The following is a 57671-nucleotide window of genomic DNA, read 5'->3' as shown; positions in this document are numbered from 1 at the left end:
GCTCCAGCCCGTCGAGGGCCGCAGCGGCCAGTGCTCCTGCGGGCTCGGCGATGATCCCGTCGATCTGGTAGAGGTCCAGCATCTCGGTGCAGACGCGGCCCTCGTCCACCGTGGTCAGCTCGGCGCCGCTGTCGCGCACCAGCGGGAAGCTGACGTCGCCGACGCGGCGGACGGCGGCGCCGTCGACGAACGTGTCGAGCTCGGGCAGGGCCACCGGCCCGCCCGCGGCCAGCGCCGCCGTCATGCTCGCCGCCCCGGCCGGTTCCACGCCCACGAGCCGTACCTGCGGGTGCCGCGCGGCGAGGTATCCGCCGACGCCGGCGAGCAGGCCGCCGCCACCCACCGGGACCACCACGACGTCGGGGACCCGGCCCAGCTGCGCCACGACCTCCGCGGCGACCGTGCCCTGGCCCGCGATCGTGCGCAGGTCGTCGAACGCGGGGACCACCGTGGCGCCCGTGCGGTCGGCGTGCTCGGCCGCCGCGGCGGCGGCCTCGTCGTAGGTGTCGCCGCCCACCACCAGCTCCACGGCCGCGCCGCCGAGCGCGGTGATCCGCTCCCGTTTCTGCCGCGGGGTCGTGCTCGGCACGTGCACCCGGCCCCGGATGCCCAGCCGGCGGCAGGCGTAGGCCACCCCTTGGCCGTGGTTGCCCGCGCTGGCGCACACCGCACCCGCGGCCCGCTCGGTGTCGTCGAGCTGGGCGAGCAGGTTGTAGGCGCCGCGCAGCTTGTAGGAGCGCCCCACCTGCAGGTCCTCGCGCTTCATCCACACCTGCGCGCCGGCGGTCGTGGAGAGCCGCTCGCTGTGCTGCAGCGGCGTGGGCAGGGCTATGCCGTCGAGCCGGATGGCGGCGGCGCTGACGGCGTCGGCGAGGGGCTGGGTGCGCGGGTCGGTGCGGGGAACCACGGACCAATCGTCCTCCCGCCGTCGCAGGCCCGTGTGGAGGGGGCCGCCAGGCGGCCTGAGGCCGCCGCGACGGCGGCATGATCGCCACGACCCGCACGCCATCGTCGTCCCGGCCGCGATGGTGTGCGGCTCGCAGCGATCATCTTCAGCCGACCGGCGCGGACCGCGGGCGCGGGGCGAAGCCGGCGGCCCGGTAGCACTCGTCGATCAGCTCGGCGGTGGCCACGGCGTCGTCGGCGTCGGTCGGCACCGGGACGCCGTCGCGGACGGCGGCGGTGAACGCCTCGAGCTGGTAGGCGTAGGACGGGCGCAGGCCCGGGCGTTCCTCGCGCTCCGACCCGCCCGCCGTGACGCGGATGCGGTCGTCGCGCCCCGGCACGGCGAAGTTCGCCGCGCTCAGCTCGCCGCGGCTGCCGACGAGGTGCGCCGTCATCCGGACCTCGTCGGCGGCCATCGAGCTGTGCACCACGCCCGTGGCGCCGCCGGGGAACGCGAGCTCGGCCCGCAGCCACTCGTCCACGCCGCGGTGGCGGGCGTGCTCGCGTCCGGCGGCGCCGGTGACGTGCGGGGCACCGCCGGCGACGCGGCCCAGCACCCGCAGCAGGTGCAGGCCGTAGCAGCCCACGTCCATCAGCCCGCCGCCGGCGAGCGGGAGCGACCAGCGCAGGTCGCCGTCCGGCGGCGACGGGATCTCCATGTGCACCTCGACGTGGTGCAGCTCGCCGATCTCGCCGGAGCCGGCCACGTCCAGGATCCGCTGCGCGACCGGGTGGTAGAGGTAGTGGAAGGCCTCCATGAAGACCAGGCCGCTGCGGGCGGCGGCGTCGCGCACCTCGCGGGCCTCGTCGGCGTTGCTCGCCGACGGCTTCTCGGTGAGCACGTGCTTGCCCGCCGCCAGCGCCGCGAGGTTCCACGGGCCGTGCAGCCCGTTCGCGAGCGGGTTGTAGACGGCCTCCACCTCGGGGTCGGCGAGGACGTCTGCGTAGGAGGCGAGCACCCGCTCCACGCCGTGCTCGGCGGCGAAGGCCGATGCGCGGGCGTGGTCACGGGCGGCGACGGCGACGAGGCGGGCGCCGGTCAGCTGCGCGGCGCCGACGATGGCGGCGACGGAGATGCGGGCAGCGCCGAGAACACCGATCCGGAGAGGTTCCACGGGGAGATCTTCCCCCGCACCCCGGAGCACCTTGGAGCCCTCCTGCTCTTTTTCGGCGCCAGGAACGGCAGTAAGGCTCCGAGGTGCGGTCTCACGTCAGTGGATGTGCGCTCGCCAGTCCTGCGGGACCCGTCCGGCCGGCCCCGGGACCGGCTGGTCCAGCGGGCGGTGTTGGGGGTCGGGGAGGTCGGGGCCCTCCGCGGCGCTGCTGGTGCTGTAGTCCCAGTACCAGCTCTCCCCGGGCTCGAAGCTGCGCACGAGCGGGTGGCCGGTGGAGCGGAAGTGGGCGGTGGCGTGCTGCGCGGGCGAGCTGTCGCAGCAGCCGACGTGGCCGCACCGGACGCACCGGCGCAGGTGCACCCACCAGCCGCCGGCGGCGTCGCACTCGCTGCAGCCGGGGCCGCTCGGCGCGGCCGGGGTGTCGATCCCGTCGGTCATCCCGCCATCATGGACCGCCCCGGGGGCGACTCGTGTGAAGTGGAGGCCGGGTGTGCGGGTGCGTCAGGTCGGGCGGGTCTCCAGGAAGGCCCTGCGGGAGTTCGCGATGTGCTCGCCCGCACGCTCGGCCGCCACGGTCTCGTCGCCCGCCGAGATCGCCGCCAGGATGCCCCGGTGTTCGGTCCACGACCGCTCGCCCTGCACGTCCACGTTCGCCGCGTAGATCCACTGGATGCGGTCGGCGACCTGCCGGAACAGCGACAGCAGGCTGGCGCTGCCGCTCTCGCGGGCCATCGTCAGGTGGAAGCGGGTGTTCAGGGCGGGTAGGTCCGCAGGCTCGCCGGCGCGCACGGCCGCGAGGCCGGCGGTGACGATCTCGTCCAGGCGCGCGACCAGGCCGTCCGCCCCGCCCGCGGCCACACGGGCGGCGCAGCGCCGCGCGGTGATCTCCTCGATGGTGCAGCGCACCGCGTACAGGTCGGCGGCGTCGTCGGTGGAGATCGTGGCGACCGTGGCCCCGGAACCCGGCCGCACGTCGACGAACCCCTCGGCGGCGAGCGTGCGCAGGGCCTCCCGCACCGGGACCCGGGACACGTCGTAGCGCCCGCACAGGCTCGACTCGGTGAGCCGGGTGCCCTGCGCCAGCGCGCCGCGCAGGATGTCACCGCGCAGCTCGCGCAGCACCCGGCCCGCGGCCCCGCTCACGCCGTCATCGTGGCGCCGGGGATCGCGTCCAGCAGCGCGCGGGTGTACTCGTCCTGCGGGCGGTCGAAGACGTCGGCGGTGCTGCCGTGCTCGACGATCCGGCCGCGCCGCATCACCAGCACGTCGTGGGCGATCAGGCGCACCACCGCGAGGTCGTGGGCGATGAACAGGTACGACAGCCCGAGGTCGCGCTGCAGCTGGGTGAGCAGCTCGAGGATCTGGTCCTGGACCAGCACGTCGAGCGCCGACACGGCCTCGTCGCAGATCACCAGCTTCGGCGCGAGCGCCAGCGCCCGGGCGATCGCGACGCGCTGGCGCTGCCCGCCGGACAGCTCCACGGGGTGGCGCTGGGCGGCGGCGCGGGGGAGCGCGACGTGGTCGAGCAGCTCGGCCACCCGCTTGCGCCGGGACGCGCCGTCGCCGATCCCGAACACGCGCAGCGGCTCGTCGATCAGGCGCTCGACCGGCAGCACCGGGTCGAGGGAGCCGTACGGGTCCTGGAACACCGGCTGCATGTCCCGGCGGATGGCACGGCGCCCGCGCCGGTCGGCACCGGCGAAGCTGCGCCCGCCGATCGCGATGCTCCCCGCGGTCGGCTGCTCGAGCCCCAGCACCATCCGGGCCGTGGTGGTCTTGCCGGAGCCGGACTCGCCGACGATCGCGGTGGTGGTCCCCTCCGGCACGGCGAACGAGACACCGTCGACGGCCCGCAGCGGCTCCCGCTGCCCGCGCACCCGGTAGGTCTTGACCAGGTCGGTGACCTCGAGCGCCGGTGCGGCACCGGTCACCGGCGCCACCGGGACGGCGCGGCTGCGGCCGGCCGCCACCGAGGGGGCGGCCGCGATCAGCCGCCGCGTGTACTCGTGCTGCGGGTCGCGCAGGATCTGCGCGGCCGGGCCGGTCTCCACCACCCGCCCCTGCCACATCACGACGACGTCGTCGGCCCGCTCGGCGGCGAGCCCGAGGTCGTGGGTGATCAGCAGCAGCGACGTGCCGCGCGCCGCGGTGAGCCGCTCCAGGTGGTCGAGGATCTGCCGCTGCACGGTGACGTCGAGGGCCGAGGTGGGCTCGTCGGCGATGAGCAGCCGCGGCTCGCAGGCCAGCGCGATCGCGATGAGCACGCGCTGGCGCATCCCGCCGGAGAACTCGTGCGGGTACTGCCGGGCGCGCCGCGCGGCGTCCGGGATGCCGGCCTCGGTCATGAGCTCGACGGCCCGCTCGCGCGCCGCCCGCCCGCGCGCCAGCCGGTGCGTCACGAGCGTCTCGGCGATCTGGCGCCCGACCCGCGCCACCGGGTTGAGGTTGGACATCGGGTCCTGGGGCACCAGGCCGATCTCGCGCCCCCGCAGCCGGCGCAACCGCCGCTCGTCGCCGGTCGTGATGGCGCGCGTGACGTCCTCGCCGTCGAACTCGATCGATCCGCCGGTGACGCGGCCGGTGCCGGGCAGCAGGCCGATCGCGGCGGCCGCGCTCGTCGACTTCCCGGACCCCGACTCGCCCACGACCGCGACCCGGTGCCCGCGCCGGACGGTGAGGTCCACGCCGTGGACGACGGGCCGCAGCCCGCCGCTCCCGGCGTAGGCGACCTCCAGGTCGCGGATCCGCAGCAGCGGGGGGTTCTCCGGAGTGGCGCTGCTCATCGCTCGGCCCCGCCGGCGCTCGGCCGGCGCTTCGCGCGGGCGCTGTCACATGATTCGCGCGCAAGCTCGCTCATCGGGGTCTCCTCGAGGAAGGGGCTCAGCGACCGGCCGCGTAGCCCTGCGCGCCGCGCGGGTTCGCCGCGGCGCTCAGCACGCCGGTGGCCGGGTCGCGACCGACGCTGGACAGGCGCCCGAGGCTCCAGTCCCCGCCGCGGGTGATCCGGTGCCCGCGCCGCTCCAGCTCGGCGATGACGTCCTCGCCCAGCCGGTCCTCGACGACGGCGCCGCCGGGCGTCCAGGTCCGCGGCCAGAACGACCCCGGCATGGACGTGGTGTGCAGGGCGGGGGCGTCGATCGCCTGCTGCGGCGAGTAGCCGCCCACGAGCGTGCGCAGCAGGTAGAGCAGCTGCCACTGGTCCTGCTGGTCGCCGCCGGGGGAGCCGAGCGCGGCCACCGGCTGCCCGTCGCGCAGCAGCAGCGTCGGGGTGAGGGTCGTGCGCGGCCGCGCGCCGGGCTTGAGCGAGGACGGGGTGCCCTCGGTCAGCCAGGTCATCTGCAGCCGGGAGCCGAGGCAGAACCCGAGCTCCGGGATCGTCGGCGAGGACTGCAGCCAGCCGCCCGACGGCGTGACGGCGACGACGTTGCCCCACCGGTCCACCACGTCGACGTGGCAGGTGTCGCCGCGGGTCTCCCCGGACAGTACGACGGTCGGCTCGCCGACGCCCGCCGCCGCGGCCTCGTCCGGCTCCTCGTCCAGCGGCGGCACGAACGGCTCCCGCCCGTCGGGCCGCCCGGGCCGGAACTCGTGCGAGGCCTCGGCCCCGATCAGCGCGCGGCGCTCGCGGGCGTAGTCGGCCGAGAGCAGCGTCTCCAGCGCGCCGTCGGCGATGTCCTCGCCGTAGTGCGCGTCGCGGTCGGCGAGGGCGAGCTTGAGCGCCTCCAGCACGTGGTGCGCGCCCTCTGCGGTGGACGGGTCCATGGCCTCGTCGGGCAGGCCGTCGAGGATCGCGAGGGTCTGCAGCAGCATCGGGCCCTGGCCCCACGCGCCCGTCTTGGCGACCGTCGTGCCGCGGAAGTCGAGCGTGACGGCGGGCTCGAACGAGGCCGAGAAGCCCGCGAAGTCGGCCTCGGTGATGACGGCGGCGTGGTCGGTGCCCGAGGAGTGCCGGTGCGGGGTGCGCAGGAACGCGACCGCCTCGCGCGCGACGAAGCCCTCCTTCCACTCCCGCCGGGCCGCCGCGATCCGCCCGCGCCGGTCGCCCGCCCCGGCGCCGGCCTCCAGCAGCCGCTCGAGCGTGCGCGCGTACGCGGCGTTGCGGATCACCTCGCCCTCGCGCGGCGCGCGCCCCTCGGGCATCCACAGCTGCGCCGACGTCGGCCAGTGCTCGGTGAACAGCTGCGCCACCGTCTCGATCGTCGTCCCGACCCGCCCGACGACCGGGTGCCCGTCGCGGGCGTAGCCGATGGCGAAGGCGAGGACGTCGGCGAGCTCCCACGTGCCGTGCTCGTCCAGCAGGAGCAGCCACGCGTCCACCGAACCGGGGATCGCGGCGGCCAGCCCGCCGGCGCCCGGGACGAGGTCGAGACCCTCGCCGCGGTAGTGCGCGATCGTGGCGCCGGCGGGCGCAGGGCCCTGGCCCATCAGCACCCGCGGCGTCGGCTCGCTCGACGTGGCGAAGACCCCCGTCAGGTCACCGCCCGGGCCGTTGAGGTGCGGCTCGACGACGTGCAGCACGAACCCGGCCGCGGTGGCGGCGTCGAAGGCGTTGCCGCCGCGCTCCAGCACGGCCTGCGCGGTGGCGGTGGCCAGCCAGTGCGTGGTGGCCGACATGCCGAACGTGCCCTGCAGGGTGGGGCGCGTGGTGAACTCGGCGGGCGGGACGAAGGTCACTGAATTCCTCTCGATCATTTACGGCGGGAGCCGGGCTACTTGCGGCGGGAGCCGGGGCTCAGCACGTCCCGCAGGGCGTCGCCGAACAGGTTGAAGGCCAGGCAGATCACGACGATCGCGAGGCCGGGGAACAGCGCCGCGTACGGCGCGCGGACGATGTACTGCTGGGCGTCGGAGAGCATGATGCCCAGGCTCGGGCTGGGCGGCTGGATGCCGAGCCCGAGGAACGACAGCAGCGCCTCGCCGATCACGGCGACCGGCATGATCACGGTGGCCTGCACGATGATCGACGACATCGCGTTGGGCAGCACGTGCGTGGCGAGGATGCGCACGCCCGAGGCGTCCATGGTGCGGGCGGCGAGCACGAACTCGTGGCCCTTGAGCCGCAGCGTCTCCGCGCGCACCACGCGGATCATGGTCGGGACCTGGGCGAGGCCGAGCGCGATCGCGGCGTTGGCCAGGCTGGCGCCGTTGATGGCCGCGAGCCCGACCGCGACGATGAGGAACGGGAACGCCAGCAGCAGGTCCGTCAGCCGGGAGACGAGCGCGTCCAGCCACCGCCAGTAGCCCGCGAGCAGCCCGAGCGGCGCGCCCACCACGATCGCCAGCGCCACCGCCAGCACGCCGACCTGCAGCGACGCGCGCGTGCCGTAGAGGATGCGGGAGAGGATGTCGCGGCCGAGGTCGTCGGTGCCCAGCGGGAAGCCGACGGTGCGCGGCAGCTGGAACGGCGTGTCGAAGTGCACCTCGTCGGCCGGGTAGGGGGCGATCCACGGGGCGAGCAGCGCGGCGAGCACCACGATCAGCAGCAGCGCGCCGCCGACCACGCCGAGCCGGTGGTGCAGCAGGCCGGACAGCACCCGGCCGCGGCGGCTGCCCAGCTCGTCGTCGGTGCCGACTTCCGGCGTCACGAGAGCCATCAGGTGTTCCCCCCTGCGACCCGGATCCGCGGGTCGATCACCGAGTACAGGACGTCGACGGCGAGGTTGATCAGGATGTAGGCGAGCGTCACCACCAGCACGACGCCCTGGATCACCGGGTAGTCGCGGCTGAAGACGCTGTCGAGGGTGAGCTTGCCGAAGCCGGGGAGCCCGAAGATCCGCTCCGTGACGACGGCGCCGGAGATCAGCCCGCCCAGCTGCAGCCCGACGATCGTCACCACGACGATCAGGCTGTTGCGCATCGCGTAGCGGATCACCACGGTGCCGCGCGAGGAACCCTTCGCGCGGGCGGTGCGCACATAGTCGGCGGACAGCGCGTCGATCATCGACGCCCGGGTCTGGCGCATCACGATCGCGGCGAGGCCGGTGCCGAGGATCAGCGCGGGCAGGGTGAGGTGCCACAGCGCGCGCAGCGGCTCCTCGCCGACGGCCACGTACCCCGACGCCGGGAACCAGCCGAGCCCGACGGCGAGGTAGAGGATCGCGAGCAGCCCGAGCCAGAAGTTGGGCACCGAGAGCGACAGCAGCGACACCCCGCCGACGGCGAGGTCCGGCCAGCGGCCCTTGTTCACGGCCGCGAGCGCACCCGCGGCCATCCCGACGACGACGGCGACGACGATCGCGTACAGCGACAGCCACGCCGTCACCGGCAGGGTCGTGGCGATCAGCTCGGTGACCGGGGTGCCGGTGCGCACCGACTCGCCCAGGTCGCCGGACAGCGCGTTGCCCAGGAACCGGGCGTACTGCACGACGACCGGCTCGTCGAGCCCCAGCTGCGCGCGCAGGGCGGCCACCGCCTCCGGGCTGGCGTCCTCACCCGCGAGCGCGCGGGCCGGGTCGCCGGGGAGGGCGCGCACGCCGATGAACACGACGATCGAGGCCAGCACGAGGGTGATCAGACCCTGGCCGAGCCGGGTCAACAGGTAGCGGCTCACTTATTCGCCCTCCTCGGCGAGGAAGCCGGCCCTGCCGAGCCGCACGACGCCGTCGGCGTAGGTCGCGATGCCCGCGACGTCGGTGGTGTACGCGGTGAGGTTGCGCTGCCGGTAGAGGTAGAGCAGCGGCACGTCCCGCTGGATGATCTCCACCACCTGGCCGTAGAGCGCCGCGCGGGTGGGCCGGTCGTTGACCTGCGTCGCCTCGCGGAGCAGCCGGTCCACCTCGGGATTGCTGTAGCCGGCGACGTTGTCGGCCGAGCCGGTCGCCAGGAACGGGAACATGTTGCCGTGCGGGTCGATGCGCCCCGACCAGCCCAGCTGCAGGACCTCGAAGTCGCCGCGGTCCTGCGTGTCGAGCAGCGTCGAGTACTCCATCGGCTGGATCGTGATCTCGAAGCCACCCGCGCGCACGCTGGCCTGCAGCGCCTGGACCAGCCGGAGTTGATCCTGCTGGTTGCTCACCAGCACGGTGAGCGGGTACGGCGTCGGCACGCCGGCCTCGGCGAGCAGCTGCCGCGCCCGCGCCGGGTCGTAGGGCGGGCAGGCCTCGCTCGCGGGCGTCGAGAACGGGCTGGCGGGGGAGATCGGCGAGCACGCCGGCTCGTGCCAGTTGTTGAACACGGCGTTGACCAGCGTCGTGCGGTCCACCGACAGCGCGAACGCCTGACGCACCCGGGGGTCGGAGGCGATCGGCGTGTCGATCGGCTGCGGCGGCTCGCCGACGCCTGCGACGTTGCCGACGTTGAACGTGATGCCCTGGTAGCCCAGCGAGCCGATCTGCAGGACCCCGATCCCGCGCTCCAGCTGCAGCGAGTCGACGTCCTGCGGGGAGATCGTGTCGGCCACCTGGACGTCGCCGGAGCGCAGGTTGGCGGCGCGGATGTTCGCGTCCGTCATGATCCGGTAGGTGATCGAGTCGAGGTGGACCTGGTCGGCGTCGTAGTAGTTCGGGTCGCGCACGACCGTGATCGAGGTCTGCGGCACGCGTTCGGCGAACCGGAACGGCCCGACGCACACCGGCGCGCTGCTGAAGTCGGCGCCCAGCTCGGCGAGGGCCGCAGGCGACATGATCATGCCGGCCCGGTCGGCCAGCGACGCCGTCAGCGGGGCGAACGGCTGCTCGTAGCGCACCACCACGGTGGTCGGGTCCGCCACCTCGATGCCGCTGATCGGCCCCAGCTCCCCCTTGCGCTTGGAGCCCTCCATCGTGAGGTTGCGCTCGAGGGTGGTGGCCACCGCGGCGGCGTCGAACGGGGTGCCGTCGGCGAAGGAGATGCCGGTGCGCACCGGGATCGTCACGGTCAGGCCGTCCGCGGAGACCGTCGGCAGAGCCGTGGCCAGCTGCGGGACGAGCTCGCCCGCGGCGTCGATGTCGTAGAGCTTCTCGCACATCGTGTTCATCACGTAGCGCGTGTAGAGCGACGACGACGTCGTGGGGTCGAGCCGGTCGGGCTCGGACGACAGCGCCATGACGAGGTCGCCGCCCTCGCGGACCGGGCGGCCGTCGAACCCGACGCCCGGGACGTCCGGGCGGGGTGGGGCGGGCTCGACGGGCTGCACGGGGATGCAGGCGGTGAGGACGACCGCGAGCACGCCGCCGAGGGCCACGGCGAGCGGGCGAGGGAGGGGCACGAGGCGGGTCCTTCGGGACGGAGCGGAGGGACATCAGATGTATACAAATGTGCGCCAGGCAGCAAGGTTTCCGGCGAGTTAAACCCAGTGTGACCATCGCCGCATCCCGGAACCGGCTGGGCGCCGGAGCCCCGCGTCAGCGCAAGGCGAGTCCCCTGTTCCAACCGCGCGAGTCTCCCGTCGCAGCCGCGCGAGTCTCCCGAACCGACAGCGCGAGTCTCCCGTCGCAGCCGGGCGAGTCTCTCGTTGGAGCAGGGCGAGTCTCCCGTCTCAGCCGGGCGCGTCTCGGGTTCGGCACGTCGTCATCGGCCTGCCGGGAGCTGCGACGGTCGGCCCGTGCGGGCGCGGGACCTGTACGTGTCGCATCACGGCGGCGACGGCGGGCGTGTCTCCTGGGGTGGCGGCTCCCGTCGGCCGTGCGTGCCGACGCTCGACGCAACGACTCGCTCGGAAGAACCGCGGTACTCGCCCTGTCGGTTCGGGAGACTCGCGCTGTTGGTTTGGGGGACTCGCGCTGTCGGTTTGGGGGACTCGCGCTGTTGGTTTGGGGGACTCGCGCTGTCGGTTTGGGGGACTCGCGGGTCAGGGGGGTGGCAGGAGGGTGCGGGCCAGTTGCTTCCACAGGGGCAGGTGGGGGTCGGTCCGCGGGTCGCGGTGTTCCAGGGCGTAGGCGAGGCCGACGCCGCGCATGCTCGTGAACAGCAGGTCCCGGACCTGCGGGTACGCGGGGTGCGTGACGAGTTCGGGGCCGTAGAAGCGGTCCATGCCGGCGCGGATGGCCGCGCCGATCTCGCGCTCCTCGGGCAGCAGTGCCGCGCGCAGCTCGTCGCGGGTGCGGGCGGCGGTCCAGAGCTCGACGGCCGCCCAGAAGTGCGGTTCGGAAAAGGTCTCCCACATCAGCTCGATGGCCCGGTCGAGCCGCTCGGGGCCGGACAGGCCCTCCAGGCCCTCGATGCGCGCGCCGGTGCGTCGCAGCCGTTCGACCGCCAGGTGCCGGGACGCGGCGACGAGCAGCTGGTCGCGCGACGGGAAGTGGTGCAGCAGCCGGCCGCGGGACACGCCCGCGCGGGCCTGGATGCGCAGCGTCGTGGCGCCGGCGTAGCCGCTCTCGACCAGGCAGGCCACCGCGGCGTCGAGGATCCGGGTGCGGCTGGTGGCGGTGCGCTCCTCGCGGCGCCCGCGCCGGGTCGCCGAGGGGGCCATGGCGCCGGAGGGTAGCCGGTTCCGGTCAGCGTTGACCCTTTCGCCTCCGAGCTACCGCGGCGGGCGGGGGAGCGACGGGACGGCCGCGGGGCGCGGCGTCGGGATGGTCGCCTCGGGTCGCGCGGAGCCGTCGAGCATGCCCGCACGGCCGGCGAGCGCCGCGGCCTCGGTGCGGTTGGCGGCCCCGAGGGTGCGCAGCAGGCGCGCGGTGAGCCGCTTGACCGTGCGTTCGGAGACGTGCAGCTCCCTCGCGATCTGCGACGTGCTCGCGCCGCCCGCGATGAGTGCCCAGAGGTGCTGTTCGGCGTCCGTCAACGCCGGGCAGGCGGACCGCGGGGCGGGGGCGACGCCTGCGCTCGCCGCCAGCAGCGAAGGGGCCAGCTCGGCCGGCGCCCGGGTCTTCAGCAGCACGCCGCTGGCGCCCGCCGCGAGCGCCTCGACAAGGGGCCGGTGCTCGGCGTGGCTGCGGACGAGCGCCAGCACGGGCAACCGCGGCTGGACGCGGCGCACCGCGGTGAGGGCGGCCAGTGCGCCGGGCGCGGCCAGCTCGAGGTCCAGGAGCACCACGTCGGGCTGGTGGCGGCGGACCAGCAGCGCGGCGTTCGCGGCGAGGTCCGTGCCCGCGACGACGCGCACCCCGCCGTCGGTGACCGCAGGCAGCGACTCCTCGAGCTGCCTGCGGAACAGGGGCTGCCGATCGACGACCACGACGCGCACCACCATGTCCGGTGGGTTCCCGCCCGCGGCCGGTCTACCGCCGGACCGACCGATCGGACGACGGAACCGGTCCGCTCGTCGTGCCGATCCGCAGCGTCACCGGCAGCATCAGGTCGTCGGGCGCGTCCCCGGCCACCAGGTCCATCGCGGCCTGCGCCGCCGCTCGGCCCTTCTCCGCGCTCGGCTGGACCACCGTCGTGAGCCGGGCGGGCGCCAACCACGGCAGGTCCGCGCCGTCGAACCCGACGACGGACAGGTCCTGCGGCACCCGCAACCCGAGCTCGTCGGCGGCCTGCAGCACCCCGGCCGCCAGGATGTCGCTCTGCGCGACGACCGCGGTGGGCCGCCGGTCCGGGGCCACGCCGAGCAGGACCCGCGCGGCCGCGGCGCCCTCGTCGACGGCGTTGCTGGACGTCTCGTACACCGGGACCGGACCGAAGACGTCCTCGACACCCTCGATGCGGTGCCGCACGTCGCGGTAGTGCGCCCGGGCGCGGCGTGCGGCGGAGACCGGGGCGCGGGTGCCGTCCAGGCGCAGCGGCATCGCGACGAGCGCGACGCGCCGGTGCCCGAGGTCGTGCAGGTGGCGGGCGAGGTCGCGGGTGCCGCGGCGGTCGTCGATGTCGACGAGCACGACGCCGTCGACGACCGGGCCCTCGACCGCGACGACGGGCACGCCGCGCGCGCGCAGCAGGTCGAGCGCGGGGTCGTCCTCGAGTCCGCAGGTGGCGAAGATGGCCGCGTCCAGCGGGATGCGCGCGATCTGGGTGGTCGACGGGCGGCCGGCGTCACCGGCGAGCAGCAGCAGCCCGACGTCGTGGGAGCCGAGCACCTCGCTGATCCCGTCGAGCAGCTGCAGGGCCACCGGGTCGCGGAACGCGTAGAGCAGCCGCTCGCCGATGAACGCGCCGACGACGCCGCTGCGGCCGCGGCGCAGCGATGCCGCGAGGGGGTCCGGGCCCGCGTACCCGAGCTCGGCGGCCGCGGTGAGCACGCGTTCGCGGGTGGCGGGGGCGACGCGCGGGCTGTCGGCGAAGGCGAGGGACGCCGTGGACGGGGACACGCCGGCACGCGCCGCGACGGCGGCGAGCGTCGGACGGGAGGACACGCCCGAACGGTAGCGGGATGGGCCACATCTCCGTTGAGCCCGGCGTGCGCGCCGCGTACGGTGAACGCGATCGAATCGATTCGACATCCCGACGGGAGCCGATGTGACCACCAAGGCGCTGCCCTCCACCGAGGCACTGAGGGCGCGCACGGCCGTATCCGTCGCCTTCATCGCGGCGGGCTTCGCGTTCTCGTCGTTCATCGCGCGCACGCCCGCGCTGCGCGACGCGCTCGGGCTGTCCACCGCGCAGCTCGGCCTGCTGCTGCTCTGCGCCTCGGGCGGTTCGGTGGCGGGGCTGCCGCTGTCCGGGCCGCTCGTGCACCGGCTCGGACCGGCCCGCGCGGTCCTCGCCGGTGCGCTGTCGCTCACGTTCGGGTTGGCGCTGCTCGCGGTCGGCATGTCGGTCGGGCAGGTCCTGATCGCGGCGCTCGGCCTGGCCTTCACCGGCCTCGGCACCGGGGTCTGGGACGTCGCCATGAACGTCGAGGGCGCCGACGTGGAGCGCAGGCTCGGTCGCTCCCTCATGCCCCGGCTGCACGCGGGCTTCAGCCTCGGCACGGTGGCCGGTGCCGCCATCGCCGCGGTGTGCGCCGCCGTCGGCGTCTCGCTGCCGATGCAGCTGGTCGGCGTCGTGGTGGCGCTCCCGATCGTCGTCACGCTGGCCGTGCGCCGGTTCCTGCCGGTGCCGGAGGCCGAGGCGGGGGAGACCTCGTCGGGTTCCGGGGTGCTCGCCGCGTGGCGGGAGCCGCGCACGCTGGCCGTCGGGCTGCTGGTGCTGGCGTTCGCGTTCACCGAGGGGTCGGCGAACGACTGGGCCGCCATCGCGATGGTCGACGGCTACGGCGAGAGCGAGACCCTCGGGGCGATCACCTTCGGGTTCTTCGTCGCCGCGATGACCATCGGGCGGATGTTCGGTGGCGCGGCGCTGGAGCGCTACGGGCGCGTCCCGGTGCTGCGGGCCACCGCGGTGATCGCGCTGGCCGGCCTGTTGCTGGTGCTGCTCGGCGGTTCGACGCCCGTTGCGCTCGGCGGGGCCCTGCTCTGGGGGGTCGGGGCCTCGCTGGGGTTCCCGGTGGGCATGAGCGCCGCCGCCGACGACCCCGCCCGCGCCGCCGCGCGCGTCTCGGTGGTCAGCTCGATCGGCTACACGGCGTTCATCGCGGGGCCGCCGCTGATCGGGCTGCTCGGCGAGCACGTCGGGATCCTGAATGCCCTGTTCGTGGTGCTCGGGGCCCTGCTGCTGGGCCTGCTCGCCGCCGGGGCGGCCCGGCCGCGCGTCCCGGCGCGACCGGCGGGGTCCGGGACGGGTGCCCCCGCTTGACGTCGGCGCGTCAGCGAGGACGATCAGCGCGTGCCCAGCCTCTTCATCGACGGAACCTGGACCTCCGGATCCGGCGGCAGCGCCGAGGTCGTGAACCCGTTCGACGCCTCCGTGGTCGAGACGATCGACCAGGCCGGACCGGACGACGTCGAGCGCGCGGTCGCCGCAGCGCGGGCCGCGTTCGACACCGGCCCGTGGCCCGGGACCGCGGCGGGCGAGCGCGGCGCGCTGCTGCACCGGGTGGCCGACCTGCTCGTGCGCGACAAGGAGGAGATCGCGCGCGTCGAGACCCTCGACACCGGTAAGACCCTGGTCGAGAGCCGCATCGACGTCGACGACGTCACCGGCGTGTTCCGCTACTACGCCGACCTCGCAGGCAAGGACGCGGGCCGGCTCGTCGACACCGGCAACCCGGCCGTCGTCAGCCGGGTGGTGCACGAGCCGGTCGGCGTCTGCGTGCTGATCACGCCGTGGAACTACCCGCTGCTGCAGCTGTCCTGGAAGGTCGCGCCCGCGCTGGCCGCAGGCAACACCGTCGTGATCAAGCCGAGCGAGGTCACCCCGCTGACCTCGGTGCTGCTCGTGCGCCTGCTGGAGGAGGCGGGCGCCCCGCGTGGCGTCGTGAACATCCTGCTCGGCGACGGGCGGTCCGTCGGCGCCCCGCTGTCCGAGCACGCGGACGTCGACATGGTCAGCTTCACGGGCGGCCTCGCCACGGGGCAGGCCATCATGCGCGCGGCCGCCACCACCGTGAAGCGGGTCGCGGTGGAGCTGGGCGGCAAGAACCCGAACATCGTCTTCGCCGATACCGACTTCGAGACCGTCGTCGACAACGCCCTCACCGCCGTCTTCCTGCACGCGGGCCAGGTCTGCTCGGCCGGCGCCCGGCTGATCGTCGAGGACGCGCTGCACGACGACCTCGTCGCCGAGCTGGCCCGGCGCGCCGACCGCATCCGGTTGGGCAACGGGATGGACAAGGACACGGAGTCGGGCCCCCTGGTCTCGGCCGCGCAGCTGGCGAAGATCGAGGACTTCGTGGCGTCGGCGCGTGCGGAGGGCGCCCGCGTGGTGGCGGGCGGGCGCAGGCCCGACGAGCCCGGGCTGCGCAACGGGTTCTTCTACCGGCCCACGGTGATCGCCGACGTCCGGCGCGACATGCGGGTGATCCGCGAGGAGACCTTCGGCCCGATCCTCACCGTGGAGCGGTTCACCAGCGAGGAGGAGGCGATCGCGCTCGGCAACGACACCGAGTACGGGCTGTCCGGCGCCGTCTGGACGGGCGACGCCGGGCGCGCCGAGCGCGTCGCCCGCGCCCTGCGGCACGGCACGATCTGGATCAACGACTTCGGTCCGTACGTCCCGGGTGCGGAGTGGGGCGGCTTCAAGCGGTCGGGCAACGGGCGCGAGCTCGGCCCGACCGGCCTGGCCGAGTACCAGGAGCACAAGCACATCTGGCACAACACCCAGCCGGGTCCGGCGGGCTGGTTCACGGGGGGCGTGTGATGACCGGCGCGTTCGACTACGTCGTCGTCGGCGGCGGATCGGCGGGCTGCGCGCTCGCGGCCCGCCTGTCCGAGGACCCGGGCACCACGGTGTGCCTGCTGGAGGCCGGTCCGTCCGACGTCGACGACCCCGCGATCCTGAAGCTCACCGACTGGATGGCGCTGCTCGACTCCGGCTACGACTGGGACTACCTGGTGGAACCGCAGGAGCGCGGCAACAGCTTCCTGCGCCACGCCCGGGCCAAGGTGCTGGGCGGCTGCTCGTCGCACAACTCGTGCATCGCGTTCTGGACGCCGCGCGAGGACCTCGACGAGTGGGCGGCGGCCGGCTGCGACGGGTGGAGCGCCGACGAGTGCTGGCCGCTCATCGCGCGGCTGGAGAACAACGACGGCCCGTGGGAGGGGCACGGCCGCAGCGGTCCGGTCACGATCATGCAGGTCGCGCCGGACGACCCGTGCGGCGTGGCCCTGCTGGAGGCGGCCGCGGCCGTGGGGCTGCCGACGGTGCGGTTCAACGAGGGCGTCACGGTCTGCGAGGGCGCGGGGTTCTTCCAGATCAACCGCGAGCCCGACGGCACGCGCGCGTCGTCGTCACGGGCGTACCTGCACCCGATCCTGGGCACGCGCCCGAACCTGGAGGTGCGCACCGGGGCGTGGGCCTCGCGGGTGGTGTTCGACGGGACGCGCGCCACGGGCGTCGAGTACCAGCAGGACATCGGTCCGGGCCGCCGCACGGTCACCGCTCGTCGCGAGGTGGTGCTGGCCGCGGGCGCGATCGACAGCCCGAAGCTGCTCATGCTCTCGGGCATCGGGCCGGCCGAGCACCTGCGCGAGTTCGGGATCGACGTGCTCGTGGACGCCCCGGGCGTCGGGGCGAACCTGGACGACCACGTCGAGGGCCTGGTGATGTGGGAGGCCGCCCAGCCCATGGTCACGCGCTCCACGCAGTGGTGGGAGATCGGGTTGTTCACCCGCACCCGCGAGGGTCTGGACCGGCCGGACCTGATGATGCACTACGGGTCGGTTCCGTTCGACCTGAACACGGTGCGCTGGGGCTACCCGACCACCGACAACGGGTTCTGCCTCACCCCGAACGTCACGCGCGGGCGGTCGCGGGGCACCGTGCGGCTGCGCACCCGGGACTTCCGGGACCGGCCCCGGGTCGACCCGCGCTACTTCACCGACCCGGACGGGCACGACATGCGCGTGATGCTCGCCGGGGTGCGGCTGGCCCGGCGCATCGCCGAGCAGGAGCAGCTGAAGGGCTGGGTGGCGCGGGAGCTCACCCCCGGCCCGGACGCGGTCAGCGACGACGAGCTCGCCGACTACGTCACCAGGACCCACAACACCGTCTACCACCCGGCGGGAACCGCGAAGATGGGCCCGGCCACGGACGCCGCTGCAGTTGTCGACCCGCAGCTGCGCGTGCGCGGGGTCGACGGGCTGCGGGTGGCGGACGCGTCGATCCTGCCGTTCCTGCCCGCGATCAACCCGAACATCACCTGCATGATGATCGGGGAGAAGGCGAGCGACCTGCTGCGGGCCGCCTCCTGAGCGATCGGGACACTGGAGCCGTGAGTGCGCCACCGACCAGCCCGTCGATCGTCCTGCTCACGGTCGCCCGCCGGATCGAGGGCGAGCTGAGCGCCGCGCTCGCGCCGCTGGGCCTCACGGTGAGCCGGCTCGGCCTGCTCGGGCACATCTCCGGCGTGCCCGGCGCGTCGTTCAGCGAGCTGGCGCGGATGTCGGGGATCAGCGTGCAGAGCGTGCACACGGCGGTGAAGGCGCTCGTCGCGGCGGGGCTGGTGCAGGACGGCACCGCCCGCGCCGGGGCCGCGTCCACCATCGAGCTCACCTCCGAGGGCGCCGCGATGCTGCAGGAGGCGATGGCCGCCGTGTCGGACGTCGACGACCGGCTCTTCGGCCCGGACGCCGACCCCGCGCTCCGGCAGGTGGGAGACACGGTCCGCATCGCCTTCTCCGCTCCCTGAGCCCTCGGAGCGGGAGTCGGAGCGGCTTGCTTCAGTGCGGCTGAAGGCCTGCTAGCCTTCAGGCAATCTGAAGGAGGGGTCGTGGAAGGTCTGCTGCTGTCGGTGCACGTGCTCGCGGGCATCGTCTTCGTCGGAGGTTCGGCCGTCGCGGCGAGCCTGTTCCCCCGCTACGTGCCGGTCGCGGTGGCCGTGCCGGCCGGCGCGCCCGCCCGCGAGGAACCTGCCGAGCGCAACCGGGCGGTCGCGGTGCTGCTGCACCGCATCACGCGGGTGTACGGGCTGCTCGGCGTGGTCGTGCCGGTGGTCGGGATCGTGCTCGGCGTGGTGCAGGGCCGGATGGGCGAGATCTGGATCAATCTCGCGATGCTCCTCACCGCCGCCGCGGGCCTGCTGCTGGCCCTGGTGATCTACCCCCGCCAGGGGCAGGCGCTCGCCGAGCCCGGGGACGCGGGGCGGCTGCGCTCGCTGAGCATGCTCGCCGGGATCTACAACCTGCTGTGGGCGGTGGTCGTGGTCCTGATGATCGTGCGGCCGGGGGAGCACGCGTAGCGCGCCGCGGCGACCAGCTCGTCCGGGTCGGTGGCGGCGCCGCGGGCGAACTCCGCGGCGAACGCGTCGACCCCGAGCGCGGCCTGCGCCGCCGCCGTGATCCGGTCGACGTCGCCGCGCTCGGCCGCCGGCAGCGGCGCACCGACGCCCTCGCGCGCCGTGGCGGCGGCCCCGAGCAGCCGGGCGGCGTGCGGGTGGGCCCCGGCGAGGGCGACGGCGCCTGCGAGCCCCTCCAGGGCGAGCGCCAGCGCGCGCGGGTCGCCGAAGCGGCGGGCGACCGCGTGCCCGTCGAGCTGCCGGCGCAGGGCGGCCTCGGCGTCGCCGCGGAGCTCGGCGACGAACCCCAGCTCGGCGTGGATCAGCGTGGTGGCGAGCTCCGCGTCGGCCCCGCGGTGCCAGGCGAGGACCTCCCGCAGGTGCTCCTCGGCGGCGTCGAGGCGGCCGGTGCGGCGCTCGCCGAGGGCGAGGCCGGTGAGCCCGAAGACGCGGCCCGGGGCGAAGCCGTGCGCGACGGCCCGCTCGACGGCGCGCCGGTGCAGCTCGTCGGCCTCGGCGAACCGGCGCTCCAACAGGGCGATCCGGCCCAGCCAGGACAGCTGGTAGGACACCTCCGCCCACAGCCCGAGCTCCTCGGCCGTCCGCAGCCCCGTGCGGTGCTGCGCGGCGGCGCGGGGGTAGTCGCCGGTGAGCTCGGCGAGCGTGCCCAGCGCGAAGCTGGCCTGCACCTGCCCCCAGCGGTCGCCGAGGTCGCGGAACAGCGCCGCGGCCCGCTCGGCCGGCTCGCGGGCGCCGGCGTAGTGGAGCTGGCTGACGCGGTCGGCGAGGGCGGCGGCGGTGCCCCACCGGTCACCCAGCGCCTCGAAGGTGGCGAGGGCGGCGGTGGTCAGCGGCCCGCCGCGGACATCGCCCACGGTGGTGAGGGCGTAGCCGAGGAACCACTGGGCGCGGGCGCGGGCCACCGGGTCGGGCAGGTCGGACAGGTCGAGAGCGGCCGCGTCGGGCGGCTCGCCGTCGAGCACGCGCAGCGCCGCCAGCCAGGCCTCGGCCTGGGTGCGGGCGGCGGCGGGCGCGGAACCGGGCACGGCGAGCGCGGCCCGCAGCGACCGGGTGGCCTCGCCGATGCGGCCGCGCAGGAACCAGTACCAGCACAGCGCCTGCGCCAGCCGCAGCGCCGGCTCGGCGCCGTCGGCCTGCTGGACGAGGTGGTCGAGCGCGGCGCGCAGGTTGGCCGCCTCGGCGTCCAGCCGTTCCAGCCAGTGCTGCTGGTCGGCGCGGCGCAGCTCCGGCTCGGCCTGCTCGGCGAGCGCGAGGTAGTGGCGGCTGTGCCGCCGGCGGACCAGCTCCAGCTCGCCCACCTCGGCCATGCGCTCCAGCCCGTAGGCCGCGACGGTTTCCAGCAGCCGGAACCGCGGTGACCCGCCCGGCCCGGGGCGGCTGACCACCAGCGAGCGGTCGACGAGGCGGGCGAGCAGGTCGAGGACCTCTCCGCGGCCCACCCCTCCGCCCGCGCACACCGCCTCGGCCGCGTCCAGGTCGCAGCCCTCGGGGTGGACGGCGAGGCGGCGCAGCACCACCCGCTCGGCGGGCGTGAGCAGCCCCCAGCTCCAGTCGATCACCGCGCGCAGGGTGCGCTGCCGGTCGGGCGCGCCGCGCGGCCCGCCGGAGAGCAGCGCGAACCGGTCGTCGAGCCGGGCCAGCACCCCGTGCACCCCGAGCGCCCGCACCCGCCCCGCGGCCAGCTCCAGCGCGAGCGGCAGGCCGTCGAGCCGCCGGCAGATCGCCGCGACGACCGGCGCCGTGGTGGCGTCCAGGACGAACCCGGGCGCGCTCGCCGCGGCCCGCGCCGCGAACAGCTGCACCGCGCTCGCGGCGCGCACGGCGGCGAGGTCGGCCCCCTCGGGATCGGAGGGCAGCTCCAGCGGCGGCACCTCCCGGAGCACCTCGCCCGCCACGCCGAGCGGCTCCCGGCTGGTGGCCAGGATCCGCAGCTCCGGGGCGGCGCGCAGCAGCTGCTCGGCGAGCGCGGCGACCGCCTCGACGACCTGCTCGCAGTTGTCGAGCACCAGCAGCACCCGCCTGCCGGCCAGCGCCTCGCCGATCCGGGCGACGAGCCGGTCGGCGTCGCGGACGCCGAGCGCGGCCGCGACGGCCTCGGCCACCCACCGCTCGGCGGGCCACTCCGACTCCGGGCAGGCCTGCCGGTCGAGCCCGGCGAGCTCGACGAGGTAGGCGCCGTCGCCGTGCGGGGTGTCGGACGCGACCGCCACCGCGAGGCTGGTCTTGCCGACCCCGCCCGGGCCGGTGAGCGTGACCAGCCGCGCCGTGCGCAGCCGCTCGCGCACCCCGGATATCGCCTCGGCGCGGCCCACCAGCTCGGTGAGCGGGGCCGCGATGGTGGGCCGTGGGGCCGGCGCGGCGGCCGGGCCCTGCAGCGCCGGATCGTGGGCGAGGATCGCCCGCTGCAGCGCGCTGATCTCGGGGCCGGGTTCGAGGCCGAGCTCGTCGACGAGCCGGGCCCGCAGCTCGGCGAACCCGGCGAGCGCCTCGCCGTGGCGGCCGGCCCGGTAGAGCGCGCGCATGTGCAGGCCGCGCAGCCGCTCGCGGGCCGGGTGGCGCGCCACGAGCTGGCCCAGCTCGGCGACGAGCGGGCCGAGCTCCGCGTCACCGAGCGCGAGGCGCGCCTCCGCGCGGTCCGCCTCCGCGGCCAGCCGCTCCTCCTCCAGCCGCTGGGCGGCGGCCACGGCGAACGGCTCCTCGTGGACGTCGGCGAGCGCGGGGCCGCGCCACAGCGCGAGCGCGTCGGCGAGCACGCGAGCCCGGGCCCGCGGATCGGGCGTGTCGCGCGCCTGCCCGGTGAGCGCGCGGAACCGGTGCACGTCGAGCGCGCCCTCGGCGACGCGCAGCAGGTAGCCGGGCGGCTGCCGGACCACGAGGGCGCCCGCGCCCGCCTCCGCGCGCTCGAGCGTGCGACGCAGCTGGGAGACCTTGGTCTGCAGCGTGTTCAGCGGGTCGCGCGGCTCCTGCGCACCCCACAGGTGCGCGACGAGCCGGTCGACGGCGACCGGGCGCCCCTCGTGGACCAGCAGGTCGGCCAGCAGCGCGCGGACCTTCCGCTCCGGCACCCGCACCGGGGCGCCGTCCGCGGTCCACACGGCCAGCGGGCCGAGCACTCCGAATCGCACGCGGTCACGGTAACCACCCGCACCGACAGCGACGGCCGTGCGCCGACCGTAGGTGGACCGTGCGCGCGGCCGCGCACGGTGGCGCCATGAGGAACGAGAACGACAACGGCGACGACGAGAAGGCGGTGGCGGTGCTCGGCCTGGGCGCCATGGGCACCGCGCTGGCCGAGGCGTTCCTGGCCGCGGGCCGCCCGACGACGGTGTGGAACCGCACGCCGGCCAAGGCGCAGGCGCTGGCCGCGCGCGGCGCCGTCGCGCCCCCGACGCTCACCGACGCCGTGCGGGCGAGCCGGCTCGTGGTGGTGTGCCTGCTCGACCACGCGTCCGTGCACGAGGCGCTCGACCCCGTGGCCGACGAGCTGGCCGGGCGCGTGCTGGTCAACCTCACCAACGGCACGCCGAGCCAGGCCCGGGAGCTGGCGTCCTGGGCGGCCGGTCACGGCGCGGAGCTGCTGGACGGCGGGATCATGGCGGTCCCGCCGATGATCGGCACCCCGGCGGCGTTCGTGCTCTACAGCGGCCCGCAGGGGGCCTTCGACGCCCACCGTGGCGCGCTCGACGCGCTGGGCGAGAGCGTCTACGTGGGCAGCGACCACGGCCAGGCCGCCCTGCGGGACCTCGCGCTGCTCAGCGGCATGTACGGCATGTACATGGGCGTGATGCAGGCCTTCGCGCTCACCCGCGGGGAGGTCCCGGCCACGGAGTTCGCGCCGATGCTGCGGCGCTGGCTGACCGGCATGGGCGTGCTCGTCGACAGCACCGCCGCACAGCTCGACTCCGGCGACTACGTGACCGGCGTGGTCTCGAACCTCGCCATGCAGACCGCCGCGTACCCCAACTTCCTGGCGGTGGCGCAGGAGCAGGGCGTGCGCCCCGACTTCATCGCCCCGCTCTACCCGCTCATGCAGCGCCGGGTGGCCGACGGATTCGGCCACGAGGACGTCACCGGCGTGATCGACCTGCTCCGCATCGACGAGAACCAGAAGGAGAACTGATGAGTACCCCCACGCCCGTCACGCTGATCGGCCTGGGCCCGATGGGCCAGGCGATGGTCCGCGCGTTCCTGGCCGCAGGCCACCCCACGACGGTCTGGAACCGCACGCCGAGCCGCGCCGCTGACGTCGTCGCCGCCGGTGCGGCGCAGGCGGCGACCCCCGCGGAGGCGGTGGCGGCGAGCGAGCTCGTCGTGCTCAGCCTCACCGACTACCAGGCCATGTACGACATCCTCGGCGACGTCGGCGACGCGCTGGCCGGGCGCGTCGTCGTCAACCTCAGCTCGGACTCGCCCGAGCGGACGCGGGAGGCGGCAGGCTGGCTGGCCGAGCGCGGCGCCGAGCTGCTCGTCGGCGGGGTGATGGTGCCGGCGCCGATGATCGGCACCGACGACGCGTACGTCTTCTACAGCGGCCCGCAGTCGGTGTTCGAGGCCCAGGAGGCCACGCTGCGCGTGATCGGGCGACCCGACTACCGCGGCGCGGACCCGGCACTGGCCCAGCTGTTCTACCAGGCGCTGCTCGCCGTGTTCCTCACCGCGCTCGCCGCCGAGCTGCAGGCGGCCGCGCTGGTGGGGTCGGCGGGGGTGCCGGCGAAGGAGCTCATGCCCTACGTCCGGGACACCCTCGGGCTGGCCGCGATGTACGTCGACGAGACCGCTCGGGACGTCGACGCGCGCACCTATCCCGGTGACCTCAGCACGGCCACGATGATGGGCGCCACGGCCGACCACATCGTCGCCGCCAGCCGGGCCGCGGGCCTCGACACCGTGCTGCCGGAGGCGGTCAAGTCGCTCTACGACCGGACGATCGCGGCCGGGCACGGCCGGGACAACTGGACGAGCCTGTACGAGGTGATCACGAAGCGCGCCATGTCGTAAGCGCAGCCCGCAGGGCTCGTCGCAGCCCCTGGAGCACCTCGCAGCGCGCCTGCGCCCTGCGAGGTGCTCCGCGCTCCGGGGCGCTGCTACCCGACCGGTTTCAACGGGTCGTGACCCAGCGACATCAGCCGGTGCCGCCAGCCGGACTGGCCGGCCGTCGGCTCCAGGTCGTCGCGGCGCTGCGCGTGCACCCGTTCGACGACGCGGCGCATCACGTGCGCGTCCTCCTCGGTCAGGTCGCCGCGGCGCTTGCCCAGGATGCCGAGCACCTCCTGGCCGGTCGGCGTGCCGGCCTGGTCGGGCAGTGCCTCGGCGTCCTCGCCCGCGTCGCGGGTGCGCAGCCAGTCGCCCAGCTCGCGCGAGGTCATGTTCACCACGCGGTGGAACTCGTCCCACAGTTCGTCGTCGACGTCGGCCATGCCGGGGGCCTACCCGCCCCGGTGGCCCCTGACCCACCCCGCGTAGTAGCGGCGTCAAGGGGTACCGGGAGGGCATGGTGGCCTTCGGCTACTCGCTGCTCTGCGAGCAGCGCGGACCGCGCGAGCTGGTCGCCGACGCGGTCGGGGCCGAGGACGCCGGGTTCGACTTCGCGGTGATCAGCGACCACCTCTCCCCGTGGCTGGACGGGCAGGGCCACGCGCCGAACGCCTGGCCGGTACTGGGGGCGGTGGCCGCGGCCACCGAGCGCATGCCGCTGATGACCTGCGTGACGTGCCCGACGATGCGCTACCACCCGGTGGTCGTGGCGCAGAAGGCGGCGACGGTGGCGCTGCTCGCCGGGGACGGGCGCTTCTGCCTCGGCCTGGGCGCCGGGGAGAACCTGAACGAGCACGTGGTCGGGGCGGGCTGGCCGCCGGTGAACGTGCGGCACGAGATGCTCGGCGAGGCCATCGAGATCATCGGGGAGCTGTTCGCCGGCGGGTACGTCAACCGCCGCGGCGCGCACTACCGCGTCGACTCGGCGAAGCTCTGGGATCGCCCCGATGCGGGCGTCCCCGTCGCGGTGGCGGTCTCGGGGGAGCAGTCGGTGCGGGCCTTCGCCCCGGTCGCCGACGCCATGATCGCCGTCGAGCCCCGGGCCGAGCTGGTGCGGGGCTTCGACGCCGCCGCGGGCACGGCGCTGCCCAAGATCGGTCGGCTGCCGATCAGCTGGGACCCCGACCGGGACGTCGCGGCGGACCGGGCGCACGCGCAGTTCCGCTGGTCCGCGGGCGGGTGGAAGGTGAACGCGGAGCTGCCGGGCACGGCCGCGTTCGCCGCAGCGACCCGGTTCGTCACCCCGGGCGACGTCACGCGCGCCATCCCCTGCGGCCCGGACGTCGCGGCCCACGTCGAGGCGGTGCGCCCCTTCGTGGACGCCGGTTTCACCCACGTCGCGCTGGCCCAGGCGGGTGGGGACACCCAGCCGGAGTTCCTCGCCGTCGCCGAGCGGGAGCTGCTGCCCGCGCTGCGGGAGGAGTTCGGCGCGGCGGGCCACGCGGCGGTCCGCGTCCGCTGAGATCGACTGGAAAGCATTGCAACATCTTCATCACGGCTCCCTGAAACGCCGGGATCCCGCAGCACTACGGGGTTGACTCCGCTCGCAAACGGTTTCAGACTTCCTCGCGCGCACCGGCCGACGAGGGGAGAGGCGTGGCACCGACCATCCGCGACGTCGCCCGTGCGGCGGGCGTCTCCCCGGCCACCGTGTCCCGGGCGCTGTCGATGCCGGAGCTGGTCCGTCCCCCGACCCGGGCGCGGGTGGAGACGGCGGCGCGGCGCCTGGGCTACCACCCCAACCGGGCGGCCCGCGGGCTGATCACCGGCCGCACCGGCAACCTCGGGCTGATCGTCCCTGACCTGTCCAACCCGTTCTTCGCCTCGGTCGTGAAGGGCGTGCAGGCGGCGGCGCGCGCCGCGGACCACTCGGTGTTCATCGCCGACACCGACGAGGTGGCCGACGCCGAGATCGACCTGATGCGCGCGCTGGCCAAGCAGGTCGACGGGCTGATCCTCTGCTCCCCGCGCGCGCCCGACGCCGAGCTCGCCGCCGTCGGCGCGGACTCCACGGTCGTGCTGATGAACCGCCGCGTGGGGGAGCGCCCCAGCGTGATCGTCGACAACGCCGACGGCATGCGGCAGGCCCTCGACCACCTCGCCGCCCTCGGGCACGAGCGCGTCGCCTACGTGGCCGGGCCGCGCACGTCGTGGTCGAACGACCAGCGCGAGCGCGGCCTGAGGGCGGCCGCCGCGGCGGGCGGCACCGAACTGGTGCACGTCGGGCACTTCCCGCCGCAGTTCGAGGGCGGTGTCGCCGCGGCGGACCTCGTACTGGCCTCGGGGGCGACCGCGGTGATCGCCTACAACGACGTGGTCGCCCTCGGGCTGCTCAGCAGGCTCGGCGCGCGCGGGGTGGGCGTGCCCGACGGGCTCAGCGTGGTCGGCTGCGACGACATCGGCATGTCCGCGATGAGCCAGCCCGCGCTCACCACGGTGTCGGTGCCCAAGCGCTCCGCGGGCCGCGCCACCGTCGGTCTGCTGCTCTCGATGCTCGGCCCCGGTGGCGAGCCCGGACCGGTGCACCGCGAACTCCCCACCCAGCTCATCGTGCGCGGCAGCACTGCCGTCGCACCGGCCCCGACGAAGGGATCTTCCCGATGAGGATGCAATGGCGCACCGCACTGACCGCAGGTGGGATCAGCGCCCTCCTGCTGCTGACCGCCTGCGGCGCCCCGGAGGGGCCGGGCAGCGCAGAGGTGCCGGCGGGTGAGGTGCCCGACCGGCCCGCGGAGGCCGTCTCGCTCAACATCCTGGACGTCGCCGGCAACCTGCAGCTGACCCAGGGCATGATCGACGAGTTCGTGGCGCAGAACCCGGACATCGTCTCGCGGGTGACCACCGAGAAGGCCGCGGCGCCCGAGATGGCCGGCAAGATCAAGGCGCAGCAGGACGCCGGCCGGCTCGGCATCGACCTCGTGCTCACCGGCACCGACGGGCTGTCCGCCGGCACCGAGCAGGGCCTGTTCACGCCGCTGCTGCCGCAGTTCGCCGACCGCCTCTCCAACATGGCGAACTACCAGGAGCCGGCCGCGGCGATGCAGGAGCTGGCCGTCGACCACGGCGTGGTCGTCACCTACTACCCGTCCGGGCCGCTCATCGAGTACGCGCCGGACCGGGTGCCGAACCCGCCCACGACGGCCGCGGAGCTGCTGGCGTACGCGCAGGCCAACCCCGGCAAGGTCGGGTACGCGCGTCCGTCGAACTCGGGGCCGGGGCGCACCTTCCTCATGGGCCTGCCCTACATCCTCGGTGACAGCGACCCGAAGGACCCGATGAACGGGTGGGACAAGACCTGGGCCTACCTGGCCGAGCTGGACAAGACCATCACGCAGTACCCGTCGGGCACGACCGACACGATGAAGAACCTGGCCAACGGCACCAACGACATCATCGTCACCACCACCGGCTGGGACATCAACCCGCGGGCGCTGGGCACCGTGCCCGCCGACGTCCAGGTCGGCACGCTCGAGGGCTTCACCTGGGTCACCGACGCCCACTACGCCGCGATCCCCAAGGGCGTCTCGGCCGACAAGCAGGCGGCCCTGCTGGCGCTGATCCAGTTCATGCTCACCCCCGAGCAGCAGGCCAAGGCCTACGACTCGGGCTACTTCTACCCCGGCCCGGCCGTCGAGGGCGTCACGGTGGACATGGCGCCCGCCGAGTCGCAGCAGGTGATCCAGCAGTTCGGCCGCCCGGAGTACGAGGCGCTCATCGCCGACCACCCGAAGGCCACCCCGCTGGCGACCGAGGACATGGTCGCGGCGTTCGACCGCTGGGACCGCGAGATCGGTGGGGGCAACTCCTGATGAGCGGCTTCTCCGAGCTGCGCCTCGACGGCGTCGGGCGCCGGTTCTCCGGCAAGGACGCCCTGGCCGACCTGGACCTGACGATCCGGGCGGGCGAGTTCATCGCCCTGCTCGGGCCGTCCGGGTGCGGGAAGTCGACGGCGCTGAACTGCCTGGCCGGACTGCTGCCGCTGACCTCCGGGTCGATCTGGCAGGACGAGACCCGCGTGGACGTGCTGCCCCCGGAGAAGCGCGGGTTCGGCATGGTGTTCCAGAGCTACGCGCTCTTCCCGCACATGTCGGTGCGCCGCAACGTCGCCTTCGGGCTGCAGATGCGGCGGCTGCCGAAGGCCGAGGTCGCCCGGCGCACGGCCGAGGCGATCCGCCTCGTCCAGCTCGACGCGCACGCCGACAAGCTGCCCGGCCAGCTCTCGGGCGGGCAGCAGCAGCGCGTGGCGATCGCGCGTGCCGTGGTGCTGGAGCCCTCGCTCGTGCTGATGGACGAGCCGCTGTCCAACCTCGACGCGAAGCTGCGCCTGGAGATGCGCACCGAGATCCGCAGGTTGCACCAGTCGCTCGGGCTCACCACCGTCTACGTCACGCACGACCAGGAGGAGGCGCTGTCGCTGGCCGACCGGCTCGTCGTCCTGCGCGACGGGCGGGTGCAGCAGGTCGGCACGCCCGAGGACCTGCACGCCCGGCCGGTGAACTGGCACGTGGCCGACTTCATGGGGTTCCGCAACATGCTCCCGCTGACGGCCGCGCAGGCCTCCGGCGAGGACGTGGTCCTCGAGGGAGAGGGTCTGCGCCTCACCGGCACGGCGGTCGGCCCGCTGTCCGCGGGTGCGGACGTGGTCGCGGCCGTCCGCCCGGAGGACGTGCGGGTGGCGGCCGGCGAGGGCGCGAACCTGATCGCGGCCACCGTCGAGGTGGTCGAGTACCAGGGGCGCGAGCTGGCCGTCGAGGTCCGCACGGACCGCGGTCGCCCGCTGCACGTACGCACCGACCAGCGGCTCGCGCCCGGCGACGCGGTGACGCTGACCGTCGACCCGCACCGCCTGCTCGCCTACCCGCTCGCCCCCGGCGAGCAGGTGCCCGCGCCGCTGGCCGCGGCCGAGGCGGTGCCGTCGTGACGGCCCCCCTGGAACGCCCGGCGTCGCAGGCGCCCGCGCTGCGCCACCGGCTCGCCGAGCGGGGCGTGGACCGGCAGCTGCTGCTGCTCGCCCCGGCGGTGCTGTTCGTGGCGCTGCTGTTCCTCTACCCCTTCTTCTACGGGTTGCAGCTGTCGTTCGCGCCCGAGGAGGGCGGGCCGCTGGCCAGCTACGCGGCGTTCTTCACCGACCCCTACCAGCGGAACACGATCTGGATCACGCTCGGGCTCTCGCTGCCCGCGGCCCTGCTGAACGTGCTGGCCTCGGTGCCCATCGCCTACCGGATGCGTGGCAACTTCCGCGGCAAGCGGCTGCTCACGATCGTGCTCGTCGTGCCGATCACGCTCGGCACCGTGCTCACCGCGCAGGGCCTGCTGAACTTCCTCGGCCCGGCCGGGTGGTTCAACAAGATCCTGATGAGCGTCGGGATGGCCGAGCCGGTGCAGCTCACCGGCAACTACTGGGGCGTGTTCTTCTCGCTGGTGATCACCGGGTTCCCGTTCGCGTTCCTGCTGATCCTGTCCTACCTCTCGGGCATCGACCCCACACTGGAGCGGGCGGCCGCCACGCTCGGCGCCGACTGGAGGCAGCGGTTCCGCCACATCACGCTGCCGCTGCTCGCCCCCGGCCTGGCCACCACGTTCTGCCTGGCCTTCGTGCTGGCGTTCAGCGTGTTCCCGTCCGCCGTGCTCGTCGGCAACCCGGCGGGGGAGACGCGCGTGCTCGCGCTCGCCGCCTACCAGGCCGCCTACGAGCAGTACGACTACTCGCTCGCCTCGGCGATCGCGATGGTGATGGGCGTGGTGGAGCTGCTCGTCATCGCCGTGGTGCTGCTGTGGCGCTCGCGGCTCTACACCGGGTCGACGGGGGGCAAGGGCTGATGGCCGTCATACAGCCCGGCAAACGCCGGATCGTCGCGAGCCCGGCGGCGTGGCTGGTGTGGGGCGCGGTCGCGTTCTTCCTGGTCAACCTGGCCGGCGTGGTCGGCTCGGTGCTGGTCAGCTCGTTCGGCACGCAGTGGTTCGGCACCTGGCTGCCCGAGGGCTTCACCACGAGCTGGTACGCCACGGCGTGGCAGGACTTCCAGCTGTTCGACGTCGTCAGCGTCACGCTGCAGATCTCGCTGCTGGTCGTCGTCATCTCGGTGCTGATCGGGGTTCCGGCGTCCTACGTGCTCGCCCGGCGCACGTTCCCGGGCAAGAACCTCGTCTACTTCGCGTTCCTGCTGCCGATCCTGATGCCGCCGATCACCTACGGCATCCCGCTGGCCACCGTGCTCTACAAGTACGGCTTCGCGGGCAACATGTCCGGCGTCGTGCTGGCGAACCTGGTGCCGTCGGTGCCGTTCGTGATCCTGACGATGACGCCGTTCATCGAGCAGATCAACCCGAGCATCGAGTCGGCGGCGCGGATGTGCGGCGCCGGGATGCGCGCGCTGTTCCTGCGCGTGCTCGGCCCGCTGCTGGTGCCGGGCATCCTCGCCGCGTCGATCCTGGTGCTGGTGCGCACGGTCGGCATGTTCGAGCTGACGTTCCTCACCGCCGGTCCGGACTCGCAGACCCTGGTCGTGGCGCTGTACTACTCGATGTCCGCGGCCGGGATCAGGGCACAGCAGTCCGTCGACGCGATGGCCGTGATCTACACGTCCACGATGCTAGTGCTGCTCGTCATCGCCCTGCGTTACGTCAACCCGACGCAGCTCGTCGCCCGTGTGAAGGAGAACCCGGAGCCGTGAAGATCGTCGACGCCCGTGTCGTCGTGACCTGTCCCGGGCGCAACTTCGTCACGCTCAAGATCGTCACCGACGAGGGGCTGACGGGCGTCGGCGACGCCACCCTGAACGGGCGCGAGCAGGCCGTCGCGGCCTACCTCACCGAGCACGTCGTGCCGGTGCTGATCGGCCGCGACGCCACGCGCATCGAGGACACCTGGCAGTACCTCTACAAGGGCGCGTACTGGCGGCGCGGGCCGGTGACGATGGCCGCGATCGCCGCCGTCGACACGGCGTTGTGGGACATCAAGGGCAAGCAGGCGGGGCTGCCCGTGCACCAGATGCTCGGCGGGCGCAGCCGCGAGGGTGTGACGGTGTACGGGCACGCCAACGGCGAGGACGTCGACGGCGTGCTCGCCGCCGTGGCGCGCCACCTCGACGAGGGCTTCCGGGCGGTGCGGGTGCAGAGCGGCATCCCCGGCCTGGAGGGCGTGTACGGGGTGAGCTCGGCCGCGATCTACGAGCCGGCGTCGGCGGCGGTGCCGACCGAGTCGGTGTGGTCCACCGAGGCCTACCTCGACCACATCCCGACCGTGTTCGCCCGGGTCCGCGAGGAGTTCGGGCCGGGCGTCAAGCTGCTGCACGACGCCCACCACCGGCTCACCCCGATCGAGGCCGCGCGGCTGGGCAAGGCGCTGGAGCCCTACGCCCTGACCTGGGTGGAGGACCCGGTGCCCGCCGAGCTGCAGGAGGGCTTCCGGCTGATCCGCCAGCACACCACCACGCCGATCGCGGTGGGCGAGGTGTTCAACACGATCTTCGACTGCGCGCAGCTCATCCGCGAGCAGCTGATCGACTACGTGCGCGCCACGGTGGTGCACGCCGGTGGCATCACGCACCTGCGGCGGATCTTCGACCTGGCCGCGCTGCACCACGTCCGCAGCGGGTCGCACGGGGCCACGGACCTGTCGCCGGTCTGCATGGCCGCGGCCCTGCAGCTCGACATCGCGATCCCCAACTTCGGGCTGCAGGAGTACATGCCCCACAGCGCCGAGACCGACGCGGTGTTCCCGCACACCTACCGCTACGAGGACGGCTACCTGCACCCCGGCGACGCCCCCGGCCTGGGCGTCGACATCGACGAGGAGCTGGCGGCGCGGTACCCGTACACGCCGGCGGCGCTGCCGGTGAACCGGTTGCAGGACGGCACGCTGCACTCGTGGTGACGCGATATCCGCTGCTATCATAGGTCGCGGAGGTGCCGCTGATGACCGACATCTTGATCCGCGACGTGGCCCCCGATGTGGTCGCAGCCCTCGATGACCAGGCGCGGCGGCTCGGTCTGTCACGCGCCGAGTACCTCAAACGGGAACTGCAACGCGCCGCGGTGCGGCCGACACGACCCGTCACCGAGGCCGACCTCGCCTGGTTCGGCGACGCCTTCGCCGACCTGGCGGATCCGGATGTGATGGGCGAGGCCTGGGAGTGACGACGTGGTTGGCCGACAAGTCGGCGTTGGTCCGGCTGCGCGCCAGTCCGGACGTGGCGACCTGGGTCGAGCGCGTCGATCGCGGTCTCGTCCGGATCGCCACGGCGACCCGGCTCGAGATCGGGTTCTCCGCGCGGTCCGGCTCTGACCTGCGCCTGTCGCAGCAGCGCCCCCCGCTGGCCGCGATGCCGACCGAGTACCTCACCCCGGCTGCCGAGGACCGCGCCGTCGAGGTCCAGCTCCTGCTCGCCGATCGGGGGATGCACCGCGCGCCGTCGGTGCCGGAATTGATGATCGCCGCGCTGGCGGAGCTCGCAGGCTTGGTCGTTCTCCACGTGGACAAGGACTTCGACCTCATCGCCGGGATCACCGGGCAGCCGGTCGAGCGACTGCGGGTGCCCTCCGCCACGTAGATCGGCATTCGCTCGGGAATGCCGGATCGCGAGGCGGCGCTGCACGACCCGTGACGACGGTCCTGCCGGAAGCGCCAACGCTCGCGACGACGCCAATCCCCGGAACGCCGCCAACCCTCGGGCCGGTACAGCCGCAGTGGGAGATGTCGACCCTGGGGCACCTCACGCTCGCGGCGGGCGACGACGTCGCGGGCGGGCCCGGCGCGATGTGGCTCCTGGTGCTGCGCGGCGCGGTCGCGCTCGAGACGGTGGACGGCACCCGTGCGCTGAGGTGCGGCGACGCCGTCCTCGTCGGCGGGGCCACCGCCCGCCGGGTGACCGCGCTCGACGAGGCGGAGGTCGCCGTCGCCGACCTCCGCCTCGCCATCCCGACCCGGCTGCTGCCGAGCCCGCTCGTCGTCCCGGGCTTCAGCGCCCGGCACCCCGGCGTCGCCGCACTGATCGACATGTGCCCGCTGCGGGACGCGTGCACGCCATCGGCGTTCGCCGCGAGCTACGGCGGTCTGGTCGGCGCGGCGATGGTCGCCTCATGGCTGGAGGACACCGGGCGGCGCGACGAGCCGCCCGCCGGGTCGGATCCCGTCGTCGCCGACGTCATGGCGGAGGTGATGCGCCATCCCGGCGCGGCCTGGACGATCGACGAGATGGCGCGGCTGGCGCACCTGTCGCGGTCGGCGCTCACCGAGCGGTTCCGGCGCGCGCTGGGACGCAGCCCGAGCGAGGTGCTGCGCGACGTGCGGATGCAGGTGGCCCGCAAGCTGCTGCGGGACCCCGGCCGCACCGTCACCCAGATCGCGTTCGCCGTGGGCTACGGCTCGACCGCCGCCTTCAGCAGGGCGTTCTCGGCGCACCAGGGCGTCGCCCCGCAGGAGTGGCGGACGTCGTCACTCGCGCGGGACCCGCAGTAGCCCGAACCCGAGCGCCGCGACGGCCGCGACGCTCGCTCCGACGACCAGCGCCGGACCGACGCCGCGCGCGTCGACGATCACGCCACCCATGCTCGCACCCAGCGTGATCGCCACCTGGAACGCCGTGACCTGCAGCGACATCGCCGACTCCGCGCGCTCGGGCTCCACGCGGGTCACCCACAGCTGCGTGGCCACCGGCACCATGTTGAACCCGAAACCCCACAGCACGACGCCCACCGCCAGCGGCGGGAGCGCCGTCGCCGTCGCGGTGAGGAGCAGGCCCACGGCGATCAACACGGGGGCGAGCGCCGCCGCGGGCCGGAGCCAGCGTGCGAGCGCGCCCGCGGCGACGGTGCCCGCCATGCCGCCGATGCCCCACGCCAGCAGCAGCCAGGCCGTGCTGCCCGGGTCGACGCGCTCGATCGCGAGCCGGATGTAGGGGTAGGCGGCGAAGTTGCCGAACGCGACGAGGACGATGCAGGCGACGCCGGCCACGAGGCGCCGGTTGCGGATCGCCCGACGCAGCATGGCGAGGCCGGCCGCCGGGTGGGCGGGAACCGGCGGCACGGTCGCGGCGACGGCGGCGGCGCTGAGCGCGCCGAGGACGGCGGCGCCCACGAACGCGGCGCGCCAACCGAGCACGTCGCTGACCAGCGAGGCGATCGGGAGCGCGACGACCGTCGCGACGCTGACGCCGAAGGCGAGGGCCGTCGAGACGAGGCGGTTGCGACCGGGCACCGCGTGGGTGCCCACGCCGAACGCGAACGACCAGTAGCCCGCGATCGCGACCCCGAGCACGAGCCGGCCGGCGAGCAGCAGCGCGAAGTGCGGTGCGATCGCCACCGCGAGGTTCGCGAGGGCCCCGGCCGCAAGCAGGGCGACGAGCACCAGGCGCCGGTCGGTCCGGGGCAGCAGGACCGCGATGCTCGGCGCCGTGACGGCACCGGCGATGGCCGTCGCGGCGACGGCCAGACCCGCCGTGCCCTCGCTGACGCCGAGGTCGGCCGCCATCGCGGGCAGGACGCTCGCGGGGAGGAACTCGCTCGCCACGAGCAGGGCGATCCCGGTCGCGAGCGCGATGACCGGGCTCCATTCCCGGGAGGCCCTCGTCGACGCCCTCACGGGGGCGGTGTCATGTTCGATCGTCACGGGTTCGAGCATCACCGGGTGCGTCCCCCAGGTGTTGATCGCACGTCGCGTCCGGTTGATCGGACGTCGGCCGGGTCCGCGCCGCGCTCGCACACCGACTGCGGTGCTGCCACACCGACTGCAGTCGGTGTGCGAGGCACGAAGTCGGTGTGCGAGTGCTGGAGACGGTGTGGGAGGCGGCGGCCGGTGTGCGACGGCCGTCGGGGCGGCTCCGCCGGTCGCACACCGATTGCAGTGCTGCCACACCGACTGCAGTCGGTGTGTGAGCGCAGGAGTCGGTGTGTGAGCGGGGGCCTATGGGCTCAGCGCGCCGGGGAGGGTGCGGGCGGCCTCCGTGAGGCTCGGGCCGTACCAGGTCAGCAGCCGGCCGCTGACCAGCGCCGCGGGGACGTCCGGGAAAGCCTCCGGGCCGTCCTCGGCGGTGAAGAGGTAGGGCTCGTCGGGCAGCACCACGAGGTCGTGCGGTGGCAGGTCCGCCGGGTCGATGCGGGGGTAGCGCTCGTCGGCGTCGGCGAGTGCGTTGTCGACGCCGACGCGGTGCAGCACGGCGCCGGTGAAGGTGTCGCGCCCGACCGCCATCCACGGCCTGCGCCAGATCGGCACGACCGCGCGCCGCCGCACGTCCGGCTCCGACAGGGCGGCCCAGGCCGCCTCCGCCTCGTCCAGCCATCCGGGCCGGTCGAGGCCGCAGGCGGAGAGCATCCGCGTCAGCGAGGTGAACGCGCCCTCGACCGTGCGGATGTCGGTGACCCAGACGGCGAGCCCGGCGGCGCGCAGCGCGTCGAGGTCGCCGGGGCGGTTCTCCTCCTGGTTGGCGACGACGAGGTCGGGCGCCAGGGCGATGATCGCCTCGACGTCCGGGTTCTTGGTGCCGCGCACCCGTGCGACGTCCAGGTCCGCCGGGTGCGTGCACCAGTCGGTGGCGCCCACCAGCAGCCCGGGTGCGGTGGCGGCCACCGCCTCGGTGAGCGACGGGACGATCGAGACGACGCGGCGCACCTGCGCGGGTACGGGCACCGGCAGGCCGAGGTCGTCCACCACGGCACCAGCATGCCCCCTCAGCGCCCGGCGAGCAGCGCCGGTCCCGACCGGCGCAGGAAGTCGCGGAAGACCCGCACGGCCGGACCCGCGGGGCGGTCGGCCACCCAGACCAGGCCGACCATCCGCGCGGTGCGCGGCGCGGTGACGGGCAGCTCGACGGTGCCCGGCGTGCGGTGCGCGCTCGGCGCGAGCAGCGCCACGCCGAGCCCGGCGCCGACCAGGCCGCGCAGCGTCTCCCCGTCCTCGCCCTCGAACGCCATCCGCGGCACGAAGCCGGCTTCCCGGCACCACGCCTCGGTGAGGCTGCGCAGCCCGAACCCTGGCCGGTAGCCCACGAACTGCGCGGTGGCCGCCGCGGCCAGCGGCAGCCCGTCGCGCCGGACGGCCAGCGGGTGCTCGGCCGGGACGACGAGGCGCAGCTCCTGCTCGTACATCGGCGCGGTGACGAGGCCGGGGTCGGGCGGCGGCGGTGAGGTGACGCAGAGGTCCACCTCGCCGGCCCGCAGCCGCTCCAGGATCGCGTCGTTGCCGCCCTGGGCCAGGTCGAACCGCACGTCCGGGTGGGTGCGGCGGAACTCGCGCAGCAGCCGCGGCACCGCCTCCGCGCCGAACGTGTGCAGGAAGCCCAGTGCCACCCGGCCGCGCACGGCGTCGGCGTCGGCGTCGATCTCGCGCGCCGCCGCGTCCAGCTCGGCCACGGCGCGCTCGGCGTGCCGCAGGAGGGTGCGGCCCGCGCGGGTGAGGCGCATCGCGCGGCCGGTCCGGACGAACAGCGCGACGCCGAGGTCGTGCTCGAGGCGGGCGATCCCGCGGCTGAGCGTGGACTGCGGCACGTCGATCGCCTCGGCCGCGTGCGTCATGTGCTCGGTGCGGGCGACGGCGGTGAACTGCCGGAGGCGGGGCGCCAGCGTCGCGAGGAGGTCCGACTCATCCACTTCTGCATCGTAGGAGAAGCGAAGATGCATTGGACGCATCAGATCGTCGCTCCTACCGTGGTGAGCGATGACAACGACCGCCCCGGCAGCGACCGGTCACGAACGCGGCACCGCGGCCTACCGGCGGCTCGGTGCGGCGATGTGGTGCGCGGGCCTGGCGACGTTCGTGCTGGTCTACTGCGTGCAGGCGCTGCTGCCCACGCTGGCGGCCGAGTTCGACGTCTCGTCGTCCGCGGCGAGCCTGGCGCTCTCGGCCACGACCGGCACGCTGGCGCTGGCGATCATCCCGCTGTCGGCGGTGGCCGAGTCGTGGGGTCGCACCCGCGTGATGACGGTCGCGCTGGCGGCGTCCGCGGTGCTGGGCGTGCTGGCACCGCTCGCGCCCACGTTCGGCGCGCTGATCGGGATCCGGGCGCTGCAGGGCGTCGCGCTGGCCGCTCTGCCGGCGCTCGCGATGGCGCACGTGACGCGCGAGGTCGCGCCGCGCTGGCTCGGCGGCGCCGTCGGGCTGCTCATCGCGGGCAACACGATCGGCGGGCTCTCCGGCCGCCTCGTCGCCGGCGCGGTCGCCGACATGGCGGGCTGGCGGGTCGCCCTGGCCGTCATCGGCGGGCTGTCGCTGCTGTGCACCGTGGCGTTCCGGCTCCTGCTGCCGCCCGCACTCGCCCCGCCCGCGGCCCGGGTGCGGCTGCGCGAGCTGGGACGCCCGCTGCGGGCCCAGCTGCGCGACCCCGGCCTGCGCTACCTGTTCGGGATCTCGTTCCTGTTGATGGGCGCGTTCGTCACGGTCTACAACTACCTGGGCTTCCGGCTCCTCGCGCCGCCGTTCGGCCTGCCCACCGCCGTGGTCGGGCTGGTGTTCCTCGGCTACCTCGCGGGCACGTGGGCGTCGACCGGGGCCGGGCGCCTGGGTGACCGCTGGGGGCGCAGGCGCGTGCTCTGGGCGGCCGTCCTGCTCGCCGTCGTCGGGGCATGGACCACGGTGCCCGACGCCCTGATCGCCGTCCTGGGCGGGCTGCTGGTCGTCACCATCGGGTTCTTCGCGGCGCACTCGCTGGCCAGCAGCTGGGTGGGCAGACGCGCGTCGATGCTGCCCGACGGGGCGCCGGGCATCGCTGCCTCGATCTACCTGTTCGCCTACTACCTGGGCAGCAGCGTGGGCGGCGCGGCCGGCGGGCTCGCCTACGACGCCGCAGGCTGGCCCGCGGTGGTGGGATACGTGACGGCGCTGCTGGCAGGGGCCCTGACGCTGTCGCTGCTGCTGAGGAGGATCCCGGCCCCGTAGGTCCCGACCGGCGGAGCGGCCCTACATGTTGCGGCGGTACGCCCCGCCCACCTCGAAGAACGCCTCCGTCAGTTGCCCGAGGCTGCAGACCCGCGCCGCGCGCATCAGCTCGTCGAAGACGTTGCCGTCTCCGGTCGCCACGTCCTGCAGCCGCCGGATCGCGGCCTGGGCCTCGCCGGCGTGGCGGCGCTGGAAGTCGGCGAGCCGGTCGAGCTGGCTCTGCTTCTCCTCCTCGGTGGCGCGGGCGAGCTCGATCTCCTCGGGCGCGGCGGTGGACGTGTCGCGGACGAAGGTGTTGACGCCCACGATCGGCAGCGACCCGTCGTGCTTGCGGTGCTCGTAGAGCAGCGACTCGTCCTGGATCCGGCCGCGCTGGTAGCCGGTCTCCATCGCGCCCAGCACGCCGCCGCGCTCGGAGATCCGGTCGAACTCGGCGAGCACCGCCTCCTCGACGAGGTCGGTGAGCTCCTCGACGATGAACGAGCCCTGCAGCGGGTTCTCGTTCATCGACATGCCCCACTCCTTGCCGATGATCAGCTGGATGGCCATCGCGCGGCGCACGGACGACTCGGTCGGCGTGGTCACGGCCTCGTCGAACGCGTTCGTGTGCAGGGAGTTGGCGTTGTCGTAGAGCGCGCAGAGGGCCTGGAGCGTGGTGCGGATGTCGTTGAAGTCCATCTCCTGCGCGTGCAGCGACCGTCCGGAGGTCTGCACGTGGTACTTCAGCTTCTGGGAGCGCTCGTTCGCCCCGTACTTCTCCCGCATCGCGACTGCCCAGATCCGCCGCGCGACGCGCCCGATCACCGAGTACTCGGCGTCCATCCCGTTGGAGAAGAAGAACGACAGGTTGGGCGCGAAGTCGTCGATCGCCATCCCGCGCGCGAGGTAGCTCTCGACGAAGGTGAACCCGTTGGCGAGGGTGAAGGCCAGCTGGCTGATGGGGTTCGCCCCGGCCTCGGCGATGTGGTAGCCGGAGATCGAGACCGAGTAGAAGTTGCGCACCTGCTTCTCGATGAACCACTCCTGGATGTCGGCCATCATCCGCAAGGAGAACTCGGTGGAGAAGATGCAGGTGTTCTGGCCCTGGTCCTCCTTGAGGATGTCGGCCTGCACCGTGCCGCGCACGTTCTGCAGGGCGAACGCGGTGAGCTCCTCGTGCTCGGCCGCGTCGGGCTCGCGCCCCTCCTCCGCCCGGAACCGCTCGACCACCTGGTCGATCGCGGTGTTCAGGTAGAACGCCAGGATCGTCGGGGCCGGCCCATTGATCGTCATCGACACCGACGTGGTGGGCGAGGTCAGGTCGAACCCGGAGTAGAGCACCTCCATGTCGTCCAGCGTCGCGATGGAGACGCCGGACGTGCCGACCTTGCCGTAGACGTCCGGGCGGGTGTCGGGGTCGTGCCCGTAGAGCGTGACCGAGTCGAACGCGGTGGAGAGCCGCTTGGCCTCGGAGTGCTCGGAGAGGAGCTTGAAGCGCCGGTTCGTGCGGAACGCGTCGCCCTCGCCGGCGAACATCCGGCCCGGGTCCTCGCCGTCGCGCTTGAACGCGAACACCCCGGCCGTGAACGGGAACTTCCCGGGCAGGTTCTCGCTGCGCAGGAACCGCAGCAGCTCGGCGTCCTCGGTGAACCGGGGGAGCGCCACGCGCGGCACCTTGTTGCCCGACAGCGTCTCGCGGGTCAGCTGCGTGCGCAGCTCCTTGTCGCGGACCTTCACGACCATCTCGTCGCCCGAGTACGCCTCGACGACCTGCGGCCATTCGTCCAGGAGCGCCGCGGACGCCGCCGGCAGGTCCTGCTCGGACTTCTGCAGCGCCTCGTCGACGGCGTCCCCGACCAGCTCGCGCGCCGTCCGCAGGTGCTGGCGCCGCCGCGCCGCGTCGACGTGGACGGCGGTGTCGGCGTGGTAACCGCGCACCGTCTCGGCGATCTCGGACAGGTAGCGCACGCGCTGCGGGGGGATGACCGCCGCGTACTCGCTGGACGTCTTGCGCTCCGGTCGGCGCAGCCTGCCCTCGCCGACCGTGAGCCCGCTCTCGGCCAGCATGTCGCGCAGGTGGTGGTAGAGCGCGGTGACGCCGTCGTCGTTGAAGGTGGCCGCGCTGGTGCCGAAGACGGGCATGTCCTCCCAGGACGCGCCGAACTCCTCGCGGTTGCGCACCAGCTGCCGCCCGACGTCGCGACGGGCGTCCTCGGCACCGCGGCGCTCGAACTTGTTGATCGCCACCGCGTCGGCGAAGTCGAGCATGTCGATCTTCTCGAGCTGCGAGGCGGCCCCGAACTCGGGCGTCATGACGTAGAGCGAGCGGTCGACGAACGGCACGATCCCGGCGTCGCCCTGCCCGATGCCCGGCGTCTCGACGATCACGAGGTCGAATGCGGCGGCCTTGAGCACGCCGATGACGTCGCCCAGGCGCTCCGGAAGGCCCGCCTCCGATCCCCGGGTGGCCATGGAGCGGAAGAACACCTGGTCGCCGGACAGCGAGTTCATCCGGATCCGGTCGCCGAGCAGCGCCCCGCCCCCGCGGCGGCGGGTCGGGTCCACGGCGAGCACCGCGATGCGGAGCTTGTCCTCCTGGTCGAGGCGGAAGCGGCGCACGAGCTCGTCGGTGAGGCTCGACTTCCCCGAGCCGCCGGTGCCGGTGATGCCCAGCACCGGGACCGTCCGCTTCGGCGTGAGGTCGATCTCGGCCGGGAGCCGGCCCGCCTCGGCGAGGGTGAGCGTGCGGGCGAGGGTGGCCGGCTCGCCGGTGAACAGGGCGTCGAAGGAGGCAGGCGGCGCCGCGGCGAGGTCGACGTCGCAGTCGCGGATCATCGTGTTGATCATCCCGGGGAGCCCGAGCCGCTGGCCGTCCTCGGGGGAGAAGATGCGGGTGACGCCGCGGGAGTGCAGCAGCTCGATCTCCCGCGGCACGATCACCCCGCCGCCCCCGCCGTAGACCTTGATGTGCCCGGCGCCGCGCTCGCGCAGCAGCTCCACGAGGTAGGAGAAGTACTCGACGTGGCCGCCCTGGTAGGAGCTGATCGCGACGCCCTGCGCGTCCTCCTGGATCGCGGCGGCCACCACCTCGTCCACCGAGCGGTTGTGGCCCAGGTGGACGACCTCGGCGCCCTGGCGCTGCAGGATGCGCCGCATGATGTTGATGGCCGCGTCGTGGCCGTCGAAGAGGCTCGCGGCGGTCACGAAGCGCACCGGGTGCTCCGGCACGTGCAGCTCTGCCATGGTGTCGTCCTCTCACCGGGGTGCCCAATTTAGTTTGGCTTCCGAGTATCGGACATGCAAGTTCATGGCCGCGTGACGCGCGCGACTGCGCACGGTGCGTGATCAGCGGGCGAGCGCGGTGACGCGGGCGGCGGCCGCGCCCAGCAGTTCCAGCTCGCCCGCGCTCATCGTGGGATCGGCCGCCCGCCGGGCGACGGCGCGCTCGAGCATCCGCAACGGCTGCCCGCCCGCGGCCGGGAGGAACGCGGCGAGGATCGGCGCGGCGACACCGGCGTAGGGATGCGCGGGGTCGACGGCGACCTGGGCGAGGATCACCGCGGAGAACGCGACGTCGAGGTCGGCAGGGCCGTCGGTCGCGTTGGTCCAGTCGATCAGCACCGGCCCGCGGGCGGTGAGCACCACGTTCTCCGGGTGCAGGTCCAGGTGCAGCACGCTCTCGTCCGGGTTCCCGGAGCGCGCCGGGAGCGCGTGCAGGCGGGTGTGCAGGTCGGCGAGCACACGGCCCGCGTCGGTGGCGTCGTGACCGTTCGCGGACACGGCGGCGCCGAGCGTCGGCCCGTCCAGCCGTTCCATGACCAGGTCGGGACCGCTCACGGAGTGCACCGCGGGCGCGGGGAAGCCGAGCGCGGCGACGTGCGCCATCGTCGCCGCCTCCGGACCCGCGTCCCGGTCCCGCCGGTAGCGGCGCAGCACCCGATGTTCGTCGAGCGCGTAGACGTCGGCCGTGCGGCCGGATCCGAGCAGCCTCAGGCGGCGCGCCCCACCGGAGGCATCTCGACGGTGGGCATCTCCACCGTCGGATGGTCGTCCATCGCGGGTACGCGACGGGGGCGGCGCAGGCGGCGCGAGACCACCGGGAGGACGAAGCCGAGTGTCACGAGCATGGCGCCGGACGCGGCGATGCCGACCGCTGCGTCGTCCGGAGCGACCATGACCAGCACGAATGCCACCCCGGGCCACCACAGGAGGGCGCGGACCGGGGCCGGGACGGACCATTCCCGTTTCTCAGGCGCCATACGCGTTTTCTACCCGGTCCGGTCTACGACCATGCGCCCACCCCCGCTCCCCCGAAGGGGCTAGCGTCACGCTATGGAGATCGCCCGGGAGTTCGTCGACCAGAACCGTCTGTTGGGCGAGGTCCTCCGGCGCGCCGACGCGGACACACCCGTTCCGACCTGCCCCGGATGGACCTTGCGGCAGTTGCTCACCCACGTCGGGCGCGGCGACCGGTGGGCGGCGATGATCGTCCGGGAGCGGGCGGACGCGCGCGTCGACCTTCGCTCCGTCCCCGACGGGAAGCCGCCCGCGGAGATCGACGCCGCTGTGAGTTGGCTCACCGAGAGCGCGGCGCTGCTGCTCGAGGCGGTCGCCGCGACCGGGGCGGACGTCCCCGTCTGGACGTTCACCGGCCCGCAGCCGGCGGCCTGGTGGGTCCGGCGGCGCCTGCACGAGTCGGTCGTGCACCGGGCCGACGCCGCGATCGCGCTGGGCGCCCCGTACGAGGTCGACCCCGCGCTCGCCGCCGACGGCCTCTCCGAATGGCTCGACCTGCTGGGCGCCCGCGCGGAGCCGGAGGAGGGCCCGGCGCTCCCCGACGGCGTCGCACTGCACCTGCACGCCACCGACGACGGGCTCGGCGCCGCGGGCGAGTGGCTCGTACGCGGCGAGGCCGGGCGCGTCCGCTGGGAGCACGGGCACGGGAAGGGCGCCGTGGCGGTGCGGGGGAGCGCGGCCGTGTTGCTGCAGGCGGTGCTGCGGCGCATCCCGGCCGACGACGCACGGCTGGCGGTCCTCGGGGACCAGGGGGCGTGGCGCACCTGGCTGGAGCGCACGCCCTTCTGACCCCGCGCCGGCCCCTCGCGTCATACCGATGGTGGACGCGGGATGGACCCTGTGCCCGATGTGGGCGGGCCGGCCCCGGCGCGATCCTCGATCCGGTCGTTCCGGAGGGGGAATTGCGGGTGCTGGAGACGCTGGGGGTCGTCAACCGGTCGGCGGGGAGCGGGTCGGAGGCGTGGTGGCTGCGCCTGCTGCCCGACCAGTTGCACGTGCCGGCGACCATCGTGATGGCCGTCCTCGGCGGGCTGCTGGTGCTGTGCGTGCTGGCCGAGGAGCGACGGCGCAAGGCCGAGCGGGAAGCGGGCTCCGCATGACGAACGGCACGTTCGTCGGCTAGGTACCGACGAAAGTGCCGTTCGTCCGGGTGGGAGCGCGCGCAGGCCCATGGTGTCGATGTCGTCAGCACGGGAACGCGCCGACTTGCTGATCATGAGGTCGGGCCGCCCGGAAATGATCTGTTGGCGTCGGGCAGGACCGTGTCGAAGGGGTTCGGGAACGGCACCACAGCCGGATGAGTGGCACCCGGCGGGGACGGTCTCGTCGTGGACCGGCCGGGGCCATGTCGGGGACGGCTGCCGGGGTGACCACGTCACTCGGTGGTTGTGTCCCACCCGGCCACTCTCGCCACCGGGGGTGGGTAGGGCGCCGGGGTGGCTGCGAGTGAGGCCTGGAACGGGGGCGGGGGCAGCGGTCTCGAGCCGGGAACGGCGCGCCCACGCCGACCCGCCGCACGGGGCGCCACCACGGGCCCCGGTCGGGCGTGTTCACGCCCCCCGCGCGACCCGTCGACGGGGTGCGTAGGCGCAGAAGGGGGGTGGGGCGCGACCCGGGGCGGAGGCTCGTGGCGCTGCTAGGGGAGGTCGTCGCTCACGAGGTCCATCAGCAGGCAGTCGTGCCACGCGCCGTCCGTCGACCGCTCGTAGCGCCGCATCACGCCGACCGGGCGGAAGCCGGCGCGGGTGCAGCTGCGGATGGCCCGCTCGTTGTGCGCGGCGGGGTCGATGGTGACGCGGTGGTGGCCGCGGGCCGTGACCAGGTAGTGGGCCATCGCGCGCAGCGCGTCGCAGCCCAGGCCCTGACCCTGGGCGTCGGGGTGCAGCGCGAGGTCGAGCGCGGCGTGGCGGTGGTCGGGGTCGGTCTCCTCGCGGTAGATGATCAGCCCGACGACCTCGCCCGCCAGCTCGATGGCGTAGCCGTGCGGGCCGAGCAGTTCGCGGCGCACGCGTTCCAGGTCGTACCCGCCCCACCAGGGCGCGATCTGCGGGTGGCGCAGGACCTCCAGGAACACCGGGACGTGGGCGGGGGTGGTGGGCCGCAGCACGACGGTCTGGCCCGCGATCGCGAACGGCGGCTCGATGGTGGTGGCAGTCATGGCTGCAGTCCCGTCAGGTCATCCGGTCAGGTCGAGTCGGGCCCGTTCGACGAGCGCCGCGGACGACTGCGGCTGCTCGAACACCACCTCGGCGCGCGGGCCCGTGAGGTCGAGGGTGGCGAGGGTGTTGCCGAACACCGGGCCCGCCAGCCGCTCCCAGGACAGCGGCTTCGGTGGGGCCCCGACGCGCAGCGACCACCGCTCGGCGAGCCTGCGCGCGACGCGTGACCAGCCGAGCCGGAACCCGGGCTGGACGAACCAGTGGATGCGGTTGTGCACCGGGGAGCAGGTGAGCTGGTGGACGCGGGCGGCGGGGTCACCGGGCAGGTCGGCCCGCGCGACGTAGCTGTGGTGGACGTCGCCGGAGAGCACGGTGACGGTGGCGGGCCCGTTCGACGCCGCCCGCCCGATCATCGCGGTGAGGCGGTCGAACGAGCTGCGGAACGCCGCCCAGTGCTCCAGGTCGGCGGCCTGCCGGAGGGCCTCCCCGAGCCGGCCGCGCCAACCGGGACGTGCCGCGGCGATCTCGTTGACGGTCTCGAGGTCGCCGATCGCGTGCGGCAGCAGCCACGGGATCGAGGTGCCGATCATGAGGTGGTCGACCGCGCCCGGGGCGGACGCCTGCTCCTCGATCCAGGAGAACTCCGAGTCGCCCAGCATGAGGTGCCGGCCGTCCTCGAGGATGCGCCCGTTCCGGGAGTCGATCATGATGAGGCGGCTGTTGCCGAGGTCCCAGCGGAAGCTGAACCGCACGCCCTTCTCGCCGTCGGTCTCGGTGTCGGCGCGGTCGGCGAGCTCGACGAGCAGCGGCCAGGTGTCCCCGTCGTGCTCGAGGACCTTGCGGTAGTCGGCGTCGGAGGCCAGGTGTTCGGGAGCCAGGTTCCCGATGTGCTGGTACACCCAGTACGAGGCGAGCGCCGAACGGATCCGCTCGCGCCACCACGGCGTGCTCTGCATCTCGTGCCGCCACACGGCCGAGGTGTTCCAGTCGTCGCGCACGTCGTGGTCGTCGAAGATCATCGCGGTGGGCACGGTGGACATCAGCCACCGGATCTCCGGGTCGCTCCACGAGTCGCAGTACAGCCCGACGTACTCGTCGAAACCGACGATCTCGTCGTCCGGCCAGTCCGGGTGGCGGTCGGACCGCCCGGCGATCCGGCGGCGGTTCTTCGGCGTGAGCTCGTCGGCGTACACCTGGTCGCCGAGCAGCAGCAGGGCGTCGGGCCACTCGTCGTGCGGCCGGGTGGCCATGCGCGCCGCGTAGGCGTCGAGCGCGTCGATCCCGAGCTGCGCCCTCAGCTTCGGGTCGGCCACCTTCGAGTAGCGGCAGGAGCCGAAGATGACCCGCTGCCGCTCGTCGGCCGCCCGCCCGCGGGTGCGGATGACGCTGGGCGGGAACGGGCTGGCGGCCTGCGGCCAGACCCGCTCGCCGTCGACCTCCACCTCGTAGGGCACCTCGCTGCCCGGCTCCAGGCCGGTGACCGGCACGAGGGCGTAGTGATGCCCGGCCACCTCGAAGGTGCGCGCGCTGCACCCGAGCACCGTGACGGTGGCCGGCCGCCCGGTCTGCACCCAGATCGAGGCGGTCGTCTCGCCGACGTGGCGCAGGACCGGGCCGAGTGCGAGGGACACGCCACCACCCTAGTGAGTGACGTGTGCGTCAGGCGTGATCGAGTGCGAGCAGGGCCGCGCCGATCTTGCCGGCGTCACCGCCGAACGTCGCCGGGACCACCGGCGGGATCCCGCGGGCGGTGGGCGCGTAGGCGTACTCGCGGGCGGCGGCGCGGGCGGGCGCGAGCAGGAGCTCGCCGGTCTCGACGAGCCCGCCGCCGACGACCACGGCGTCGACCTCGAAGATGTTGGCCAGCGAGGCGATGCCGACGCCGAGCCAGCGTCCGAGCCGGGCGAAGAGGGCCTTGGCCGTCTCGTCACCCTGCTCCACCGCCTTGACGACGGTGTGCCCGGTGACCTCGCCGTCCTCGGCGCCGAGCCGGGCGATCAGCCCGTCCGGGGCGTCGGCCGCCGCGTCGCGGCCCATGCGCGTCAGCGCCGTGCCCGAGGCGTAGGCCTCGAAGCATCCGTGGTTGCCGCAGCCGCAGCGCGGGCCGTCCGGGTTGAGGATGATGTGGCCCAGCTCGGAGGCCAGCCCGGTGGGCCCGCGGTAGATGTTGCCGTCCATGACGAGACCGCCGCCGATACCGGTGCCCACGGTGATCAGCACCATGTTCGGGTAGGGCTCGCCGAGGCGGGCCTCGGCCAGCGCGGCCACGTTGGCGTCGTTGTCGACGGTGACGGGCAGGTCGGTGACCTTCTCCAGCTGCTCGCGCACCGGCCAGTCGCGGTAGGAGTTGTTCGGAGCCCAGAGCATCTTGCCCGCGGGCCACTCGACGATGCCCGCGGCACCGACGCCGATCGTGACGACGTCGTGCTCGGCGCGCAGCCGCTCGATCATCGACACCAGCACCGCGGTGACCGGCTCGGCGTCGGACTCCTCCGGCGTCGGCTCGACGAGCTCGGCCACCACGGTGCCGCGCTCGTCGACCACGGCGCCCGCGATCTTGGTGCCACCGATGTCGAGACCGATGGCCAGCCTGGTGGTCGTCACCCCCGCATGATGGCACCCCCGATTGATCGATACAGCGTTTGGTCGGCACGCATGTGGGAATGCGCACGACATGCTCCTTCGACGAGTCGCCCGACCCATGCTCGCGGCCCTGTTCATCCAGGGCGGCATCAACGCTCTGAAGGCGCCCGAGGGCCACGCGGCCGCGGCGAAGCCGGTGCTCGACGCGGTGGCACCGGCCGTCGACCGGGCCGTCGAGATGGCCCCGATCGACCAGCGCCCCGACGACGAGATGCTCATCAAGATCGACGCGGGCGTCAAGATCGTCGCCGGCACCCTGCTGGCGTTCGGGAAGTACCCGCGCCTCGCCTCCACCGCCCTCGCCGCCACGCTCGTCCCGACCACCCTCGCGGGCCACCGGTTCTGGGAGGAGACCGACCCGCAGCGCAAGCAGGAGCAGCAGATCCACTTCCTGAAGAACGTCGGCCTCCTCGGTGGTCTGCTGATCGCCGCCGCGGACACCGAGGGCAAGCCCTCGCTCGGCTGGCGCGGACGCAAGGCGGCCAAGCTCGCGGCGGCGGCCACCGCCGCGCAGGCCGGTGCGATCTCCGGCACCGCCTCGGACGTGACGGGCCGGGTCACCGGCGCCGTGCACGACGTCGGCGGCAAGGTGTCCGGCTCCGCGCACGACGCCGGGGGAGCCGTCGCCGGGCTGGCCGCGGGACTCGCAGGCATCGCGCCCGCCGCCGGCGCCGCCGTCTCCTCGCGCAAGGGCGCGGACCTCTCGTCGCGGGCCGGTGAGATCTCCGCCGACTGGTCGAAGCGCGCCGCCAAGGCCCAGCGCAAGGCCGAGAAGCGCGGGGCGAAGCTGCAGAAGGCCGCCGAGAAGCGCGGTGCCGAGTTGCAGAAGCGGGCCGCGAAGCGCAGCGCGGAACTGCAGAAGCACACCGCCAAGCGGCTGGAGAAGGTGGGCCCGCTGCGCGACCAGGCCAGCAAGCTCGGCCACGACGTCGCCGCCCGCGCCGCCTCCGTCAGCAGCGAGGTGGTGCACCAGGCGGAGGGCCTCGCCAAGGACGCCCGCAAGCGCGCCCACGCCCTGAGCAGCCACTGACCCCACGACACCCGGCCCGGCGCCGCACCCGCGGTGCCGGGCCGGGGTGCGTCAGAGCTGCTGGGTGAGGTTCACGGCGTTCCCGTCGGGGTCCTGCAGGTGCACGACACGCTGCCCCCAGGGCATGTCCGTGGGCGGCCCCTCCACCCGCCCCCCGAGCACCTCGACGCGCCCGAGCAGCCCGTCGACGTCCGCGACGTCCACGCTGATCAGCATCCGCTGACCCCCACCCGGCTCGACATCGGCGTCGCTGACGAGCCCGAGGTCGGAGTCGCCGATCCGGAGCGCGACGAAGAACGCCGCTCCGTCCTGCGGGAACCGCTCGGTCTCCTTCGCGTCGAGCAGTCCGGTGTAGAAGCGCTGCAGGCGCGGCAGGTCGGCTGTGGTGATCATCGGCTGCACGGTGCTCGGCACGGATCTCCCTCCGGTCGCGGGGGCAGCGGGCACCGCCCCTCCCAGGGGTGACCGGTGGCGGCGGCCGAACTCATCGCGAACCGGCGCTCGGCTGCTCCCGGCCCCCGCCGCCGGCGAGATCGCCGGTTGGGTGCGCGTACTGCTGGTGACGCAGCAGTGGGTGCACGCGAACGCCGATCATGTCGGCCCGTCGGCGATGAGCCCCGCGGCGCAGAGCACGATCCACGCCAGCTCGGGGTGGACGATGTCGGAGTGGGCACCGGACGGCGGCCGGCCGTGGCGGACGACCCGGGCGGCGTCGATGCTGGTCAGGGTGCCCGCGGCGAACGTGTAGGGCGCCGCCGGGGCGAGCATCGGTGTGCGGTTCGGGTGCGGCTTGTGCCCGTCGAAGCCGATGGCCCCCCACCGCTCCCGCAACGACTCCACCATCACCGCGTCCTGTCCCGCGGGCAGCGACGCGAGCGGGTAGAAGGTGCCGAGCGCGCCGTCGAAGCGCGAGTGGCAGGCGATCACCGGCCCGGCGACGCGGGCCTGCGCGCCGCGCAGCGCACCGGACCGGCCGGGGTCGTGGGGCAGCGCGTCGGCGAACGCGAACTGCGAGAACGCCCCCTGCAGCAGGACGACCGACCGCACCTGCTGCGGGGGATCGAGCGCACGCAGCGCGTAGGACACGAGGCGGGCCCCGAAGCTGTGGCCCACGAGGTCGACCTGCATGTCCGCGGCGAGCAGCTCGGCGAGGAACGGCCCCAGCCCCCGCTCGCCGACCACGCCCGCCCGGTTGCGCATCTGCCAGTAGGTGGCCTGGCGGGCCAGCTCCTGCGTGCCGTGCCACAGCCGCCCGATGTCCTCGGCGAGCCCGGCGGGTCCCCCGTGCCCGGAGGTCGTCACGCCGAGCTGCTCCAGCTCCTGCAGGTAGCTGCGCGCGACCTCGCGGGCCTTCCGGTCGGACCCGGCGACGGCGGGGAAGGCGCCCGCCCCGTCGCCGTCGTCGGCCGACGCCGGCCCGGGTGCGCCGCGCAGCATCCCCGTGACGAGGTCGTGGGCGCGCTGCAGGCCCGCCTCACCGGGTGGGCGGATCCGCAGCAGCTCGACCAGCTCGTCGACGGCGCTCGGATCGGCGTCGGGGAAGGCCTCGCGGATCACCGCCGCGGTCGCGGCACTGGGCCAGGGCGGCGGGGCGAACGTGGGCGGCGGGTCGCCGACACCGGCCGCGCCACCGCGGTCGAGGGCGGGCAGGAGGCCGGCGTCGAAGTCCGGCTCCGGCTCGTCCGACCACCGCTTCGACGGCCAGCGCACGCCGAGCAACCCGACGGTGCGGCCCGGCCGGGTGCGTCCCGCGAGCAGCGCCGGGAACTGACCGAAGAAGCGCTCGTACAACCGTCGTGCCGCGGCGGTGTCGTTGTTCCAGCCGTGGGCGAAGACCACGACGTCGGTGACGCCCTCGCCCCGCAGCCCGGAGACGGCGGCGCGGGCGGCGTCGCGGTCGACGTCGCCATCGGCGTCGAACGGGACCTCTCCGAACGGCAGGCCGGCGATGCGATCCATGTCCCCACTCCCCTCGTGTCGACTGGCTAGACGGACTGCAGGGCGCGCATCAGGTCGACCAGGCCCGCGCCCTCGAAGTAGCGCTCCCGCCCCAGCGGCGTGGCCGTGCGGCAGAAGAGGGCCTTGACCCGCTCCGGCTGGCCGAGGAACTCGGGACGGACGGAGAGGAAGGCCGCGATGGCGCCCGACACGTGTGGGGCGGCCATGCTGGTGCCGCTCTCCTCGACGTAGAGCGCGACGTGCGGGGGCCGCCCGCCGGCCATCCGCGCCGCGGCGGTCGCGCCGGCCGCGCAGGAGGCGATCCGCTCGCCGGGGGCGACCAGGTCCGGTTTCGCCCTGCCGTCGCCGGTGGGGCCCTTGGACGAGAAGTACGACACCCCGTACGTGTGCGGCCGGTCCCGGTGCGTCGCGCCCACGGTGATCGCCCGCTCCGCGTTGCCGGGATCGTTGATCGTCATGCCGATCCCGGTGTTCGTCTGCCGCACGAACGCGCTGAGGCGGCCGTACCCGGTGTTGCCCGCGGCGACGACCACGACGACGCCGGTGCGCACCAGGCGGTCGACCTCCCGGCAGAGCGGGCTCTGGCCGCACGCGAACCACTTCGGGTCGAACTCGTAGCCGATGCTGACGTTGACGCCGTGGATGCGCATCAGCCGGTCGCTGGCGGCGTTGACCCGGCGCACGTACCGCAGCGCCGCGATCACCCGGCTCGACTCCGCGTCCTCCTCCGGGGGCAGCGCCTTCAGGCTCACCAGACGCGCCCGCGGGGCGATGCCGGCCAGCAGGTCGCGATCGAACGTCCGCTGCGCCGCGGCACCCGGCGCGCCCTGATCGGCGTCGCCGAACTGGTCACGCAGCACCTCGACGCGGACTGCGCTGCCGACCGGGGGCGCGGTGCCGGCGATGATGCCGGCGACGTGAGTGCCGTGCCCCCGCTCGTCGACGAGCGCCGTGCCCGCCGTCTCGGGGCCGGGTTCGAGGGAGACCGTGAAGTCGCGGTGCATGTCGCGGACGTCGTCGTGATCGACCGTGAGCCCGTGCTGGAAGTGCGGGTGGGTCCGGTCGATGCCGGAGTCGACCACCGCCCACACCACGCCGTCCCCGAGCGCGCTGAAGGCCCGGCGGGCGGCGTCCGCCTTGACCGCCCGGCACGACGAGTCGATCAGCGGCTGCACCGGGAAGTCCGGCCACACGCGGTGGATCGCGCGCTCCCGCGGCGTGGGTGCCGCCGCGTCGTGCTGCAGCAGCGTCCGCACGTCGTTCATCGACAGGCGCATCGCGACCAGGTCCTCGGTGAGCGGGTCCACCCGCCCCGGCCCGGCGCCGACGACCTCGCGCAGCCGGCCCAGCGCTTCCGCCACCCCTCCCGGGTACCGGACGTTCAGCTCCACCAGCACCGGGATGACGGCGTCGTCGTCGACCGGAAGGCCCATGCGCGCCCGTTCGTCCGGGTCGAGGAGCGGTTCGGCCATGACGCTCGGCCGCACCAGCGTCCGGTCCTCGGGCTGCTGCGTGACGGTGGCGCGCTCGCCGGGCGCGACGATCCGTTCCTGGGCCTCCTGCGCCACGGACCGCCCGGCCGCGGTCAGCTCCCAGCGCCGGCTGTCGGCCCGGACCCACTGGGCGGCGATCAGGCGGCGCAGCGCGACGTAGAGGCGGTTGACCCAGCGTTCGGGCCGTGGCCCGCCGGTTCCCTCCGCCGCCGACTCGACCTCGGCGACCTCCTCGACGTCCTCGGCGGTGAGATCCAACCTCGTGTCCCGCCGGATGCCGTCCACGACCTCGGGCTGGCTCGCGGACCCGTCGCGGGCGAGCAGGGTGACGAGGATGTAGTCGCCCAGACGGTCGACCGGGGTGAGCGCCATCGCGTCTCCGTCCCCTCCTACGGGGGCGACCGGCCGAACGGCTCCGCCGCGACGAGCGCGACGGAGCCGTTCGGGGGCTGCCCGTCACATCCGGGCGGCTTCGAGCACCTGCTTGCCGAACGAGGCGACGACCTCGCGGGCGACCGGCCCGCCGGCCGCGGCGTCACCGAGGGACCGCACCGGCATCCCGGTCGTGGTGGCCGTCGACTTCGTCAGCGTGTTGTAGATCTGCGTCCCGATCTCGAGGGCCACCGGGATGAGATCCATCCAGCCCTTCGCGTCCGGGTCCTCGAGGCTCGGCATCGGCGATCCGTTGCCGGAATCGACGAAACCCTCCTTGGTGGCCGCGTTCAGCACCTGGCTCCCGAGGTTGAGGACGATCGGGATGAGGTCCAGCCAGCCCTTCGTGGACTCCGCCGAGATGTCCTTGGGCAGCGCCACCTGCTTGCTCGGCGGCAGCGCCCCTTCCTTGCTGAGCGCGTCGTACACCTGAGCGCCGACGCTGATCGCGAGGGGGATGAACTGCAGCCATTTCTCCCCGCCGGCCGTATCCCTGGTGGCCACGAGCTTCTGCCCGGAACCGTTCTCGATCTGGTAGCCCTCCTTCGACAACGCATCGACGACCTGCAGTCCGAGGTCGACGACGACGGGGATGAACTCCAACCACTTCTCCTGGGCACCGTTGGCGCTCTGCGTCATGCCGTTCTCCTTCCAGATGTTCCCGAACTCGAGTCGGAGCCGATCCATCCAGGTGCTCCCGGAAGGCTGGGCCGGCGCGTGGTGCTCCACCGGTGCGGCGGCCGTGACCGGAGCCGCCACGGTGAGGGGACGCTGTCGCTGGAACGGCAGCGAGGCGGCGCCGGTGGTGTAGAAGTTCGGGGACTGCGTCGGGGGGAGCAGTGCCGCGATGGCGTCCCGGAACCCCGGGTGATCGCCGCTGAAACCGGCCCTCCACACCTGCAGCAGCTTCTCGGTGAACAGCCCGTTGACCGAGCCGTCGAGGGACACCTGGTTGTCCTGGCAGCCGCTGATCAGGAGCACCGACGCCGCCGCCGTGACGTCCTTGGCACGCGGGATCCCGTCGTAGAACGCCTTGTTGTCCTGGTACACCCGCGCCTGGACCAGGAACGGCAGGTCCCTCGTCACGGGCTGGGGGAGGTCGAGACCGCCGAGGTCCCTGGTGAGCACGGGCAGCGCGTTCAGCGTGGCCCGCCGGGTGCTGTCGTACAGCGTGCCGTCGACGTCGCGGACCACCGTGCCGCTGTGGCAGCTGTCCGAGAGGACGAAGATCCGCACGCCCGGCGCGAACTCCGACCAGAGCATGTTCAGCTCGTCGTCGAGCAGCTGGCGGTCGTAGAGCACCCACGTCTCGTTCTTGGCGTCGAGCTCGGTCCCGGTCGGGTCCGGCACCTGCCCGCCGTGCCCGGAGTAGGTCAGGAAGAGCAGGTCGCCCCCGCGCAGGCGGGCGGCCGCCGCCCTGATCGCCCCGGCCACCGCGCCCGCCGTCGCCGCGGGGGAGAGCAGCATGGTCGAGGCCGCCATGTCGAAGCCGGCCGCTTCGGCCAGCCCGCGCATGGAGCGCGCGTCGTTCTCACACCCGCGCAACGTGAGCGGCGAACCGTAGACCGCGGGATCGACGTTGTTGATCCCGATCTGAATGGAAATGCCACGCGCCACGACGTCCTCCAGTCTCTGCACAACCCGGATGGCGGCGCCGGTGCCGGTCGAAGGCACAACGGTCCGCCGAACTGCGACACGCGGCACGGAAGCGGCCGGCGTCCACATATGCGGTTCCAGCGCGGAGCGACTCCGCGAACCGGAACCGCCCGATCGAGGCGACGGACAGGGTCGCGCAGGAGTGGAGCCGCCGTCTGCCCGCCAGTCGGGCGACGCACATCGGGAGCAACCACAGCGGGCTCTGCTGTGACGGACCGACACCGGAAAGCGCTTTGTGCGACTCCCGCGGTGACGCTTACGCATCCGGTGGCGGCGGCGGAATTCGCGATGTACGCACTTCTGCGTAGAGCCGAATGGTCGGGCAGTGGGAGTGGGGTCACACCTGCAGCTGCGGCGGCACCCCGAACGGCCCAGTTCCCCGCGCCGGACGCGCACTGTCGGACCTCGGGACGATGCGTCGGAGGAACGGAGCGGGCGGCAAGATCGCAGCGAGGTCCGCCGGATCGCCCCGCCAGGGGCGAACAGCTCGGCCTCGCGACGATCGATCGATCCGAGATCGAGCCGAACGCCCCCCCGGCAGGGCGCACACGTCGATCTCGCAACGATCAATTCCCCCGGGTGCCGAGCGCTCCGTCACCGGCTTCTCGGGGGCGGCGCAGGCAGGCCCGGCGAGGTCGGCCGTCCACCCCTGGTCGGTCAGCGGGTCGACCGTGACGTCGATCTCCGGCGTCGACCGCGGCGGAGGCCGGGCGGGGTAGTCTCGCCTCCCCCGGGGCGGTAGCTCAGCTGGTCAGAGCAGCGGACTCATAATCCGTCAGGTCGTGGGTTCGAACCCCACCCGCCCCACCTCTGAGCAGCAGGAACTTCCTCATCCAGCGATTCTTCCGACCTGCTCGTCCATGCTTGCGTCCACGAACGAGCGGCCTGCGCTGCCCCGATGACCAGCGCAAACGCCGGCGGCGGGTGATGGCGGCGCGGGAGCATCCGCGAGCGCAGCGGCTCTCTGCAGATGCGGGTCTGCGCGGGCCAGGGCCCGGTCACCGGCCGAGACCGGTACCCGAGCAAGACGATCAAAGGCACCGACCGCGCCGGGGCCGCCATCGAGTGCCAACGCTCGACCGCAGCGGACAGCCCCAGCTCCATTCGCGGATCGCAGAAGAGGACGGCCTAGTTGTTGTCGCCTCGGTGGCCGTCGCGGACCACCGCCAACCCGCCGACTCGGGTCGTGATGCCCGCCGGCCCGCGTCGGGCCGAAGCGAGCACGCTGGCCGGTCGACCGAGGGTGTCACCCTGCTCCACCTCGATCGCGACCGTCTGTGCCCCTGTCGTGTCGAGCAGGTGGGCGGCCAGGCAGCCGGTGCTGTTGGCGTTGGCGACGTCCTCGTCGACACCGATCGCCGGCGCGAACATCCGCGCCGCGCCCGGTCGGTCGCCCAGCGGCGGTGCGTACACGAAACAGCCGAGGAGCCCGTACCGCTGGCACGCCGCTGTCAGCCTGCCGAGGTGTGGGTGGACTCGGAGCAGCGCCGCCCGGTCGTGGACCGGTACCAGCATGCGTGGTGCGCCGGGCGCGGCGATCCGTGGCACGTCGGTCGGATGCGGGTCGTCCGCGGTGAGCCCGAGGGCGGCGACGATCGCGGCGCGCTCGTCCGGTGCCGGGTGACGCAGCGCGACGAGGCCCTGGTCGAACCACACCTCGATGCCGGCGGAGCGGCGGATCGCGACGGTGTCGAACGTGCGCCCGCCGGTGTGTTGGCGGTCGTTCAGCTCGCCCAGCGCGGTGCGGGTCAACCGGACGGCCTGCGCGGCAACGGTGCCGTGGCCGCAGCCGGACAGTTCGGCGGTGGCGGTGAAGAACCGCACCGGCCGGCCACCGTCCGGCGTCCGCCCCTGGCCGAGGAACGCCGCGTGCGAGGTGCCGGCCGCAGCAGCGACCGCACGCCGGTCCGCGTCCGTCGCCGCCGGGTCGTCGTCGGTGACGGCCGTGGGGCTGCCGCCCCGGCCGTCGCGCCGCACGCACGCATCAACCACCGTGACATCCGGCCAGGACATCGGCCCACCTTTGACGATCAACGAACCGGCAACCGCGCACGGCGTTCCGCCGATAGCCCGACCTGGCCGCAACGGCCGGCCGAACGCGTCCCGGAGCGTACCGTCCTGCCTCAGCCGGTGCCGTCCTGCACCGGCTGGTGGATGATGACCGCACCACCTGCCTGTGACCAGCACGAACATCAACCGGGCACGGGTTCGGGTGCGCAGCGCGCAGCGTGACGTGCGCGGGGCGAACCGCGCAGCGGAGAGGAAGGCCGAGGAGGCCCTCACGCGCGTGCTCGCCCCCGTCAGCGCGCGCGCCGACCTCGCTCGGGTATCGGACGCGATGCGGTACCGCCCCACGTTTGCGAGGCTTCGGCGAACCCCGGACCGCGGACCTCGTGTCGGCCGACGGGGGGAGGTGAGGAGTCGGTAGGTCCGAGCCGGACTGCTACTCGGGATGGGGACGGCGCATGGCCGACCGGGCGTATCGAGGGTTGTGGGTGGCGATCGCCGGCTGCCTGGTCGCGGGCCTCGCCGCGTGTTCCTGGACGGCGACCGGGGTGAACGCGGCCGGCCCCCCGTCAGCTCCGCCGACGGCGCCGGCCGGCGATCCGCCGGCCGCGCCGGTGCGGGTGCTGCAGCTGAACCTGTGCAACAGTGGCATCGCCGCCTGCTACACCGGCCGGTCGGTCGCCGAAGCCGCCGCGGTGATCCGCAGCGAGGCACCCGACCTGGTCACCCTGAACGAGGTCTGTCAGGACGACGTGCAGGCACTGGAGCGGGCCCTCGCCCGCGCGGTGCCCGGCGGTGCGGCCGTGTCTGCATTCCAGGCGGCGCGTGACCGGAATACCGGCGAGGCGTACCGCTGCCGCAACGGCCAGCAGTTCGGCAACGGGATCGTGTCACGGTGGCCGTCGGTGCCCGGATCCTCCGTCGGCAGCGGGATCTACCCCCTCCAGGACTCGGACGACCCCGAGGAGCGGGCATGGGTGTGCATGGAGGTCGGCGCCACGCCGGCAGTTGCCGTCTGCACCACGCACCTGGCCTACACCGATCGGCAGGTCGCGGTCGGCCAGTGCGAGTACCTGTTCGGCACGGTCGTCGAGGGGATGCGTGCGCGGGGCGGGGTGCCGCTGGTGCTGGGTGGTGATCTGAACCTCGGGTCCGGCGACAGCCCGGATCTCGGGTCCTGCCTCCCGTCCGGTTCCGCGTTCGTCGGCGACGGCGAGGCGCAGCTCGTCGTGGCGACGCCCGAGCTCGTCGTCGACAGCTCCCGGACGATCGACCTGCGCGCTACCGACCACCCGGGCCTGCTCGTCACGCTTGCTCCCAGCTAGGCGCGCGGTCACGCGGCAGACGGGGGCCCTGACGGGAAGGATGGTCGACATGACATTGCCCGCGCTCCCCGAGGAGTCCTTCCGGCGCGTGCTCTGCGTTGTCGCGCACCCCGACGACATGGAGTACGGCACGTCCGCGGCCGTCGCTCGCTGGACCGCGCGGGGCATCGAGGTCGGCTATCTCCTGCTCACCCGCGGCGAGGCCGGCATGCCGAACCCCCCGGAGGAGACGGCTCGGCTGCGCGTCGCCGAGCAGCACGCCGCCTGCGCCGCCGTCGGCGTCGAGCACCTGACGGTCCTCGGACATCCGGACGGCGTGCTCGTCTACGGTCTCGACCTGCGCCGGGACATCTGCCGGGAGATCCGCCGTTTCACGCCCGACGTCGTACTCGGCACCGGTTACCAGATCGAGACGCCCTACGGCTTCGACCAGGCCGACCACCGCGCGGCCGGGCTCGCGACCCTCGATGCGGTGCGCGACGCGGGCAACCGGTGGGTCTTCCCGGAGCAGGTCGACGACGAGGGCCTCGCACCGCACTCCGTGCGCTGGTACATCGTCCCCGGCCTCGCCGACTCCGCGACCCACGGCGTCGAGGTCACCGGCGAACCACTGCGCCGTGGCGTCGCCTCGCTCGAGGCGCACGCCGCGTACCTGGCCGCGCTCCCGGACCACCCCGCCCCCGCGGACTTCATCCCGACGTTCACCGCGATGAGCGGCAAATCCATGGGTGTCGATCACGCCGTCCTGTTCCGCGCCCACGACCTGCAGGCACCGCCGGAGTTCTCCACCGACAACGTGCAGGACTGACTCCGGGCCCCCAGCCGGTACGGGCAGGTGGAGGCGCCCTGTTCATGGCGCACGTCACGTAGGGCGCGATGTCACATGGATCGGCTCGCCGGCGTCTCGTGCTCGACGGTCATCCCGACGGGCGCCGCCGGTTCGTCCGGCGGCGAAAGGAGAAGCGCGTGATGGCAACGACCCCGCACATCGTGGTCCTGGGCGCCGGGTACACCGGCCTCACCGCTGCCAAGCTGCTCGCCAAGCGCACGGGCGGCCCGGTCACGCTGGTCAACAACCGCGACCGGTTCGTGGAG

Annotated in this window: 52 protein-coding genes and 1 tRNA gene (2 of these 53 running past the window's edge); 25 read left to right on the top strand and 28 right to left on the bottom strand. The window is 74.0% G+C overall.

Features of this window, described 5'->3' with window-relative positions; genetic code table 11:
* From ilvA to FB558_RS24250, 12 genes are all read right to left on the bottom strand, one after another.
* On the bottom strand, positions 1-907 hold the 5' portion of the coding sequence (ilvA, locus tag FB558_RS24305; RefSeq protein ID WP_281288676.1) for a threonine ammonia-lyase IlvA. It extends 359 nt beyond the left edge of the window; only the first 907 of its 1266 coding nucleotides appear in the window; it begins with the start codon at positions 905-907; its stop codon lies beyond the left edge, outside the window.
* Between the two features lie 145 nt (positions 908-1052).
* Positions 1053-2060: a Gfo/Idh/MocA family protein gene (locus FB558_RS24300; protein ID WP_142057175.1), complete on the bottom strand. Its 1008-nt coding sequence runs from the start codon at positions 2058-2060 to the stop codon at positions 1053-1055.
* A 96-nt stretch (positions 2061-2156) separates the two neighbouring features.
* Positions 2157-2498, bottom strand: a complete 342-nt coding sequence (locus FB558_RS24295) for a UBP-type zinc finger domain-containing protein (RefSeq protein WP_142057173.1) — start codon at positions 2496-2498, stop codon at positions 2157-2159.
* A gap of 63 nt (positions 2499-2561) precedes the next feature.
* The gene (locus FB558_RS24290; RefSeq protein WP_142057171.1) at positions 2562-3203 is read right to left on the bottom strand and encodes a GntR family transcriptional regulator; all 642 of its coding nucleotides are present in this window, start codon (positions 3201-3203) and stop codon (positions 2562-2564) included.
* Positions 3200-4843 carry a dipeptide ABC transporter ATP-binding protein gene (locus FB558_RS24285; RefSeq protein ID WP_142057169.1) on the bottom strand — a complete coding sequence of 548 codons (1644 nt, stop codon included), beginning with the start codon at positions 4841-4843 and terminating at the stop codon, positions 3200-3202. Before FB558_RS24285 ends, FB558_RS24290 begins: the two co-directional genes overlap by 4 nt.
* Before the next feature lie 97 nt (positions 4844-4940).
* Positions 4941-6674 carry a gamma-glutamyltransferase family protein gene (locus tag FB558_RS24280; protein ID WP_211366922.1) on the bottom strand — a complete coding sequence of 578 codons (1734 nt, stop codon included), beginning with the start codon at positions 6672-6674 and terminating at the stop codon, positions 4941-4943.
* Positions 6675-6769: 95 nt separating this feature from the next.
* Positions 6770-7654: an ABC transporter permease gene (locus FB558_RS24275; protein ID WP_142057165.1), complete on the bottom strand. Its 885-nt coding sequence runs from the start codon at positions 7652-7654 to the stop codon at positions 6770-6772.
* Positions 7654-8610: an ABC transporter permease gene (locus FB558_RS24270; protein ID WP_142057163.1), complete on the bottom strand. Its 957-nt coding sequence runs from the start codon at positions 8608-8610 to the stop codon at positions 7654-7656. Before FB558_RS24270 ends, FB558_RS24275 begins: the two co-directional genes overlap by 1 nt.
* The gene (locus FB558_RS24265) at positions 8611-10245 is read right to left on the bottom strand and encodes an ABC transporter substrate-binding protein (protein ID WP_142057161.1); all 1635 of its coding nucleotides are present in this window, start codon (positions 10243-10245) and stop codon (positions 8611-8613) included.
* Between the two features lie 582 nt (positions 10246-10827).
* On the bottom strand, positions 10828-11448 hold the full coding sequence (locus tag FB558_RS24260) for a TetR/AcrR family transcriptional regulator (protein ID WP_142057159.1): 621 nt from the start codon (positions 11446-11448) through the stop codon (positions 10828-10830).
* Between the two features lie 51 nt (positions 11449-11499).
* Complete coding sequence (locus FB558_RS24255; protein ID WP_211366810.1) at positions 11500-12156, bottom strand: response regulator; 657 nt, start codon at positions 12154-12156, stop codon at positions 11500-11502.
* Between the two features lie 43 nt (positions 12157-12199).
* The gene (locus FB558_RS24250; RefSeq protein ID WP_246106724.1) at positions 12200-13273 is read right to left on the bottom strand and encodes a LacI family DNA-binding transcriptional regulator; all 1074 of its coding nucleotides are present in this window, start codon (positions 13271-13273) and stop codon (positions 12200-12202) included.
* 103 nt (positions 13274-13376) lie between these two features.
* Here FB558_RS24250 and FB558_RS24245 point away from each other — a divergent pair, with 103 nt between their 5' ends.
* The 5 genes from FB558_RS24245 to FB558_RS24225 all read left to right on the top strand — a co-directional run bounded on the left by FB558_RS24245 (position 13377) and on the right by FB558_RS24225 (position 18636).
* Positions 13377-14594 carry an MFS transporter gene (locus tag FB558_RS24245; RefSeq protein ID WP_170231506.1) on the top strand — a complete coding sequence of 406 codons (1218 nt, stop codon included), beginning with the start codon at positions 13377-13379 and terminating at the stop codon, positions 14592-14594.
* 30 nt (positions 14595-14624) lie between these two features.
* Complete coding sequence (locus tag FB558_RS24240) at positions 14625-16097, top strand: aldehyde dehydrogenase family protein (RefSeq protein ID WP_142057155.1); 1473 nt, start codon at positions 14625-14627, stop codon at positions 16095-16097.
* On the top strand, positions 16097-17650 hold the full coding sequence (locus FB558_RS24235) for a GMC family oxidoreductase (RefSeq protein ID WP_142057153.1): 1554 nt from the start codon (positions 16097-16099) through the stop codon (positions 17648-17650). The genes FB558_RS24240 and FB558_RS24235 overlap by 1 nt, the downstream gene beginning before the upstream one ends.
* Before the next feature lie 20 nt (positions 17651-17670).
* Positions 17671-18087 (top strand): MarR family winged helix-turn-helix transcriptional regulator, encoded by a 417-nt coding sequence (locus tag FB558_RS24230; RefSeq protein ID WP_142057151.1) that lies wholly within the window; start codon positions 17671-17673, stop codon positions 18085-18087.
* 81 nt (positions 18088-18168) lie between these two features.
* Positions 18169-18636: a hypothetical protein gene (locus tag FB558_RS24225; protein ID WP_142057149.1), complete on the top strand. Its 468-nt coding sequence runs from the start codon at positions 18169-18171 to the stop codon at positions 18634-18636.
* Here the strand turns inward: FB558_RS24225 and FB558_RS24220 are convergent.
* Positions 18573-21818, bottom strand: a complete 3246-nt coding sequence (locus tag FB558_RS24220) for an AfsR/SARP family transcriptional regulator (RefSeq protein WP_142057147.1) — start codon at positions 21816-21818, stop codon at positions 18573-18575. The two genes, FB558_RS24225 and FB558_RS24220, sit on opposite strands and share 64 nt — an antisense overlap.
* 86 nt (positions 21819-21904) lie before the next feature.
* On the opposite strand from FB558_RS24220, the gene FB558_RS24215 reads away from it, so the two are divergent.
* Positions 21905-22813 (top strand): NAD(P)-dependent oxidoreductase, encoded by a 909-nt coding sequence (locus tag FB558_RS24215; RefSeq protein WP_142057145.1) that lies wholly within the window; start codon positions 21905-21907, stop codon positions 22811-22813.
* Positions 22813-23691, top strand: a complete 879-nt coding sequence (locus tag FB558_RS24210) for an NAD(P)-dependent oxidoreductase (RefSeq protein WP_142057143.1) — start codon at positions 22813-22815, stop codon at positions 23689-23691. The genes FB558_RS24215 and FB558_RS24210 overlap by 1 nt, the downstream gene beginning before the upstream one ends.
* A gap of 86 nt (positions 23692-23777) precedes the next feature.
* On the opposite strand, the gene FB558_RS24205 is transcribed toward FB558_RS24210, so the two are convergent.
* Complete coding sequence (locus FB558_RS24205) at positions 23778-24110, bottom strand: DUF3140 domain-containing protein (RefSeq protein WP_142057141.1); 333 nt, start codon at positions 24108-24110, stop codon at positions 23778-23780.
* A 77-nt stretch (positions 24111-24187) separates the two neighbouring features.
* Between FB558_RS24205 and FB558_RS24200 the strand changes: the two genes are divergently transcribed.
* The 10 genes from FB558_RS24200 to FB558_RS24155 all read left to right on the top strand — a co-directional run bounded on the left by FB558_RS24200 (position 24188) and on the right by FB558_RS24155 (position 33187).
* Positions 24188-25189, top strand: coding sequence for a TIGR03557 family F420-dependent LLM class oxidoreductase (locus FB558_RS24200; protein WP_142059012.1), 1002 nt, complete (start codon positions 24188-24190; stop codon positions 25187-25189).
* 134 nt (positions 25190-25323) lie between these two features.
* Positions 25324-26331 carry a LacI family DNA-binding transcriptional regulator gene (locus FB558_RS24195; RefSeq protein WP_142057139.1) on the top strand — a complete coding sequence of 336 codons (1008 nt, stop codon included), beginning with the start codon at positions 25324-25326 and terminating at the stop codon, positions 26329-26331.
* Positions 26328-27536: an extracellular solute-binding protein gene (locus FB558_RS24190; protein WP_246106723.1), complete on the top strand. Its 1209-nt coding sequence runs from the start codon at positions 26328-26330 to the stop codon at positions 27534-27536. Before FB558_RS24195 ends, FB558_RS24190 begins: the two co-directional genes overlap by 4 nt.
* A complete protein-coding gene (locus tag FB558_RS24185) occupies positions 27536-28648 on the top strand; it encodes an ABC transporter ATP-binding protein (RefSeq protein WP_142057137.1) in 1113 nt (370 codons plus the stop codon). Before FB558_RS24190 ends, FB558_RS24185 begins: the two co-directional genes overlap by 1 nt.
* Positions 28645-29547 (top strand): ABC transporter permease, encoded by a 903-nt coding sequence (locus FB558_RS24180; protein ID WP_425468064.1) that lies wholly within the window; start codon positions 28645-28647, stop codon positions 29545-29547. The genes FB558_RS24185 and FB558_RS24180 overlap by 4 nt, the downstream gene beginning before the upstream one ends.
* Positions 29547-30401: an ABC transporter permease gene (locus tag FB558_RS24175; RefSeq protein WP_142057135.1), complete on the top strand. Its 855-nt coding sequence runs from the start codon at positions 29547-29549 to the stop codon at positions 30399-30401. The genes FB558_RS24180 and FB558_RS24175 overlap by 1 nt, the downstream gene beginning before the upstream one ends.
* Positions 30398-31603, top strand: coding sequence for a D-mannonate dehydratase ManD (gene manD / locus FB558_RS24170; protein ID WP_142057133.1), 1206 nt, complete (start codon positions 30398-30400; stop codon positions 31601-31603). The genes FB558_RS24175 and manD overlap by 4 nt, the downstream gene beginning before the upstream one ends.
* 41 nt (positions 31604-31644) lie before the next feature.
* A complete protein-coding gene (gene vapB, locus FB558_RS24165) occupies positions 31645-31866 on the top strand; it encodes a type II toxin-antitoxin system VapB family antitoxin (protein WP_142059006.1) in 222 nt (73 codons plus the stop codon).
* Complete coding sequence (locus FB558_RS24160; RefSeq protein ID WP_246106722.1) at positions 31863-32279, top strand: PIN domain nuclease; 417 nt, start codon at positions 31863-31865, stop codon at positions 32277-32279. Before vapB ends, FB558_RS24160 begins: the two co-directional genes overlap by 4 nt.
* A gap of 143 nt (positions 32280-32422) precedes the next feature.
* Positions 32423-33187, top strand: coding sequence for a helix-turn-helix transcriptional regulator (locus tag FB558_RS24155; RefSeq protein WP_142057130.1), 765 nt, complete (start codon positions 32423-32425; stop codon positions 33185-33187).
* On the opposite strand, the gene FB558_RS24150 is transcribed toward FB558_RS24155, so the two are convergent.
* From FB558_RS24150 to FB558_RS24140, 3 genes are all read right to left on the bottom strand, one after another.
* On the bottom strand, positions 33164-34336 hold the full coding sequence (locus tag FB558_RS24150; RefSeq protein WP_211366809.1) for an MFS transporter: 1173 nt from the start codon (positions 34334-34336) through the stop codon (positions 33164-33166). The genes FB558_RS24155 and FB558_RS24150 overlap by 24 nt on opposite strands.
* Before the next feature lie 294 nt (positions 34337-34630).
* Positions 34631-35377, bottom strand: coding sequence for a helical backbone metal receptor (locus tag FB558_RS24145; protein ID WP_211366808.1), 747 nt, complete (start codon positions 35375-35377; stop codon positions 34631-34633).
* Positions 35378-35394: 17 nt separating this feature from the next.
* Positions 35395-36312 (bottom strand): LysR substrate-binding domain-containing protein, encoded by a 918-nt coding sequence (locus FB558_RS24140; RefSeq protein ID WP_246106721.1) that lies wholly within the window; start codon positions 36310-36312, stop codon positions 35395-35397.
* A 67-nt stretch (positions 36313-36379) separates the two neighbouring features.
* Here FB558_RS24140 and FB558_RS24135 point away from each other — a divergent pair, with 67 nt between their 5' ends.
* On the top strand, positions 36380-37597 hold the full coding sequence (locus tag FB558_RS24135) for an MFS transporter (RefSeq protein WP_246106720.1): 1218 nt from the start codon (positions 36380-36382) through the stop codon (positions 37595-37597).
* A 21-nt stretch (positions 37598-37618) separates the two neighbouring features.
* On the opposite strand, the gene icmF is transcribed toward FB558_RS24135, so the two are convergent.
* The 3 genes from icmF to FB558_RS44705 form a co-directional block, all read right to left on the bottom strand.
* A complete protein-coding gene (gene icmF, locus FB558_RS24130; protein WP_142057126.1) occupies positions 37619-40819 on the bottom strand; it encodes a fused isobutyryl-CoA mutase/GTPase IcmF in 3201 nt (1066 codons plus the stop codon).
* Positions 40820-40921: 102 nt separating this feature from the next.
* A complete protein-coding gene (locus FB558_RS24125; protein WP_246106719.1) occupies positions 40922-41512 on the bottom strand; it encodes a phosphotransferase in 591 nt (196 codons plus the stop codon).
* 53 nt (positions 41513-41565) lie between these two features.
* Positions 41566-41769, bottom strand: coding sequence for a hypothetical protein (locus FB558_RS44705; protein WP_246106718.1), 204 nt, complete (start codon positions 41767-41769; stop codon positions 41566-41568).
* Positions 41770-41908: 139 nt separating this feature from the next.
* Here FB558_RS44705 and FB558_RS24120 point away from each other — a divergent pair, with 139 nt between their 5' ends.
* Positions 41909-42661: a maleylpyruvate isomerase family mycothiol-dependent enzyme gene (locus tag FB558_RS24120; RefSeq protein WP_142057123.1), complete on the top strand. Its 753-nt coding sequence runs from the start codon at positions 41909-41911 to the stop codon at positions 42659-42661.
* Positions 42662-42780: 119 nt separating this feature from the next.
* Complete coding sequence (locus tag FB558_RS24115; protein ID WP_142057121.1) at positions 42781-42972, top strand: hypothetical protein; 192 nt, start codon at positions 42781-42783, stop codon at positions 42970-42972.
* Between the two features lie 536 nt (positions 42973-43508).
* Here the strand turns inward: FB558_RS24115 and FB558_RS24110 are convergent.
* The 3 genes from FB558_RS24110 to FB558_RS24100 are packed head-to-tail and all read right to left on the bottom strand — an operon-like array spanning position 43509 to position 46635.
* Positions 43509-44030, bottom strand: coding sequence for a GNAT family N-acetyltransferase (locus FB558_RS24110; protein WP_142057119.1), 522 nt, complete (start codon positions 44028-44030; stop codon positions 43509-43511).
* 18 nt (positions 44031-44048) lie between these two features.
* On the bottom strand, positions 44049-45662 hold the full coding sequence (locus FB558_RS24105) for an alkaline phosphatase D family protein (RefSeq protein WP_142057117.1): 1614 nt from the start codon (positions 45660-45662) through the stop codon (positions 44049-44051).
* Between the two features lie 28 nt (positions 45663-45690).
* A complete protein-coding gene (locus FB558_RS24100) occupies positions 45691-46635 on the bottom strand; it encodes an ROK family protein (protein WP_246106717.1) in 945 nt (314 codons plus the stop codon).
* A 97-nt stretch (positions 46636-46732) separates the two neighbouring features.
* Here FB558_RS24100 and FB558_RS24095 point away from each other — a divergent pair, with 97 nt between their 5' ends.
* Positions 46733-47704, top strand: a complete 972-nt coding sequence (locus tag FB558_RS24095) for a DoxX family protein (RefSeq protein ID WP_170231505.1) — start codon at positions 46733-46735, stop codon at positions 47702-47704.
* A 51-nt stretch (positions 47705-47755) separates the two neighbouring features.
* Here FB558_RS24095 and FB558_RS24090 read toward each other — a convergent pair whose 3' ends face one another.
* The 4 genes from FB558_RS24090 to FB558_RS44020 form a co-directional block, all read right to left on the bottom strand.
* Positions 47756-48097: a VOC family protein gene (locus FB558_RS24090; RefSeq protein WP_142057111.1), complete on the bottom strand. Its 342-nt coding sequence runs from the start codon at positions 48095-48097 to the stop codon at positions 47756-47758.
* Positions 48098-48295: 198 nt separating this feature from the next.
* Positions 48296-49663 (bottom strand): lipase family protein, encoded by a 1368-nt coding sequence (locus FB558_RS24085; protein WP_142057109.1) that lies wholly within the window; start codon positions 49661-49663, stop codon positions 48296-48298.
* Between the two features lie 26 nt (positions 49664-49689).
* On the bottom strand, positions 49690-51528 hold the full coding sequence (locus tag FB558_RS24080; RefSeq protein WP_142057107.1) for a S8 family peptidase: 1839 nt from the start codon (positions 51526-51528) through the stop codon (positions 49690-49692).
* 84 nt (positions 51529-51612) lie between these two features.
* Entirely contained in the window at positions 51613-53205 is a 1593-nt protein-coding gene (locus FB558_RS44020; protein WP_211366806.1) for a caspase family protein, read from the bottom strand.
* 771 nt (positions 53206-53976) lie between these two features.
* Between FB558_RS44020 and FB558_RS24070 the strand changes: the two genes are divergently transcribed.
* Positions 53977-54051: transfer RNA gene (locus tag FB558_RS24070), tRNA-Ile, on the top strand.
* 321 nt (positions 54052-54372) lie between these two features.
* On the opposite strand, the gene FB558_RS24065 is transcribed toward FB558_RS24070, so the two are convergent.
* Positions 54373-55257, bottom strand: coding sequence for a PhzF family phenazine biosynthesis protein (locus FB558_RS24065; protein WP_142057105.1), 885 nt, complete (start codon positions 55255-55257; stop codon positions 54373-54375).
* Positions 55258-55709: 452 nt separating this feature from the next.
* Here FB558_RS24065 and FB558_RS24060 point away from each other — a divergent pair, with 452 nt between their 5' ends.
* From FB558_RS24060 to FB558_RS24050, 3 genes are all read left to right on the top strand, one after another.
* On the top strand, positions 55710-56576 hold the full coding sequence (locus FB558_RS24060; protein WP_142057103.1) for an endonuclease/exonuclease/phosphatase family protein: 867 nt from the start codon (positions 55710-55712) through the stop codon (positions 56574-56576).
* A 40-nt stretch (positions 56577-56616) separates the two neighbouring features.
* The gene (locus FB558_RS24055; protein ID WP_142057101.1) at positions 56617-57384 is read left to right on the top strand and encodes a PIG-L family deacetylase; all 768 of its coding nucleotides are present in this window, start codon (positions 56617-56619) and stop codon (positions 57382-57384) included.
* Positions 57385-57545: 161 nt separating this feature from the next.
* Positions 57546-57671, top strand: partial view of an NAD(P)/FAD-dependent oxidoreductase gene (locus tag FB558_RS24050; protein WP_142058998.1) — the 5' portion only. Its footprint extends 1011 nt past the window's final position; only the first 126 of its 1137 coding nucleotides appear in the window; the start codon lies at positions 57546-57548; the stop codon falls past the right edge of the window.

The organism is Pseudonocardia kunmingensis, assembly GCF_006716445.1.
Lineage (GTDB): Bacteria > Actinomycetota > Actinomycetes > Mycobacteriales > Pseudonocardiaceae > Pseudonocardia > Pseudonocardia kunmingensis.
This window is presented reverse-complemented; position numbering and strand designations above follow the sequence as displayed.

Coding starts and splice junctions, on each gene's coding strand:
- icmF (WP_142057126.1), bottom strand. CDS start 40,819: ATGGCAGAGCTGCACGTGCCGGAGCACCCGGTGCGCTTCGTGACCGCC.
- FB558_RS24065 (WP_142057105.1), bottom strand. CDS start 55,257: ATGTCCTGGCCGGATGTCACGGTGGTTGATGCGTGCGTGCGGCGCGAC.
- FB558_RS24210 (WP_142057143.1), top strand. CDS start 22,813: ATGAGTACCCCCACGCCCGTCACGCTGATCGGCCTGGGCCCGATGGGC.
- FB558_RS24190 (WP_246106723.1), top strand. CDS start 26,328: ATGAGGATGCAATGGCGCACCGCACTGACCGCAGGTGGGATCAGCGCC.
- FB558_RS24055 (WP_142057101.1), top strand. CDS start 56,617: ATGGTCGACATGACATTGCCCGCGCTCCCCGAGGAGTCCTTCCGGCGC.
- FB558_RS24090 (WP_142057111.1), bottom strand. CDS start 48,097: ATGATCACCACAGCCGACCTGCCGCGCCTGCAGCGCTTCTACACCGGA.
- FB558_RS24155 (WP_142057130.1), top strand. CDS start 32,423: ATGTCGACCCTGGGGCACCTCACGCTCGCGGCGGGCGACGACGTCGCG.
- FB558_RS24235 (WP_142057153.1), top strand. CDS start 16,097: ATGACCGGCGCGTTCGACTACGTCGTCGTCGGCGGCGGATCGGCGGGC.
- FB558_RS24120 (WP_142057123.1), top strand. CDS start 41,909: ATGGAGATCGCCCGGGAGTTCGTCGACCAGAACCGTCTGTTGGGCGAG.
- FB558_RS24280 (WP_211366922.1), bottom strand. CDS start 6,674: ATGTCGGCCACCACGCACTGGCTGGCCACCGCCACCGCGCAGGCCGTG.
- FB558_RS24275 (WP_142057165.1), bottom strand. CDS start 7,654: ATGGCTCTCGTGACGCCGGAAGTCGGCACCGACGACGAGCTGGGCAGC.
- FB558_RS24285 (WP_142057169.1), bottom strand. CDS start 4,843: ATGAGCAGCGCCACTCCGGAGAACCCCCCGCTGCTGCGGATCCGCGAC.
- vapB (WP_142059006.1), top strand. CDS start 31,645: ATGACCGACATCTTGATCCGCGACGTGGCCCCCGATGTGGTCGCAGCC.
- FB558_RS24095 (WP_170231505.1), top strand. CDS start 46,733: ATGCTCGCGGCCCTGTTCATCCAGGGCGGCATCAACGCTCTGAAGGCG.
- FB558_RS24085 (WP_142057109.1), bottom strand. CDS start 49,663: ATGGATCGCATCGCCGGCCTGCCGTTCGGAGAGGTCCCGTTCGACGCC.
- FB558_RS24205 (WP_142057141.1), bottom strand. CDS start 24,110: ATGGCCGACGTCGACGACGAACTGTGGGACGAGTTCCACCGCGTGGTG.
- FB558_RS24295 (WP_142057173.1), bottom strand. CDS start 2,498: ATGACCGACGGGATCGACACCCCGGCCGCGCCGAGCGGCCCCGGCTGC.
- FB558_RS24260 (WP_142057159.1), bottom strand. CDS start 11,448: ATGGCCCCCTCGGCGACCCGGCGCGGGCGCCGCGAGGAGCGCACCGCC.
- FB558_RS24135 (WP_246106720.1), top strand. CDS start 36,380: ATGACAACGACCGCCCCGGCAGCGACCGGTCACGAACGCGGCACCGCG.
- FB558_RS24185 (WP_142057137.1), top strand. CDS start 27,536: ATGAGCGGCTTCTCCGAGCTGCGCCTCGACGGCGTCGGGCGCCGGTTC.
- FB558_RS24215 (WP_142057145.1), top strand. CDS start 21,905: ATGAGGAACGAGAACGACAACGGCGACGACGAGAAGGCGGTGGCGGTG.
- FB558_RS24080 (WP_142057107.1), bottom strand. CDS start 51,528: ATGGCGCTCACCCCGGTCGACCGTCTGGGCGACTACATCCTCGTCACC.
- FB558_RS24110 (WP_142057119.1), bottom strand. CDS start 44,030: ATGACTGCCACCACCATCGAGCCGCCGTTCGCGATCGCGGGCCAGACC.
- FB558_RS24060 (WP_142057103.1), top strand. CDS start 55,710: ATGGCCGACCGGGCGTATCGAGGGTTGTGGGTGGCGATCGCCGGCTGC.
- FB558_RS24175 (WP_142057135.1), top strand. CDS start 29,547: ATGGCCGTCATACAGCCCGGCAAACGCCGGATCGTCGCGAGCCCGGCG.